The sequence below is a fragment of the Pseudomonas sp. GL-RE-26 genome (assembly GCF_019956275.1).
In the GTDB taxonomy this organism is placed as follows: domain Bacteria; phylum Pseudomonadota; class Gammaproteobacteria; order Pseudomonadales; family Pseudomonadaceae; genus Aquipseudomonas; species Aquipseudomonas grandcourensis.
On record NZ_JAHBDI010000026.1, the window covers coordinates 1 to 57671 of the forward strand.

General features: G+C 60.4%; 44 protein-coding genes (1 of these 44 running past the window's edge). 22 read left to right on the plus strand and 22 right to left on the minus strand.

Annotation, left to right across the window (positions count from 1 at the left end):
• Positions 1–3163 (minus strand): RHS repeat-associated core domain-containing protein (locus KGB07_RS17355; RefSeq protein WP_223466071.1); only part of this gene is annotated, 3163 nt, incomplete at its 3' end.
• Between the two features lie 247 nt (positions 3164–3410).
• On the opposite strand from KGB07_RS17355, the gene KGB07_RS17360 reads away from it, so the two are divergent.
• Positions 3411–4106, plus strand: a complete 696-nt coding sequence (locus KGB07_RS17360; protein WP_223466072.1) for an HAD-IA family hydrolase — start codon at positions 3411–3413, stop codon at positions 4104–4106.
• 140 nt (positions 4107–4246) lie between these two features.
• On the opposite strand, the gene KGB07_RS17365 is transcribed toward KGB07_RS17360, so the two are convergent.
• The gene (locus tag KGB07_RS17365) at positions 4247–4993 is read right to left on the minus strand and encodes a 3-oxoacyl-ACP reductase family protein (RefSeq protein ID WP_223466074.1); all 747 of its coding nucleotides are present in this window, start codon (positions 4991–4993) and stop codon (positions 4247–4249) included.
• Positions 4994–5117: 124 nt separating this feature from the next.
• On the opposite strand from KGB07_RS17365, the gene KGB07_RS17370 reads away from it, so the two are divergent.
• Complete coding sequence (locus tag KGB07_RS17370; protein WP_223466075.1) at positions 5118–6041, plus strand: LysR family transcriptional regulator; 924 nt, start codon at positions 5118–5120, stop codon at positions 6039–6041.
• A gap of 132 nt (positions 6042–6173) precedes the next feature.
• Here KGB07_RS17370 and KGB07_RS17375 read toward each other — a convergent pair whose 3' ends face one another.
• The 3 genes from KGB07_RS17375 to KGB07_RS17385 all read right to left on the minus strand — a co-directional run bounded on the left by KGB07_RS17375 (position 6174) and on the right by KGB07_RS17385 (position 9711).
• Positions 6174–6902 carry an aspartate/glutamate racemase family protein gene (locus KGB07_RS17375; protein ID WP_046042917.1) on the minus strand — a complete coding sequence of 243 codons (729 nt, stop codon included), beginning with the start codon at positions 6900–6902 and terminating at the stop codon, positions 6174–6176.
• 56 nt (positions 6903–6958) lie between these two features.
• The gene (locus tag KGB07_RS17380; RefSeq protein WP_223466077.1) at positions 6959–8500 is read right to left on the minus strand and encodes an NCS1 family nucleobase:cation symporter-1; all 1542 of its coding nucleotides are present in this window, start codon (positions 8498–8500) and stop codon (positions 6959–6961) included.
• 470 nt (positions 8501–8970) lie between these two features.
• Positions 8971–9711 carry a phosphoadenylyl-sulfate reductase gene (locus KGB07_RS17385; protein WP_056721880.1) on the minus strand — a complete coding sequence of 247 codons (741 nt, stop codon included), beginning with the start codon at positions 9709–9711 and terminating at the stop codon, positions 8971–8973.
• Positions 9712–9884: 173 nt separating this feature from the next.
• On the opposite strand from KGB07_RS17385, the gene thrH reads away from it, so the two are divergent.
• Positions 9885–10502, plus strand: coding sequence for a bifunctional phosphoserine phosphatase/homoserine phosphotransferase ThrH (gene thrH / locus KGB07_RS17390; RefSeq protein ID WP_046042914.1), 618 nt, complete (start codon positions 9885–9887; stop codon positions 10500–10502).
• A gap of 125 nt (positions 10503–10627) precedes the next feature.
• On the opposite strand, the gene pabB is transcribed toward thrH, so the two are convergent.
• From pabB to KGB07_RS17410, 4 genes are all read right to left on the minus strand, one after another.
• Positions 10628–11971 carry an aminodeoxychorismate synthase component I gene (gene pabB, locus KGB07_RS17395; RefSeq protein ID WP_046042913.1) on the minus strand — a complete coding sequence of 448 codons (1344 nt, stop codon included), beginning with the start codon at positions 11969–11971 and terminating at the stop codon, positions 10628–10630.
• Positions 11972–12203: 232 nt separating this feature from the next.
• Positions 12204–13190, minus strand: a complete 987-nt coding sequence (locus KGB07_RS17400) for an alpha-L-glutamate ligase-like protein (protein ID WP_046042910.1) — start codon at positions 13188–13190, stop codon at positions 12204–12206.
• Complete coding sequence (locus KGB07_RS17405) at positions 13190–14725, minus strand: inactive transglutaminase family protein (protein ID WP_046042908.1); 1536 nt, start codon at positions 14723–14725, stop codon at positions 13190–13192. Before KGB07_RS17405 ends, KGB07_RS17400 begins: the two co-directional genes overlap by 1 nt.
• Positions 14726–14730: 5 nt before the next feature.
• Positions 14731–15267: an ATP-dependent zinc protease gene (locus KGB07_RS17410; protein ID WP_046042906.1), complete on the minus strand. Its 537-nt coding sequence runs from the start codon at positions 15265–15267 to the stop codon at positions 14731–14733.
• A 298-nt stretch (positions 15268–15565) separates the two neighbouring features.
• Here KGB07_RS17410 and KGB07_RS17415 point away from each other — a divergent pair, with 298 nt between their 5' ends.
• The 6 genes from KGB07_RS17415 to prpD all read left to right on the plus strand — a co-directional run bounded on the left by KGB07_RS17415 (position 15566) and on the right by prpD (position 24090).
• Complete coding sequence (locus KGB07_RS17415; protein WP_008048579.1) at positions 15566–16285, plus strand: GntR family transcriptional regulator; 720 nt, start codon at positions 15566–15568, stop codon at positions 16283–16285.
• A complete protein-coding gene (gene prpB / locus KGB07_RS17420; protein WP_008061726.1) occupies positions 16282–17172 on the plus strand; it encodes a methylisocitrate lyase in 891 nt (296 codons plus the stop codon). Before KGB07_RS17415 ends, prpB begins: the two co-directional genes overlap by 4 nt.
• Before the next feature lie 42 nt (positions 17173–17214).
• Positions 17215–18342: a 2-methylcitrate synthase gene (gene prpC, locus KGB07_RS17425; protein WP_046042905.1), complete on the plus strand. Its 1128-nt coding sequence runs from the start codon at positions 17215–17217 to the stop codon at positions 18340–18342.
• A 203-nt stretch (positions 18343–18545) separates the two neighbouring features.
• Positions 18546–21140 carry a Fe/S-dependent 2-methylisocitrate dehydratase AcnD gene (gene acnD, locus KGB07_RS17430; protein ID WP_046042904.1) on the plus strand — a complete coding sequence of 865 codons (2595 nt, stop codon included), beginning with the start codon at positions 18546–18548 and terminating at the stop codon, positions 21138–21140.
• A gap of 64 nt (positions 21141–21204) precedes the next feature.
• Positions 21205–22407, plus strand: coding sequence for a 2-methylaconitate cis-trans isomerase PrpF (gene prpF, locus KGB07_RS17435; protein WP_046042903.1), 1203 nt, complete (start codon positions 21205–21207; stop codon positions 22405–22407).
• Positions 22408–22605: 198 nt separating this feature from the next.
• Positions 22606–24090 (plus strand): 2-methylcitrate dehydratase, encoded by a 1485-nt coding sequence (gene prpD / locus KGB07_RS17440; RefSeq protein WP_223466079.1) that lies wholly within the window; start codon positions 22606–22608, stop codon positions 24088–24090.
• Between the two features lie 117 nt (positions 24091–24207).
• On the opposite strand, the gene KGB07_RS17445 is transcribed toward prpD, so the two are convergent.
• The gene (locus KGB07_RS17445) at positions 24208–25026 is read right to left on the minus strand and encodes a pyruvate, water dikinase regulatory protein (RefSeq protein ID WP_008048584.1); all 819 of its coding nucleotides are present in this window, start codon (positions 25024–25026) and stop codon (positions 24208–24210) included.
• A 228-nt stretch (positions 25027–25254) separates the two neighbouring features.
• On the opposite strand from KGB07_RS17445, the gene ppsA reads away from it, so the two are divergent.
• The 8 genes from ppsA to KGB07_RS17485 all read left to right on the plus strand — a co-directional run bounded on the left by ppsA (position 25255) and on the right by KGB07_RS17485 (position 33381).
• The gene (gene ppsA, locus KGB07_RS17450; protein WP_317850357.1) at positions 25255–27576 is read left to right on the plus strand and encodes a phosphoenolpyruvate synthase; all 2322 of its coding nucleotides are present in this window, start codon (positions 25255–25257) and stop codon (positions 27574–27576) included.
• A 194-nt stretch (positions 27577–27770) separates the two neighbouring features.
• Positions 27771–28760: an alpha/beta fold hydrolase gene (locus KGB07_RS17455; RefSeq protein ID WP_046042898.1), complete on the plus strand. Its 990-nt coding sequence runs from the start codon at positions 27771–27773 to the stop codon at positions 28758–28760.
• Positions 28761–28900: 140 nt separating this feature from the next.
• A complete protein-coding gene (rraA, locus tag KGB07_RS17460) occupies positions 28901–29389 on the plus strand; it encodes a ribonuclease E activity regulator RraA (protein WP_172435379.1) in 489 nt (162 codons plus the stop codon).
• Positions 29390–29415: 26 nt separating this feature from the next.
• The gene (locus KGB07_RS17465; RefSeq protein ID WP_095945167.1) at positions 29416–30411 is read left to right on the plus strand and encodes a zinc transporter ZntB; all 996 of its coding nucleotides are present in this window, start codon (positions 29416–29418) and stop codon (positions 30409–30411) included.
• A gap of 62 nt (positions 30412–30473) precedes the next feature.
• Positions 30474–30722 carry a hypothetical protein gene (locus KGB07_RS17470; RefSeq protein ID WP_008017601.1) on the plus strand — a complete coding sequence of 83 codons (249 nt, stop codon included), beginning with the start codon at positions 30474–30476 and terminating at the stop codon, positions 30720–30722.
• Positions 30723–30724: 2 nt separating this feature from the next.
• On the plus strand, positions 30725–31549 hold the full coding sequence (locus KGB07_RS17475) for a mechanosensitive ion channel family protein (RefSeq protein ID WP_008048604.1): 825 nt from the start codon (positions 30725–30727) through the stop codon (positions 31547–31549).
• Positions 31550–31639: 90 nt separating this feature from the next.
• A complete protein-coding gene (gene sigX / locus KGB07_RS17480) occupies positions 31640–32230 on the plus strand; it encodes an RNA polymerase sigma factor SigX (RefSeq protein WP_015096065.1) in 591 nt (196 codons plus the stop codon).
• A gap of 107 nt (positions 32231–32337) precedes the next feature.
• Positions 32338–33381 (plus strand): OmpA family protein, encoded by a 1044-nt coding sequence (locus tag KGB07_RS17485; RefSeq protein ID WP_046042894.1) that lies wholly within the window; start codon positions 32338–32340, stop codon positions 33379–33381.
• A 73-nt stretch (positions 33382–33454) separates the two neighbouring features.
• On the opposite strand, the gene cobA is transcribed toward KGB07_RS17485, so the two are convergent.
• The 8 genes from cobA to KGB07_RS17525 all read right to left on the minus strand — a co-directional run bounded on the left by cobA (position 33455) and on the right by KGB07_RS17525 (position 44928).
• Positions 33455–34219, minus strand: coding sequence for a uroporphyrinogen-III C-methyltransferase (gene cobA, locus KGB07_RS17490; protein WP_046042893.1), 765 nt, complete (start codon positions 34217–34219; stop codon positions 33455–33457).
• 10 nt (positions 34220–34229) lie between these two features.
• Entirely contained in the window at positions 34230–36947 is a 2718-nt protein-coding gene (locus tag KGB07_RS17495; protein WP_046042891.1) for a nitrate reductase, read from the minus strand.
• Positions 36947–37264 carry a nitrite reductase small subunit NirD gene (gene nirD, locus KGB07_RS17500; RefSeq protein WP_046042889.1) on the minus strand — a complete coding sequence of 106 codons (318 nt, stop codon included), beginning with the start codon at positions 37262–37264 and terminating at the stop codon, positions 36947–36949. Before nirD ends, KGB07_RS17495 begins: the two co-directional genes overlap by 1 nt.
• Positions 37261–39714, minus strand: coding sequence for a nitrite reductase large subunit NirB (gene nirB, locus KGB07_RS17505; RefSeq protein WP_151213285.1), 2454 nt, complete (start codon positions 39712–39714; stop codon positions 37261–37263). Before nirB ends, nirD begins: the two co-directional genes overlap by 4 nt.
• Before the next feature lie 290 nt (positions 39715–40004).
• Positions 40005–41672 (minus strand): bifunctional protein-serine/threonine kinase/phosphatase, encoded by a 1668-nt coding sequence (locus tag KGB07_RS17510; RefSeq protein WP_223466083.1) that lies wholly within the window; start codon positions 41670–41672, stop codon positions 40005–40007.
• Between the two features lie 7 nt (positions 41673–41679).
• Entirely contained in the window at positions 41680–42891 is a 1212-nt protein-coding gene (locus KGB07_RS17515) for a nitrate/nitrite transporter (protein ID WP_046042884.1), read from the minus strand.
• A 234-nt stretch (positions 42892–43125) separates the two neighbouring features.
• Positions 43126–43701: an ANTAR domain-containing response regulator gene (locus tag KGB07_RS17520; RefSeq protein ID WP_046042882.1), complete on the minus strand. Its 576-nt coding sequence runs from the start codon at positions 43699–43701 to the stop codon at positions 43126–43128.
• Between the two features lie 15 nt (positions 43702–43716).
• Positions 43717–44928: a CmpA/NrtA family ABC transporter substrate-binding protein gene (locus tag KGB07_RS17525; protein WP_223466085.1), complete on the minus strand. Its 1212-nt coding sequence runs from the start codon at positions 44926–44928 to the stop codon at positions 43717–43719.
• Between the two features lie 228 nt (positions 44929–45156).
• Between KGB07_RS17525 and KGB07_RS17530 the strand changes: the two genes are divergently transcribed.
• Positions 45157–46176, plus strand: coding sequence for a quinone-dependent dihydroorotate dehydrogenase (locus KGB07_RS17530; protein WP_046042881.1), 1020 nt, complete (start codon positions 45157–45159; stop codon positions 46174–46176).
• Positions 46177–46460: 284 nt separating this feature from the next.
• On the opposite strand, the gene rmf is transcribed toward KGB07_RS17530, so the two are convergent.
• Positions 46461–46676 (minus strand): ribosome modulation factor, encoded by a 216-nt coding sequence (rmf, locus tag KGB07_RS17535; RefSeq protein WP_003223300.1) that lies wholly within the window; start codon positions 46674–46676, stop codon positions 46461–46463.
• A 530-nt stretch (positions 46677–47206) separates the two neighbouring features.
• Between rmf and rlmKL the strand changes: the two genes are divergently transcribed.
• Positions 47207–49477 (plus strand): bifunctional 23S rRNA (guanine(2069)-N(7))-methyltransferase RlmK/23S rRNA (guanine(2445)-N(2))-methyltransferase RlmL, encoded by a 2271-nt coding sequence (gene rlmKL, locus KGB07_RS17540; RefSeq protein WP_046042880.1) that lies wholly within the window; start codon positions 47207–47209, stop codon positions 49475–49477.
• 143 nt (positions 49478–49620) lie between these two features.
• Positions 49621–52020 (plus strand): GGDEF domain-containing protein, encoded by a 2400-nt coding sequence (locus KGB07_RS17545; protein WP_046042879.1) that lies wholly within the window; start codon positions 49621–49623, stop codon positions 52018–52020.
• A 138-nt stretch (positions 52021–52158) separates the two neighbouring features.
• Here KGB07_RS17545 and dacB read toward each other — a convergent pair whose 3' ends face one another.
• The gene (gene dacB / locus KGB07_RS17550) at positions 52159–53619 is read right to left on the minus strand and encodes a D-alanyl-D-alanine carboxypeptidase/D-alanyl-D-alanine-endopeptidase (RefSeq protein ID WP_046042878.1); all 1461 of its coding nucleotides are present in this window, start codon (positions 53617–53619) and stop codon (positions 52159–52161) included.
• Between the two features lie 234 nt (positions 53620–53853).
• Here dacB and KGB07_RS17555 point away from each other — a divergent pair, with 234 nt between their 5' ends.
• Positions 53854–54195: a YggL family protein gene (locus KGB07_RS17555; protein WP_046042876.1), complete on the plus strand. Its 342-nt coding sequence runs from the start codon at positions 53854–53856 to the stop codon at positions 54193–54195.
• Between the two features lie 65 nt (positions 54196–54260).
• Here KGB07_RS17555 and KGB07_RS17560 read toward each other — a convergent pair whose 3' ends face one another.
• Positions 54261–55454: a benzoate/H(+) symporter BenE family transporter gene (locus KGB07_RS17560; RefSeq protein WP_046042874.1), complete on the minus strand. Its 1194-nt coding sequence runs from the start codon at positions 55452–55454 to the stop codon at positions 54261–54263.
• Between the two features lie 411 nt (positions 55455–55865).
• Here KGB07_RS17560 and KGB07_RS17565 point away from each other — a divergent pair, with 411 nt between their 5' ends.
• Positions 55866–56630: a GntR family transcriptional regulator gene (locus KGB07_RS17565; protein ID WP_007971481.1), complete on the plus strand. Its 765-nt coding sequence runs from the start codon at positions 55866–55868 to the stop codon at positions 56628–56630.
• 154 nt (positions 56631–56784) lie between these two features.
• Here the strand turns inward: KGB07_RS17565 and guaD are convergent, their stop codons facing one another.
• On the minus strand, positions 56785–57671 hold the 3' portion of the coding sequence (gene guaD / locus KGB07_RS17570) for a guanine deaminase (RefSeq protein WP_046042873.1). Its footprint extends 418 nt past the window's final position; only the last 887 of its 1305 coding nucleotides appear in the window; the start codon falls outside the window, past its right edge; it ends in the stop codon at positions 56785–56787.

The following is a 57671-nucleotide window of genomic DNA, read 5'->3' on the forward strand; positions in this document are numbered from 1 at the left end:
GACCCACCCACCCCGTCGGGTTCCTGGTGTACCGATACGGGTTCAGCCCACCGGCCAGCTTGACCGGATCCGGCGTCAGATAACGACCGATGTCCGGATGGTAGTAGCGATGCCGATTGTAGTGCAGGCCGCTTTCGACGTCGAAGTATTGCCCCTGAAACCGTAGCGGCTGTTCGAACCGTTCGCCGTCGCCGTGGCTTACTTCGCGGAGTTTTCCGTGGGCGGTGTATTTCGCCGACCAGACGATGGCGCCACCGTAGCTGGTCAGTTCCTGCGGGGTGCCGAGGTGGTCGAGTTGGTAGTAGAACGGGCAGACGTCTGCCCGGCCCTTGCCGTCGAGCAGCGCCAGCGGGCGGAAGCTGCCGGGTTCGTAAACGTAACTGCGGTAGTGCCGGGGAGCGCTTTCGGCGATGAGCTGGTCACCTTGCCAGAAGAGTTGCATTGTCTGGCCGTCGACGGTTTTGCGGATGCGCCGGCCGAAGGCGTCGTAGCGGTAGCTGACACTTTTACCGTCCGGGCTGCTGACGCCAATCAGGCGGTGCTGGCTGTCGTAAGAGTATTCTGTGACCTGGGTCGGCGTACCGCGGCGTTCACGGATCAGGTTGCCGAAGGCGTCGTAGTCATAGTGACTGTCGTAGCGGCGGCACAGGCGATTGCCCTTTAGCACGCACGGACCTGGGCAGCCCTGGATCAGCAGGTTGCCGGCCGGGTCATGGGTGAAGTTCTCCGCGAACTGGTCGCGGGTGTGGCGTACGCCGGTCAGGCGGTCGAGCGCATCGTATTGATAGTGGCGTTGGCCCTGACGGCTGTCGGCAATCTGCAGGAGATTGCCCTTTGCGCTGTAGGCATACTCGCGGCGGTACAGGGGTCGTTGCTTTTGGCTGACGGCATGGACTTGCAAACGACCTTGCTCGTCGTAGGCGTAATCGCTGAGCAGCAGGCCCTGTTGGCGTTGCTGTTCGCGCCCGCCGACAAAACGGTGGCTGGTCAGGCGCGTGCCGTTGAGATCGATGGCAGTCAGGGCGCCCCCTTTGGCGTGGTGGTAAGCAAGGACACAGCCGTCCGGCAGGCGCAGGCGCTTGAGCCGCCCGCAGGCGTCGTAGCCGTAACGCAGAGTAGCCCAGCCCTGATGCTCGGTGATCAGCCGGTCCTGGCGGTCGTATTCGAACGCCAGCGGATGGTCCTGGCCGTCGTCGACGCTGACCAGCCGCCCGAAGTCGTCGTAGTGGTACTCGACCTTGACCCCGTCGGGCAGGGTCTTGAGCAATAAGCGCCCGGCACTGTCGCGTTGGTACTGCGTGACGAGTTGCGAACCGTCGTCGCCGAGCTCGGTTTTCTCCATCAACTGGCCATTACCGTCATACGCATAGCTGGTACGACGGCCATCGAAGCCGGTTTCCTGTCGGATCAATCCGCCCGGCGTGTAGTCCAGTCGATAGGTGTCGCCGACTTCATTTTCGATCTCGGTGAGCAACAGTTGCGCATGGTCGTAGCTGTACTTCAGTGCGCTGCCGTCGGGGTTGATCCGACGGCTGACCAGGTGCAGATCGTCGGCGAATTCGTAACGGGTTACCCGTCCCAGTTCGTCGGTTTCGGCGGTGACCTGGCCGTAGGCGTTGTAGCGATAGGCACGGCAGGCACCGGTGGGCAGCGTGGTCCTGGTCAGTCGACCCACGGTGTCCCACTCATAGCCGGTGATGGCACCGTGTTCGTCCTGCCGGGTAATCCGCCGGCCCAGCACATCGTAGGAAAAAGTGTGCTGGGCACCGTCTGGCAAGGTCTCCTCCAACAGTTGCCCCAAGGCGCTCCAGACAAACCGGTGACCGCTCTGGTCGGGGAATCGAATTGTCAGCAAGCGCCCCTGCGGGTCGTAGAAATTGCGGGTGATCTGTCCGTCGGGATCGGTGACGGCAGTGATGTCGCCCTGGGCATTGCGCTGACAGGTCCATGTCGCCTGACCACGGCTGAGGGTGTGCAGGAAACCGTGGCGATAGTCACAGGACATGGGCGCCTCATCGGGCGCAAGCTGCGCGACCAACAGGCCGACTTCGTCATACTGGTATTCGGTGACAGCACCGAGGGCGTCCTGCTCGGCGATCAGGCGGCCCTGATCGTCGTAGGCCTTGTGCAGCTCACCGCCGTCGGGCCCGACCTGGCGCACCAATCGTGCGCGATCGTCATGAACGTAAGACTCTTCGCTACCGTCGGCGTAGTTCACTGTCACGCAGCCTTGATCGTCCCAGGCGTAACGCGCCTCCAATTGCGTAAACGAGGCCCAATGATGGATGCAGCGGGCTGCCTTGCCGGAACGTTCCCACGCCCAGAAAAAACTCGCGCCGCCGGCCAGTTGCCGTTGCAGGATGACGTGCTGCTCGTCGTAGTCATAGCGCTCGCTTTCACCCGCGGCGTTGGTTGCCTCGATCAAGCGCTGGCGGGCGTCGTAGCGGTAGCTGACCAGTGTCTGTTCGGTGCTCCAGGTGTTCGCCTCGGGGTCGCCGCGCTGAAGCACCTGATAGTCGACGGCCACCAGATGCTTGAAGTCGTAACGCAGCAATAAGGCGCGGTCGGCGCCGTTGTCCAGGCGCTGGATCCGGTCACAGCGGTCCCGCTGCACCGTCAGGCGGTTGCCGTAGGCGTCGCTGATCGCGCTGAGCCGGCCGTCATGAAAGTGGTAGAACCGCGCGCGGTCGCCGGCCAGGGCAAGGATCAGTTCGTCCGGCTTCTTGCCGAGGTAAATCGCCGCTCGCGACAGGCTGTTGTGGATCACCGGGCGCTCCGCCGTCGGGCGTGGAAACGGCGTGCGGCGGTTTTCGGGATCGATCCACAGCACTTGCTCGCCGTGGAATTCCAGGTGCTGGGACAGCGAATGGCTCCAGCCAAAACCGAGGCCGCTATCGATTTCGACGGCGCTGGTGCGATAGAGGCGGGTGAAGTAGAAGGGCAGGATCCCGTCGAGGGTACCGTCGGTGAAGGGCAGCAGTCCTTCGCCGGTTACCATCGACACCGGGCCGTTGTGAGCGGTGGTTCGCTCGACGGTGTCGGCGCTGTCGCCATTGGGGTTTTTCGCCTGTCTGGAGGCGTCCTCGTGGCGTTCTTGCCTACCGGAGCGAAGTGTCAGGGAGCCGCTGGCGGGGCATGCCAATACCTCTTGGGGATCGAACATCTGCTGTCTTTCGCTTGGCGGAGTGTGGAGCGCGAAACTCTGCGGGGGATCGGCGAGGAAAGAAGTCGGGAAAGGTGGCGCTTGCTGTAGGGCGATTCGCTAAATCGTGGAGGGCCATTCGGCGTCGATCGGGATTTCATCATTGCCCTGAACCGGCGGGGCTCGCTATGCTGCTGAATCCTTTAATCCATGGGGCATCGGCCGTACCTGAACTGCCCGGGATGCCTTAGAAAACGGATCAGATGCGATGAATGCACCACTGAAAGCATTCGGCCCGATCAAGGCCGTGATTTTCGATATGGACGGCTTGTTGCTGGATACAGAGGGCATCTACACCGAAGTCACGTCCATCATTGCCGCGCGTTACGGCCGGACGTTCGACTGGAGCATCAAACAGAACATCATTGGCCGGGGCGCGGGCGATCTGGCGCGCTATGTGGTTGAAGCGCTGGACCTGCCGATTACGGCGCAAGAGTTCCTGGTGATCCGCGAGCCGCTGATGCGCGAGCGTTTTCCTACAGCGCAGGCAATGCCCGGTGCACAGGAACTGGTACGGCATCTGAAGGCCAACAACATTCCCATTGCCGTGGGAACCAGTTCCTCGAGCCAGTCGTTTGGCCAGAAAACCACCTTGCACCGCGACTGGTTCGCCTTGTTCGACTTTATCGTCACCGCCGATGACCCCGAAGTGGGCGCGGCCAAACCGGCACCGGATATTTTCCTGACGGCGGCGCGGCGCCTGGGTGTTGCACCCGAAGATTGCCTGGTGTTCGAGGATTCGCCCTTTGGTGTCACTGCGGCGAAGGCGGCAGGGATGACGGCGATTGCGATTCCGGATGCGGCAATGGCCGACGCAAAGTACGCACATGCCGATGGCATTCTTCGTACGTTGAAGGCGTTTGAGCCGGGCGCATTTGGTTTGCCGGCGCTGGAATGGGCCTAGCTAAAAAGACGGGCCGACACTGGCAAATGTGGGAGCGAGCCTGCTCGCGAAAGCGGTGTTTCAGACAACATCAACGTGTCTGATACTCCCTCTTCGCGAGCAGGCTCGCTCCCACAGTTATTGTAGTTGGCTGACACGCGTCAGGCGCCGAAACCACCGTCGATGGTCAGGCTGGCCCCAGTGATATAGCCCGCTTCAGGGCTGGCAAGGTAAGCAACGAAGCTGGCGATTTCTTCGGCCTTGCCATAACGGCCCACGGCCATCAACGGGATCAGGCTTTCTGCAAAGTCACCGTGGGCCGGGTTCATGTCGGTGTCGACCGGGCCCGGTTGCACGTTATTGATGGTGATGCCTTGCGGGCCGAGATCACGGGCCAGGCCTTTGGTCAGGCCGACCAGCGCCGACTTGCTCATGGCGTACGGGCCACCACCGGCGAAGGGCATGCGGTCGGCGTTGGTGCTGCCGATATTGATGATACGACCGCCTTCGGTCATGTGCCGGGCTGCGGCCTGGGTGGCGATGAACACGCTGCGTACGTTGATGGCCAGGGTCTGGTCGAAGTCTTCGAGTTTGAACTCGGCCAGCGGTGCGACCGCCAGTACGCCGGCATTGTTGACCAGGATATCCAGGCGACCGAAGGCTTCTACCGTGGCGGACACAGCACTGCGGATCGCGTCGGCGTCGGCGCTGTCGGCCTTGATGGCCAGGGCCTTGCCGCCCTTGGCGGTGATGCTGTCTTGCAGTTCTTCGGCCTTGGCCGTGGAGCTGACGTAAGTGAAGGCAACGGTCGCGCCTTCAGCAGCCAGGCGCTTGACGATGGCTGCGCCGATACCGCGAGAACCACCTTGAATCAATGCCACTTTGCCGCTGAGGTTCTGAGTAGTCATGTCGATCTCCAAGTCCCGAGGCGAGATGTCCCGGTTGATGGAGCCTAGTATCGATTCAGGATTACCTGCTGTGTAGACCATAATTACGATAGTCTGTGTAAACCAAAAGTTTATAGTGGCGCCTATGGAAACCTTCAGCAGTATCGAATGCTTTGTGCGCAGTGCCGAGGTCGGCAGCTTTGCTGAAGCGGCGCGACGCCTGAGCCTGACACCGGCGGCGGTGGGCAAGAGTGTTGCCAAGCTCGAGGCGCGCCTGGGCGTCAGATTGTTCCAGCGCAGCACTCGCAGCCTGACGCTGACGGAGGCCGGTCAGTTGTTTCTCGGCGAAGTCAGCGGCAGCCTGCACACGATCCAGAATGCCGTGGCCAATCTTGCCAGCGCCGGAGGGCAGCCGGCGGGCACCCTGAAAGTCAGTATGGGGACGGTATTTGGCTGCCTGTACATTGTGCCGATGTTCGGCGAGTTTCTGCGGCGATTCCCGGCGATAAACCCGGACTGGCACTTCGACAACCGCCAGGTCGATCTGATCGGGCAAGGTTTCGACGCGGCAATCGGCGGCGGCTTTGAATTGCCCCAGGGCGTGGTGGCGCGCCGGCTGAGTCCCGCGCATCGGGTGTTGGTGGCTACGAAGGACTATCTGGAGACACATGCGGCAATCAGCGAGCCGGATGACCTCAAGCACCATGACGGGATTCTGATTCGCTCACCGCAGACCGGTCGGGTGCGCTCCTGGCAGTTGACCCATCGCAATCAGCAACACAGCCCGTTGACGCTCAAGGCGAGGATGACCATGAGCGATTCCGAGGCCGCCTGCGCCACGGCCGCGCAGGGTCTGGGCATTGCGCTGGTGAGCATGCCGTTTGCCTCGGGTTATCTGGAGTCGGGAAGGTTGCAGCGGGTGTTGCCGGACTGGTACATCGATGACGGCTATACCTCCATCTATTACGCCGAACACAAACTGCTGCCCGGCAAGACCCGGGCGTTTGTCGAATTCGTCATTGAGCAGTTTGCCGAGCGGGGATTGGGGCAGAGGTTCAGTGCCATTTGAGGCAGGCTCAAGACCGAGGCGAGGCCATCGCGGGCAAGCCACGCTCCCACAGGTTTTGCGTCGTACACCTTACCGTCATACGACGTAGATCCTGTGGGAGCGTGGCTTGCCCGCGATGAACGATAACGCGGCCTACCGGGCAAACCGCGCCGGCCAGCCAATGATGTTTTTCGGCCGCGGCGTCGCATAAGTCCGCACCTTCGACGTCGACAACCCCAGCCGCACCAGCGACTCGGCAATAGTCACCGCCGCCGTCACCCCATCCACCACCGGTACCCCGGTGCGCCGGCGAATCTGATCGTCCAGCCCGGCCATGCCGCCGCAGCCCAGGCAAATCACTTCGGCCTTGTCCTGGCTCACCGCCAGTTCGGCCTGATGCACGATGGCCTCCAGTGCGCGCTGCGGTTCGTGCTCCAGCTCCAGCACTGCCAAACCACTGGCCCGTACCGAGGCGCAACGGTCCCACAGGCCGGAGAGCTTGAGGCGATCTTCGATCAGCGGCACGGTGCGGTCGAGGGTGGTGACCACGGAATAGGCGTGACCGAGAAACATCGCCGTGCTGGCGGCGGCATCGGTGATGTCCACCACCGGCACATTGAGCAGTTCCTGCAGGCCTTCACGGCCGTGTTCGCCGTAGCCGGCCTGGATCACTGCGTCGAACGGCTGGTCATAGGACATCACCCGGTCCATGACCGCGATGGCCGCCAGGTAACTCTCGAAATTGCCTTCAATGGAGTCGGCGCCGAAGTGCGGGGTGAGGCCGACGATTTCCGTGCCGGGCGACGCGACGGCCTGCGCCGAGCGGGCGATGGCCTGGGTGATGGATTCGGTGGTGTTGACATTGACCACGAGAATGCGCATGGGAAGTCCTTATTGCAGTTGGTTCTGCGGCCCGACAACGCCGGGCCGCGACAGGATCAGTGGCTGGCGTTGTCGACCGCGATGGCTTCGCCGCTGACATCGGCGTAGTGCGGTTGGCGCTTGGCGATGATCAGGTAGAGCATCCCGGCGATGCCAGCACCAATCAGCCAGGAGAACGGCGATACGCTGTGGAACCCCGGTACCAGGGCCAGGACGATGGCGATCAGGGCGGCGGGAATGAACGCCGCCACGGCGCGCAAATTGACCCCGCGGCTGTAGTAATACGCGCCGTTCGGGTCTTCGCTGTACAACTGCGGCACGTTGACCTGGCCTTTTCGAACCAGCCAGTAGTCGACCATGATCACCCCGTACAACGGGCCGAGCAGGGCACCGAGGCCGGACAGGAAATACACGATCACCAGCGGACTGTTGTAGAGGTTCCACGGCAGGATCAGCACGGCGATGGTCGCGCTGATCAGCCCGGCGCGGCGGAAGGTCAGGTACTTGGGCGCCAGATTGCTGAGTACGAACGCCGGGGCGACGAAATTGGCCATGATGTTCACCGCCACGGTGACGATCAGGAACGCCAGGCAGCCGAGCACCAGGAAGAAGGTGTTGGGGATCGAGGCGATGATTTCGGTCGGGCTTTCGATGATCCGGCCATTGATCTGAAATTGCGCGCCGCACAGCAGGACCGTGATGCTGGCGAACACCAGGATGTTCACCGGCAAGCCCCAGAAATTTCCGACCTTGATGGTCTTGCGGCACGGCGAAGAGCGGGCGAAGTCGCAGAAGTTGAGGATCAAGGTGCCGTAGATCGCCAGCCACAACGCGCCACCGGCAAAGATGTTGCGCCACATCTCACCGCCAGTCAGCGGCTCACGGATCGACCAGGCAATCGTCGCATCGGCCTGGGTGTACATCCACGCGGCGAGGGCGGCGACGGTCAGCAGAATCACCGGGCCGGCAAACGCCTCGTAGCGCCGCACCATCTCCATGCCATAGGCAAGGATCGCCAGTTGCACGAACCAGATCACGACGAAACACACCCAGCCCAGGGTCGACAGGCCGAGGATCGAGTCGTGATCGTAGTCGGCGAACCCGGGATGGACCGCCGTCAACAGCACGCGAAAGACCACGGACGCCAGGTACGTCTGAATGCCGAACCAGGCGATGGCGATAACGGCGCGGATCAATGCAGGAATCTGCGCACCGTGAATGCCGAAACTGATCCGGCTGATGACCGGAAACGGCACTCCGGTTTTCTGGCCCATGTAGCCAGACAAGTTCATGAAGAAGTAGACCAGTGCCGCGCCGATCCCCAGGGACAACAGGATCTGCCAGCCACCCAGGCCAAGGGCATACAGGCCGATGGCAAACGAGTAGTTGGCAATGTTGTGCACATCGTTGGTCCACAGGGCAAAGATGCTGTAGCGGCCCCAGCGCCGGCCTTCGGACTTGGTCGGTGCCAGGTCCTTGTTGTGCAATCGGGGGCTGAGTACCACGGGGGCGTGATGCGCCTGATTGTCGGCGGTGTGGGTGGATTGGGAGGAGGGTAGATCCAGCGCGATGTTGTTATTGGAGAGACTAGTACGCATTCCGGCAGGCTCCTGATGCTCGACGCCGCGATGACTGTGCATGAGCGTTGGCTCGACAAATCTTCGTCGCGGGTGGCGAATATCATTGGTTACGGGGCATCTGCAGCCTGTACGGGATAGGGCGCTTCAGGCTTGCGGATCTAAAGTGTGTGTATGTTTTGATTTGATTGTATACAAAACATGCATGCACTTAAGCCAGATCCATGCCAGTCGCGATTCTATAAAAATCAGTGCTCATTTCGTTTTGTTATCGGTAACGGATAACTGACTGAAAAATAGAAAATATAAATTGACCGATTGAACAGGTATTTATTTTTGGAGAGGGAGATGAAGGCGAGATGATGAGAAAGGAGATGTAACTTTTTGGGGCGCTGAAACTAAAAGTGCACACACAAATGGCACCGATGGTGACATTCGTGTGTACACATTTTTTGTGGGCTCCCACAGGGGGGATTTCACAAGGCTTGGGATCAGGCTTTCGACTTGCTGATGATATTCCCCGCATGCAGCCCGCATTCCTTCTGCGTCGCTTCTTCCCACCACCAGCGGCCTTCACGCTCGTGCTGGTTCGGCAGTACCGGGCGGGTGCAGGGTTCGCAGCCAATGCTGATGAAACCGCGTTCGTGCAGGCTGTTGTACGGCAGTTCCAGCATGCGGATGTAGCCCCAGATCTCTTCGCTGGTCATTTGCGCCAGCGGGTTGAACTTGTACAGGGTGCGTTCCGGGGTGGAGAACGCGGTGTCGATTTCCATCACCGCGACGGCGCTGCGAGTACCGGGGCTCTGGTCCCGACGCTGGCCGGTGGCCCAGGCCGTCACGCTGGACAGTTTGCGGCGCAGCGGTTCGATCTTGCGGATGCCGCAGCATTCGCCATGGCCGTCCTTGTAGAAGCTGAACAGGCCTTTTTCCTTCACGAACGGTTCGAGTTTGGTGTAGTCCGGCGACACCAGTTCGATGTCGATCTTGTAGTGCTCACGCACCTGATCGATGAAACGATACGTCTCGGGGTGCAAGCGGCCGGTGTCGAGGCTGAACACCTTGACGTTCTTGTTCAGCTTCCAGGCCATGTCCACCAGCACCACATCCTCGGCGCCGCTGAAAGATATCCACAGGTCATCGCCGAACTCGGCAAAAGCGAGTTTCAGAATGTCCTGGGCGGATTTGTTGGCATAGGTCGTGGCGAGTTCCACGACGTCGAACGTTGGGCTCATCAGGGCGGCTTCCTACAGGTCGGTGGCGCTGGGCGCTCTATATAGGGTCGATGGTAACAAAAAGCTGCACGGGCCGGGGCATCCTCTGCGTTGCGCAGGCAGGCCCGAGTCGCTAGAGTTCGGCAGTCTTTTTGCTCGCTCGACTCAATAATCAATACAAATGGGAGTGTCTTGTGGAAATTGCCTGTCTGGATCTTGAAGGTGTATTGGTTCCGGAAATCTGGATCGCCTTCGCCGAAAAAACCGGGATCGAATCCCTCAGGGCCACCACCCGGGACATTCCCGACTACGACGTGCTGATGAAGCAGCGCCTGCGGATCCTCGACGAGCACGGCCTGAAGCTCTCCGACATTCAGGAAGTGATCGCCACGCTCAAGCCGCTGGACGGCGCCATCGAGTTCGTCGACTGGCTGCGCGAGCGTTTCCAGGTGGTGATCCTGTCGGACACCTTCTATGAGTTCTCCCAGCCGCTGATGCGCCAACTGGGCTTCCCGACCTTGCTCTGCCATCGTCTGATTACTGACGACACTGGGCGAGTCACTGACTATCAACTGCGTCAGAAAGATCCCAAGCGTCAGTCAGTCCTGGCCTTCAAGAGCCTCTACTACCGGGTGATCGCGGCGGGGGATTCCTACAATGACACCACGATGTTGGGCGAGGCCGATGCCGGGATTCTGTTCCATGCGCCGGATAACGTGATTGCGCAGTTCCCGCAGTTCCCGGCGGTGCACACGTTTGAAGAGCTGAAGCAGGAGTTCATCAAGGCTTCGAACCGCACTTTGAGCCTGTAAGTACATTTCCTGTCGGAGCGAGCTTGCTCGCGATGGTCGTCAACGATAACGCGGCAAGCCTGACACCCCGCAGCGTTTTCAGGTTCATCGCGAGCAAGCTCGCTCCTACAGGGACGGGTTCGGTGTCAGAGGTTTTGCAAGGTTTCGAGCAACACCTTCACCTTGGTGATCGACTCCTGATACTCAGCCTGCCATTCCGAGTCCGCGACAATCCCGCCACCACCCCAGCAGCACACCTGCCCGTCCTTGACCAGCAGACTGCGAATGGCGATGGAGCTGTCCATCTCGCCGCGCACGTCCAGGTAGATCAATGAACCGCAATACAGTCCGCGCCGGGTCGGTTCCAGCTCATCGATGATCTGCATGGCGCGAATCTTTGGCGCGCCGGTAATCGAGCCGCCGGGGAAGCTGCCGGCGATCAGGTCCAGGGCATCGCGGTCATCCGCCAGTTCACCGGTGACGCTGCTCACCAGGTGGTGCACGTTCGGATAGCTTTCCAGGCTGAACAGTTCCGGCACCCGTACCGAGCCGGTGCGGCAGGTGCGACCGAGGTCATTGCGCAGCAGATCGACAATCATCAGGTTTTCCGCGCGGTCCTTGGGGCTGGCCAGCAGTTCGGCGGCGTTCGCAGCGTCTTGCTCAGGCGTCAGGCCCCGCGGGCGAGTGCCCTTGATCGGGCGGGTTTCCACATGGCCCTGGCTGACTTTGACGAAGCGTTCCGGCGACAGGCTGAGTACGGCATCGCCGTCAGGCAGGCTCTGGAAACCGGAAAAAGGCGTCGGGCACGCTGCGCGCAGCGCGCAGTAAGCGGCCCACGAATCACCCTGGCAGGGTGCGCGAAAGCGTTGGGCGAAATTGACCTGATAACAGTCGCCGGCCTGAATGTACTGCTGGATGCGCTCGATGGCCTGTTGATACTCATCGGCGCTCAACTCGGCAGTCATCGGGGTGAGCAGTTTGAAGGGCGCGACCACTCCCGGCGCAGATTGGCTGAACAGATCGATCAGGCGCTGACGCTCGCTGTCGGGCAGGGTCGGGTGGAACACCAATTGACTGGTCAGCGAAAGGTGATCGCTGATCAATGCCCAGTTGTACAAACCGAAACGTGCGTCAGGCAGCTGCAGGTCGTCACGGGCCTGGCTCGGCAGGCGCTCCAGATGTCGGCCGAAGTCGTAACTCAGGTAGCCGATCAATCCACCGGCAAACGGCAACTCATAAGGTGCTGGCAGGGTGGCTTCGCCCAGGCGTGTCAGGTTATCGCGCAGGCGTTGCAGGAAGGCGTCGCCACTTTCGTCGGGCGATACCGTCAGTTGTTCCAGCGGCCAGGCGCTGAGCAGGTCATAGCGGCCGCGGTCGGCGCTGGGGCGGCCACTGTCGAGCAGCACGGCGCCAGGGGCATGGCGAATCGCCGCGAAATATTCGGCGGGGTTGGCGCGATAGGGCAGCGGGTGTACGGAGCAGGTCAACATGGGCGGGGGAAGTCAGCCATCGAGGCGGGGTGGCGATTGTAGTCCTCTGCAGGACTTGGTCCTAGAGGGATGTCGGAAAGATGCATGTTGATAACGGCCGAAATAAAACTCTGTGGCGAGGGAGCTTGCTCCCGCTCGTCTGCGCAGCAGACGCATGATCCAGCTGGCACACATGGGAGAAGGGGGGGCTGCTGCGCACCCCAGCGGGAGCAAGCTCCCTCGCCACAAAAGATCAGCCTTCGACCGCAGGAATATGTCCAAACATCTCCTGTACAAACGCCACGCGCTCTTCGACCGATTCAGTCACGCCACGAGCCTTGAGGTCTTCCAGCCGCGCCTCGACCGCATGAGTACGCAACGTCAGCCCGCAATCGTTGGCAATCTGGATATTCAGCCCCGGCCGGGCGTTGAGTTCCAGAATCAGCGGGCCTTTTTCCTGGTCCAGGACCATGTCGACACCGATGTAGCCCAAGCCGCACAACTCATAACAACCAGCGGCGAGTTTCATGAAACCGTCCCAGTAGGGCAGTTGCACGCCATCCACTGCGTTCGTGGTGTCCGGGTGTTTGTTGATGATGTTGTTCAGCCAGGTGCCGCGCAGGGTGAGGCCGGTGGCCAGGTCCACGCCGACACCGATGGCGCCCTGGTGCAGGTTGGCCTTGCCGTTGGACTGGCGCGTCGGCAAGCGCAACATGGCCATCACCGGGTAGCCCATCAAAACAATGATGCGAATGTCCGGCACGCCTTCGTAACTGATGCTCTTGAAGATCTGGTCCGGGATCACGCGGTATTCGATCAGCGCCCGGTCGCGGTGCCCGCCCAGGGAGTACAGGCCGGTCAGGATGCTGGAAATCTGATGCTCGATTTCTTCATGGCTGATGATCCGGCCGGACACCGTGCGATAACGCCCTTCAAAGCGGTCGGCGATGACCAGGATGCCATCGCCGCCAGCGCCCTGGGCCGGTTTGATCACGAAGTCGCTGCGCCCGCCGATGATCTCTTCGAGATTGTCGATTTCCTTCTCGGTGGAGATCACGCCATACAACTCGGGCACGTGGATGCCGGCGGCGATGGCGCGTTCCTTGGTGATGATCTTGTCATCGACGATCGGGTACAGGCTGCGCTTGTTGTACTTGAGCACGTAGTCTGCGTTGCGTCGATTGATCCCCATGATGCCCCGAGCTTCCAGGGCCTTCCAGGTCTTCCAGAAGCCGAACATCACGCATCAGCCTTTTTCAGGAAGGCCTTGAAACGCACGAGTTCGGTCAGGCGATAACCGCGATAACGACCCATGGCCAGCATGAAACCCACCAGGATCAGCAGGATCGCCGGGAACGTGAACACGAAGTACACCAGTTCCGGCACGGTCATGATCAGGTGCGCCAGAGACGCGGCGAACAGCGTACCGATGGCCACTTTCATGGCATGGCCACCGCCGCGCTCTTCCCAGGTGATCGACAGGCGTTCGATGGTCATGGTCAGGATCACCATCGGGAACAGCGCCACCGACAAGCCGCGTTCCAGGCCGAGTTTATGGCTGAACAGGCTGATCGCCGCAATCAGCACCACCACGAACGTCAGCACCACCGACAGCCTCGGCAGCATTTGCAGTTTCAGGTGTTCAAGGTAGGAGCGCAGCGACAGGCCCAGCGCCGTGATGATGGTAAACAGCATGATACCGAAGCCGAGCTGGGTTTCGCGGAAGGCCAGGGCGATCAGCACCGGGGTGAAGGTGCCCAGGGTCTGGATGCCGATCAGGTTGCGCAGGATCAGGATCACCAGCACGCCGATCGGGATCATCACCATGATCATGAAGGTCTGCTGGGTTTGCAGCGGCAGGCCGTACAGCGAATATTCGAGGAAGTTGGCGTCGGTGTTTTCGTCGGTCAGCTTGGCCAGGCGAATGGCGTTCATTTCGCTGTTGTTCAGGCTGAAGGTCACATTGGCTTTCTTGCCGCCATCGACGGTGATCAGGTTTTCGTCGCCGGTCCACCACAGCAGGCGATCGGTCGGCAGGCCCTGTTCACCGGTTTCCGGGTTGAAGTACATCCAGTCGGTGCCATTGAAACTGCGCAGCCACAGTTCCGGCATTTGCGGCTGGTCGGCCACCAGGCGGATGGTGTGGACCTTCTCGATCGGCACGTGGGCGATGGACAGCAGCAACTCGACGATTTTCGCCTTGTGCGCGGCGGATGGATCACCGGCCAGCAGCAGTTTCACGTTGTCGTCGTTGAGGTTGTTGACCCGCTTGATGGCTTCGCCGACGAAGGTCTCGACGTCGGCCGAGTGTTGGCGAATCGGTGCGAGCAGGGCTTCGGCGGCGATTTTTTCCGGGCCCTCGATGGTCATGCTGTCGCGAAAGGTCGGGCCTTTGATCTTGGCTTTCTCGCCGGAATAACGCTTGGTCAGCACCAGGCGGTAATACAGCGTCTGGTTGCCTTTGGCCCGGCGTGCCGACCAGGTGACCTTGCGGTTGCCGTCGACCCGGTTCACGGCCACGCCGTAGTTATTGGAGATAAAGCTCTCGTTGAGGCTGACGAAGTCGCGGCTCAGCGGAGGCACGAACATCTGAATCTTGACCGGGTCCTTGGCACTGGCGACGAACTCGACCTTGGCGTCGATGTTCCACAGGTCGTCGGTGGCGTCTTCGGTCACCGGGATGCCCAGCACGAAGATCTGATAGGCCGTAACTGAAATGCCCAGCACCACCAGGATGGCGATCAGCAGTTTCAGGTGAAGGGTAAGAGAGCGCATTTGAATTACTCGGCGGTATGAGCGTCGGTGGTGCAGGCAGGTTTGCCGGCAGCATATTTAAGGCTGGGGTCAACCAGTGCATCGAAGCGCTTGAGTGCTTCGGAGCCAATCAGGAGCGGATATTGGAACGCGCTGCGGTCGGTCAGGTTCACTTCGATGCTGCGCAGGGCCGAGCCCATGCAGATGTCCAGTTCGATCACCGGGCGGGCGGTGTACTTCTTGCCTTCCTCCGGGTCGTAGTCGCCGGCCCGGCGCTTGATCTTGCTGACACGGGCCAGCGGGCGTTCGATCGGGTGCGAATGGGCGGCGTCGATGGCCAGGTAAAAGCGCACCCACGACTCGCCGTTGCGTTTGAAACGTTTGATGTCCCGGGCACTCAGGGAAGCGGTTTTCGCTCCGGTGTCGAGTTTGGCCGCCACTTCCAGATCGATGCCATTGAGCGATGCGTACTCATTGAGGCCATACACGGTCTTTTCCCCGGCCATTGCGAAGCCGGGCAGGCAAAGGAAATAAAGGAAGGTGGGGAAGGGCTTGAGTCTCATAAATCCTGGTGCGCAGCGGTCCGACTTGATTCAAGGCCCTGGCATCGCTGCGCAAGCTCCCTCGTATGCCTGGCAGGGTTTTATGACAGGCAGTGCAGATGTGACAAACAAATGCGGGCGGCATTCTAGCACGGTGGTTTGATGGCGCCAGCGCTGGCCGGTGGCTATAACCTTAGGGGGTTGCTTCGTTATGGTGCAGCCGGTTATCAGAAGATTGTCGACAATATCTATTTATCCTTTGACTGATGCGCCTCTATTCGTTAGTTTTTACGGCATTGGCTTACAAGGTGTCGACAATATGCTGGATCAACTCGATCCCCCGGTTTCTACGCAAGACGATACGGAGACGCTTTCCGAGAACGTCTTCCGGCGCATTCAGGCGGCTATCGTCAAAGGCGATATCGCGCCGGGCAGCAAAATCTCCGAACCGGAACTGGCGCGCACCTACGGCATCAGCCGCGGCCCGTTGCGCGAGGCCATCCACCGTCTGGAAGGCCAGCGCCTGCTGGTTCGTGTGCCGCATGTCGGCGCACGGGTGGTGTCGCTCAACCACGCCGAACTGATTGAGCTATACGAAATCCGCGAATCCCTGGAAGGCATGGCCTGTCGCCTGGCCGCCGAGCGCATGAGCCTCGAAGAAATCGACGAACTGCGTCGGGTCCTGGAAACCCACGAGCGCGATGAGGCGTTTCAGGCCGGGAGAGGCTACTACCAGCAGGAAGGCGATTTCGACTTCCATTACCGAATCATCCAGGGCAGCGGCAACCGCACGCTGACCCAAATGCTCTGCGGCGAGCTGTATCAACTGGTGCGCATGTACCGCATCCAGTTTTCCACCACGCCCAATCGCCCGCACCAGGCGTTTGCCGAGCACCACCGAATTCTCGATGCCATCGCCGACCGTGACGGTGAACTGGCCGAGTTGTTGATGCGCCGTCACATCGGCGCCTCCAAACGCAACATCGCCCGTCATTACCAAGACGGCGCTAACCCGACAGCCAAACGAGGTGAGTCATGAGTTTGAACAAGAGCACTCCAGGCCAGCGTTTCCGCGATGCGGTCGCCAGCGAGCATCCATTGCAAGTGGTCGGCGCGATCAACGCCAACCATGCGCTGCTGGCCAAGCGCGCCGGTTTCAAGGCGATCTACCTGTCGGGTGGCGGGGTGGCTGCAGGCTCCCTCGGCGTGCCGGACCTGGGCATCACCGGCCTGGATGACGTTCTGACCGACGTGCGCCGTATCACCGATGTTTGCGACCTGCCACTGCTGGTGGACGTGGACACCGGTTTCGGTTCCTCGGCGTTCAACGTCGCTCGCACCGTCAAGTCGATGATCAAGTTTGGCGCCGCAGCGATTCACATCGAAGACCAGGTCGGCGCCAAGCGCTGCGGTCACCGTCCTAACAAGGAAATCGTGACCCAGCAGGAAATGGTCGACCGCATCAAGGCGGCCGTCGATGCGCGTACCGATGACAGCTTCGTGATCATGGCCCGTACCGACGCCCTGGCAGTGGAAGGCCTGGAGTCTGCCCTGGATCGCGCCGCCGCGTGCATCGAGGCCGGCGCCGACATGGTGTTCCCGGAAGCCATCACTGAACTTGAAATGTACAAGCTGTTCGCCAGCCGCGTGAAAGCGCCGATCCTGGCCAACATCACCGAGTTCGGCGCGACGCCGCTGTACACCACCGAGCAACTGGCCGCTGCCGACGTATCTCTGGTGCTGTACCCGCTGTCGGCTTTCCGGGCCATGAACAAGGCTGCGGAAAACGTCTACACCGCGATCCGTCGCGATGGCACGCAACAGAACGTCATCGACACCATGCAGACCCGCATGGAGCTTTACGATCGCATCGACTACCACACCTTCGAGCAGAAGCTCGATGCGTTGTTCGCCGCGAAAAAGTAAGTCGAATAACTCCCTAATAAATTCAAGAAATTGGAGGCAGAAATGGCCGAAGCAAAAGTACTCAGTGGCGCCGGGCTCCGTGGCCAGGTAGCCGGGCAAACCGCACTGTCCACCGTGGGTCAGTCGGGTGCCGGTCTGACCTATCGTGGTTATGACGTTCGTGAACTGGCGGCAGACGCTCAGTTCGAAGAAGTTGCCTACCTGTTGCTGTACGGCGAACTGCCGAGCAAGGCGCAACTGAATGCCTACATCACCAAACTGAGCAAGCTGCGTGACCTGCCGCAAGCACTGAAAGAAGTGCTGGAACGCATCCCTGCCGACGCCCATCCGATGGACGTGATGCGCACTGGCTGCTCGTTCCTGGGCAACCTGGAGCCGGAGAACAACTTCTCCGAGCAGCACGACAAGACCGACCGCCTGCTGGCCGCGTTCCCGGCGATCATGACCTACTGGTATCGCTTCAGCCACGAAGGCAAGCGCATCGATTGCGTGAGCGACGAGCAGTCCATCGGCGGCCATTTCCTGCACCTTCTGCACGGCAAGAAGCCGAGCGAGCTGCATGTCAAGGTGATGAACGTTTCGCTGATTCTCTACGCAGAGCACGAGTTCAACGCGTCGACCTTTACCGCCCGTGTCTGCGCATCGACCCTGTCCGACCTGTACTCGTGCATTACCGCAGCCATCGGTTCCCTGCGTGGCCCGCTGCACGGCGGCGCCAACGAAGCGGCGATGGAAATGATCGAGCGTTTCTCGTCGCCGGAAGATGCGATCAAGGGCACCCTCGGCATGCTCGAGCGCAAGGACAAGATCATGGGCTTCGGCCACGCGATCTATAAGGACAACGATCCGCGCAACGAGGTGATCAAGGGCTGGTCGAAAAAACTCGCTGACGAAGTGGGCGACAAGGTGTTGTTCCCTGTGTCCGAGGCCATCGACAAGACCATGTGGGAGCAGAAGAAACTGTTCCCGAACGCCGACTTCTACCATGCCTCGGCGTACCACTTCATGGGCATCCCGACCAAGTTGTTCACACCGATCTTCGTCTGCTCACGCCTGACCGGCTGGGCCGCCCACGTGTACGAACAACGTGCCAACAACCGCATCATCCGTCCAAGCGCCGAGTACACCGGCGTTGAACAGCGCAAGTTCGTACCAATCGAACAACGCTGAATGGTGGAGGTCGGCACCGGGATCTGAAATCAACGCAGATCCCTGTGGGAGCGAGCTTGCTCGCGATGACGGGCTGACATTCAACATCAATGTCGCCAGTTACATCGCTATCGCGAGCAAGCTCGCTCCCACAGTGGATTGTGTTCAATTCAAGTCTGGTGCCAGGCCCCACCTTTTGTAACTACCGTGACCGAGTCCTGACGATGAACACTGAATTCCGCAAATCGCTGCCCGGCAGCCACCTGGATTACTTCGACGTCCGCGCGGCAGTCGAGGCGATCCAGCCTGGCGCCTACGACACCCTGCCGTACACCTCCCGTGTGCTGGCGGAAAACCTTGTGCGTCGCTGCGACCCGGCCACGCTCACCGAATCCCTGAAGCAATTCATCGAACGCAAGCGCGACCTCGACTTCCCGTGGTTCCCGGCCCGCGTGGTGTGCCACGATATTCTCGGCCAGACCGCGCTGGTCGACCTCGCCGGCCTGCGTGACGCCATCGCCCTGCAAGGCGGTGACCCTGCGCAAGTCAACCCGGTGGTGCCGACGCAATTGATCGTCGACCACTCCCTGGCCGTCGAGCGCGGTGGTTTCGATCCAGAGGCGTTCGAGAAGAACCGCGCCATCGAAGACCGTCGCAACGAAGACCGTTTCCACTTCATCAACTGGACCAAGAAGGCGTTCAAGAACGTCGACGTGATCCCGCCGGGCAACGGCATCATGCACCAGATCAACCTGGAGAAAATGTCTCCGGTGATCCAGGTGCGTGACGGTGTGGCCTTCCCTGATACCTGCGTCGGCACCGACAGCCACACCCCGCACGTCGATGCGTTGGGCGTGATCGCCATCGGTGTCGGTGGCCTGGAAGCCGAGAGCGTGATGCTCGGCCGCGCATCGTGGATGCGTCTGCCGGAAAGCGTTGGCGTCGAACTGACTGGCAAGCTGCAGCCGGGCATCACCGCCACCGACATGGTGCTGGCGCTGACCGAGTTCCTGCGCAAGCAGAAAGTCGTTGGCGCGTGGCTGGAGTTCTTCGGTGAAGGCGCCTCGGCGCTGACCCTCGGCGACCGCGCAACCATCTCCAACATGGCCCCGGAATACGGCGCCACCGCGGCGATGTTCTACATCGATCAGCAGACCATCGACTACCTCAAGCTCACCGGCCGTGAAGACGAGCAAGTGCAGCTGGTGGAGAACTACGCCAAGCAGACCGGCCTGTGGGCTGACAGCCTCAAAGGCGCGCAATACGAGCGCGGCCTGACCTTCGACCTTTCCTCGGTCGTGCGCAACATGGCTGGCCCGAGCAACCCGCACGCTCGTGTAGCGGTTTCTGATTTGGCGGCCAAAGGCATCTCCGGCCACTGGGATGATGTGCCGGGTCAAATGCCGGACGGCGCGGTGATAATCGCCGCCATCACCAGCTGCACCAATACCAGCAACCCGCGTAACGTGATCGCCGCCGGCCTGCTGGCGCGCAACGCCAACAAGCTTGGCCTGACCCGCAAGCCATGGGTCAAGTCGTCCCTGGCACCGGGTTCGAAAACCGTCGCGCTGTACCTCGACGAAGCTGGCTTGACCGATGAGCTGGACAAACTTGGCTTCGGCGTCGTCGCCTTCGCCTGCACCACCTGCAACGGCATGTCCGGCGCACTGGATCCGGTGATCCAGCAAGAGATCATCGATCGCGACCTGTACGCCACTGCCGTGTTATCCGGTAACCGCAACTTCGACGGTCGGATTCACCCGTACGCCAAGCAGGCGTTCCTGGCGTCGCCGCCACTGGTGGTCGCTTACGCCATTGCCGGTACCATCCGTTTCGACATCGAAAAAGACGTGCTGGGCGTGGTCGACGGCAAGGAAATCCGCCTGAAAGACATCTGGCCGAGCGACGAAGAAATCGACTCGGTGGTGAAGTCCTCGGTGAAACCTGAGCAGTTCCGTCAGGTGTACATTCCGATGTTCGCCATCCACGAAGACACCGGCCCGAAAGTCGCGCCGCTGTACGACTGGCGTGAAATGAGCACCTACATCCGCCGTCCTCCGTACTGGGAAGGCGCGCTGGCCGGCGCTCGTCCGCTCAAGGGCATGCGCCCTCTGGCGGTACTGCCGGACAACATCACCACCGATCACCTGTCACCGTCCAACGCCATCATGCTCGACAGCGCCGCTGGCGAATACCTGGCGAAAATGGGCCTGCCGGAAGAGGACTTCAACTCTTACGCGACTCACCGTGGTGACCACCTGACCGCGCAGCGTGCGACGTTCGCCAACCCGAAACTGTTCAACGAAATGGTTCAGGAAGACGGCAAGGTCAAGCAAGGTTCGCTGGCCCGCGTCGAGCCGGAAGGCAAAGTAATGCGCATGTGGGAGGCCATCGAAACCTACATGGATCGCAAGCAGCCGCTGATCATCATCGCCGGCGCCGACTACGGTCAGGGTTCGTCCCGCGACTGGGCGGCCAAGGGCGTGCGCCTGGCGGGTGTGGAAGCGATTGCCGCCGAAGGTTTCGAGCGCATTCACCGCACCAACCTGGTGGGCATGGGTGTGTTGCCGATGGAATTCAAGCCGGGCACCAACCGCCACACCCTGGCCATCGACGGCAGCGAAACCTACGACGTGATTGGTGAGCGCACCCCGCGTGCCGAACTGACCCTGGTGATCCATCGCAAGAATGGCGAGCGCGTCGATGTGCCGGTGACCTGCCGCCTCGACACCGCCGAAGAAGTGTCGATCTACGAGGCCGGCGGCGTGTTGCAACGCTTCGCCCAGGACTTCCTCGAAGAATCGGCGGTCGCCGTCTAAAACGCTGCACAGGCATGGGACTTTGAGTCCCATGTCTGTTTCTAGATCAGGAGTAACGAGCACCATGGCTCACGCAGCTACTTTTCCAAAGCAAATAAGGATACCCGCCACCTACATGCGCGGCGGCACCAGCAAAGGCGTGTTTTTCAGCCTGAAGGATTTGCCTGAAGCGGCACAGGTCCCTGGCCCGGCCCGCGACGCTTTGCTGTTGCGCGTGATCGGCAGTCCCGACCCGTACGACAAACAAATCGATGGCATGGGCGGCGCGACCTCCAGCACCAGCAAAACCGTGATCCTGTCGAAAAGCATCAAGGCCGATCACGATGTCGATTACCTGTTCGGTCAGGTGTCCATCGATAAGCCCTTCGTGGACTGGAGCGGCAACTGCGGCAACCTGTCCGCGGCGGTCGGTTCGTTCGCCGTCAGCAATGGCCTGGTGGACGCCAGTCGCATCCCGCACAGCGGCGTGGCGGTGGTTCGCGTGTGGCAGGCCAATATCGGCAAGACCATCATCGCCCATGTGCCGATCACCAATGGTGAAGTACAGGAAACCGGTGATTTCGAACTCGACGGCGTGACCTTCCCGGCGGCCGAAGTGCAGGTCGAGTTCCTTGATCCGGCGGCGGATGAAGAGGGCGGCGGCGGTTCGATGTTCCCTACCGGCAATCTGGTGGATGACCTGGAAGTGCCCGGCGTCGGTACCTTCAAGGCGACCATGATCAACGCCGGCATCCCGACAATTTTTATCAATGCCGAAGACATCGGCTACAAAGGCACCGAGTTGCAGGGCGCGATCAATGGCGACCCGAAAGCCTTGCTGATGTTCGAAACCATCCGCGCCTACGGCGCATTGCGCATGGGCCTGATTTCCAACATTGACGAAGCGGCCAAACGTCAACACACGCCAAAAGTGGCCTTCGTGGCCAAGCCGGCGGACTACGTTTCGTCCAGCGGCAAAGCCATTGCGGCAGGCGATGTCGACCTGCTGGTGCGTGCGCTATCCATGGGCAAGCTGCACCACGCAATGATGGGCACGGCGGCAGTGGCGATCGGCACGGCGGCAGCGATCACCGGCACTCTGGTTAACCTCGCAGCAGGTGGCACCGAACGCAACGCGGTGCGCTTCGGCCACCCGTCCGGCACCTTGCGCGTCGGCGCCGAGGCCAGCCAGGTCAACGGCGAGTGGACTGTGAACAAGGCGATCATGAGCCGCAGTGCGCGGGTGTTGATGGAAGGGTTTGTGCGGGTGCCGGGGGATTCTTTCTAAGATCACCCAAACCCTGTGGGAGCGAACTTGCTCGCGATGGGGCCAACTCATTCAATACATGTGTTGGCTGATGCACCGCCATCGCGAGCAAGCTCGCTCCCACAGTGGACTGCATTTCAAGAATAAGAATTTGTCATTGACTGAGAATGCCCTGAACCGAGGTCCCATTAACGACCCACTTCATAGAGTGAATCGAACATGAGCGCCAACGTCGACCTGAACAACCGCCCCGACTACGACAAGGTCCTGCAGGATATTGCCGATTACGTCCTCAACTACAAGATCGAGTCAAAAGAAGCGCTGGATACCGCGCGCAACTGCCTGATCGATACCTTGGGTTGCGGCCTGCTGGCCCTGCGTTTTCCCGAGTGCGCCAAGCACTTGGGGCCAGTGGTGGAAGGCACCGTCGTGCCGTTCGGCGCCCGTGTGCCGGGGACCAGTTACCGACTCGATCCGGTGAAGGCGGCGTGGGACATCGGCTGCATTGTGCGCTGGCTCGACTACAACGACACCTGGCTCGCGGCGGAGTGGGGGCATCCGTCGGACAACCTCGGCGGTATTCTCGCGGTAGCCGACCATTTATCACAAAAGCACCTGGCTAATGGCGTGGCACCGCTGACCGTGCGTACAGTGCTTGAAGCGATGATCATGGCCCATGAGATTCAGGGCGTGATCGCGCTGGAAAACTCGTTCAACCGTGTCGGCCTCGATCACGTCATCCTGGTGAAGGTCGCCTCAACCGCAGTCACCGCCAAACTGATGGGCGCCAATCGCGAGCAGTTGTTGTCGGCGTTGTCCCACGCTTTTGCTGACGGTCAAGCGTTGCGCACGTATCGGCATGCACCGAATGCGGGTTCGCGTAAATCCTGGGCGGCGGGGGATGCGTCCAGTCGTGGCGTGCGTTTGGCGGACATAGCGATGCGCGGCGAGATGGGCATTCCCGGTGTGTTGAGTGCCAGGCAGTGGGGGTTTTACGACGTGTTGTTCAGCCATGCCAACAATGATCTGGCACTCAAGCCTGAAGACAAACGTGCTTTCAGTTTTTCGCGGCCGTACGGTAGTTATGTGATGGAAAACGTGTTGTTCAAGATCAGCTTTCCGGCCGAGTTCCATGCACAAACGGCCTGTGAGGCGGCGGTGATCCTGCACCCGCAGGTGCGCAATCGCCTGCATGAAATCGACAGGATCGTCATCACCACTCACGAGTCGGCGATTCGCATCATTTCCAAGGTCGGCCCACTGGCCAATGCCGCTGATCGCGATCACTGCATCCAGTACATGACTGCTGTACCGCTGGCCTTCGGCAATCTGGTTGCCGAGTATTACGAAGATGATTTCCACAAGACACACCCGATCATCGATGTGCTGCGCGACAAAATGGTGATTGTTGAGGAACCGCGTTTCACCCGTGAGTATCTGGAGCCCGACAAGCGCTCCATTGCCAACGCGGTGCAGGTATTTTTCAAGGATGGGTCCAGCACTGAGAACGTGGTAGTGGAGTACCCGATTGGCCATCGTCGGCGTCGGGTGGAAGGCATTCCGTTGCTGGAGGACAAGTTCAGGGCGAACTTGCTGACAAGATTCACCGGGCAGCGCAGTGAGGAGATTTTTTCACTGTGCAAGGATCAGCAGAAGCTTGAGGCGACACCGGTGAACCGGTTTGTGGATTTGTTTGTTATCTAGGAGACCGCGTTATCGTTTGATCGCGAGCAGGCTCGCTCCTACAGGGGATCTGCGGTGGACACAAATCAACTGTGGGAGCGAGCTTGCTTGCGATGAGGCCGAACAGACAATAAAGAACTATTTAAACCGCCGCTCCACACCTTTCTCCACGAGAATTTTCGCGGAGATTTCTTCCACGGAAAAATGCGTGGAGTTGATGTTCGGGATGTTTTCGCGGCGGAACAGGTTTTCCACCTCGCGAACCTCGAACTCGCACTGGGCGTAGCTCGAGTAACGGCTGTTGGGCTTGCGCTCGTTGCGGATCGCGGTGAGGCGGTCCGGGTCGATGGTCAGGCCGAACAGCTTGTGCTGGTGAGCGCGCAGGGCGGATGGCAGTTGCAGGCGTTCCATGTCGTCTTCGGTCAGCGGGTAGTTGGCTGCGCGGATACCGAATTGCATCGCCATGTACAGGCACGTCGGCGTCTTACCACATCGCGACACGCCCACTAGTATCAGGTCGGCCTTGTCGTAATAGTGCGTGCGGGCGCCGTCGTCGTTGTCGAGGGCGAAGTTAACGGCCTCGATACGCTCCATGTAATTGGTGTTGGCGCCGATAGAGTGGGACTTGCCCACGGTGTAGGAAGAATGCTCGGTCAGTTCCTGTTCAAGTGGTGCCAGGAACGTCGAGAAAATGTCGATCATGAAACCATTCGAGGTTGCGAGAATCTCACGAATGTCCTGATTGACGATGGTGTCGAAGATTATCGGACGGAAGCCGTCGGTTTCGGCGGCTTTGTTGATTTGTTGTACCATGGCCCGCGCTTTGTCCACGTTGTCGATGTACGGCCGCGTGACCTTGCTGAAGGTAATGTTTTCGAACTGCGCCAGAAGGCTTTGACCCAGGGTTTCGGCGGTAATGCCGGTACCATCGGAGATAAAGAAAGCAGATCGTTTCATTTGCACCTTGGGCCTTAAGCTAGTAACGAATCTTGGATATGATAGGCGCGATTTGCCGGCCGCCATTGGCCCGCATTCTCACTTATTTTCCAGGTCCAGGCCATATAGCCGGTAAATGCTCACTTAAGCAGCCGGTTTCTGAGCTTTTCCAACACAGTTAGTGGAGAGATCACCTTGGTAGAGTACGTAGTTTCCCTCGACAAGCTCGGCAAAGACGACGTTGAGCACGTGGGGGGCAAGAACGCATCCCTGGGCGAGATGATCAGCAACCTGGCAGGTGCCGGTGTATCGGTGCCCGGTGGCTTCGCCACGACCGCTCAGGCGTATCGTGATTTCCTGGAACTGAGCGGCCTGAATCAGCAGATTCACGACGCGCTCGATGCCCTTGACGTCGATGACGTGAATGCCCTGGCCAAGACCGGTGCCCAGATCCGGCAATGGATCATGGAAGCCGAGTTCCCTGAAAAATTGAACGCCGAAATCCGTACCGCGTTCGCCACGCTGTCCGCCGGCAACCCTGACGTGGCCGTGGCCGTGCGTTCTTCCGCTACCGCTGAAGACTTGCCCGACGCTTCCTTCGCCGGCCAGCAGGAAACCTTCCTGAACATCCGTGGTGTGGAAAACGTCATTCGCGCCGCCAAAGAGGTGTTCGCCTCGCTGTTCAACGACCGTGCCATTTCCTATCGCGTGCACCAGGGCTTCGACCACAAGCTGGTAGCCCTGTCCGCTGGCGTGCAGCGCATGGTCCGTTCCGAAACCGGCACCGCCGGCGTGATGTTCACCCTCGATACCGAATCGGGCTTCCGTGACGTGGTGTTCATCACCGGCGCTTACGGCCTGGGTGAAACCGTCGTACAAGGCGCGGTGAACCCGGATGAGTTCTACGTCCACAAGGGCACGCTGGCTGCCGGTCGCCCGGCGATCCTGCGTCGCAACCTGGGCAGCAAGGCCATCAAGATGATCTACGGCGACGAGGCCAAGGCCGGTCGTTCGGTCAAGACCGTCGACGTGGACAAGGCTGAGCGCGCACGTTTCTGCCTGACCGACGCTGAAGTCAGCGAACTGGCCAAGCAGGCGATGATCATCGAGAAGCACTACAAGTGCCCGATGGACATCGAGTGGGCCAAGGACGGTGACGACGGCAAGCTGTACATCGTGCAGGCCCGTCCGGAAACCGTGAAGAGCCGCACCCAGGCCAACGTCATGGAACGTTACCTGTTGAAAGAAACCGGCACCGTGCTGGTGGAAGGCCGTGCCATTGGCCAGCGCATCGGCGCCGGCAAGGTCCGCATCATCAAGGACGTGTCCGAGATGGACAAGGTCCAGCCAGGCGACGTACTGGTTTCCGACATGACCGACCCGGACTGGGAGCCGGTCATGAAGCGCGCCAGCGCCATCGTCACCAACCGTGGCGGCCGTACGTGCCACGCGGCGATCATCGCCCGTGAGCTGGGTATTCCTGCGGTAGTAGGTTGTGGCAACGCCACCCAGCTGTTGAAAGACGGCCAGGGCGTGACTGTTTCCTGTGCTGAAGGCGACACCGGTTTCATCTTCGAAGGCGAACTGGGCTTCGACATCAAGAAGAACTCCGTGGACGCCATGCCGGATCTGCCGTTCAAGATCATGATGAACGTCGGCAACCCGGACCGCGCCTTCGACTTCGCGCAGCTGCCGAACGCCGGTGTGGGCCTGGCCCGTCTGGAATTTATCATCAACCGCATGATCGGTGTTCACCCGAAAGCGCTGTTGAACTACGACGGTCTGCCGCAGGACATCAAAGACAGCGTCGACAAGCGCATCGCCGGTTACGACGATCCGGTCGGCTTCTATGTCGACAAGCTGGTTGAAGGCATCAGCACCCTGGCCGCTGCGTTCACCCCGAAAAAGGTCATCGTGCGTCTGTCGGACTTCAAGTCCAACGAATACGCCAACCTGATCGGCGGCAAGCTCTACGAGCCGGAAGAAGAAAACCCGATGCTGGGCTTCCGCGGTGCTTCGCGTTACATCAGCGAATCGTTCCGTGACTGCTTCGAGCTCGAATGCCGCGCCCTCAAGCGCGTGCGCAACGAGATGGGCCTGACCAACGTCGAAATCATGGTGCCGTTCGTCCGTACATTGGGCGAAGCTAGCCAAGTGATCGATCTGTTGGCCGAAAATGGCCTGGCCCGCGGCGAGAATGGCCTGCGCATCATCATGATGTGCGAACTGCCGTCCAACGCGATCCTCGCTGAAGAATTCCTCGAGTTCTTCGACGGCTTCTCCATCGGTTCCAACGACCTGACCCAGCTGACCCTGGGCCTGGACCGTGACTCCGGGATCATCGCGCACCTGTTCGACGAGCGTAATCCGGCGGTCAAGAAGCTGCTGGCCAACGCGATTCAGGCCTGCAACAAGGCTGGCAAGTACATCGGCATATGTGGTCAGGGGCCTTCGGACCACCCGGACCTGGCCAAGTGGCTGATGGAGCAGGGCATTGAAAGCGTTTCGTTGAACCCGGACTCCGTACTGGAAACCTGGTTCTTCCTGGCGGAAGGTCAGGCGCAGGCTTGATCCTGTAGGAGCGAGCCTGCTCGCGATGGACTGCAGAACACCGCGTTTTTTTCAGAATGAACGCGTCATCGTTGGCGACCATCGCGAGCAGGCTCGCTCCTACAATGATTGGCAGCGTGGTCGGTGAACGCTGCCTTTAAGATTCAAGCAGGGCGGGCTCCATCTGGATGCCGCCCTTTTTTGTGCAAGAGATTATGCAAAGCAGCAGCAACCTATTTCCTGTCGCCCTGATCAGCGCCGAACGGCGCGGTGATCTGAGCGAAGATGTCTATCGTTTGAAACCCGGTAACAGCCCCGACTTCACCGTCGAACTGGCTGTGACACGCCTTGGCATGGCCGATGGGTCGTCCTCCCGTGGTGTGCCGGTGATCCTGCTACACGGCAGCTTTTCCAATCGCCGGTTCTGGTTTTCTCCCAAGGGCCTGGGGTTGGGTGCTTACCTGGCCCGCCTGGGGTTCGACGTCTGGATTCCGGAAATGCGCGGTCACGGCCTGTCCCAGCGTAACCACGACTACCGTAAGAACCGTGTCGCCGACTACGCACGCTATGATCTGCCGGCCATTGGCGCGTTCGTGCGCGAACAGAGCGGGCAGGTGCCGCACTGGATCGGTCACTCGCTGGGCGGTACTACGTTGGCCGCAGCGTTGGGTGGCGAGTACATCGGTGAGCCGGTCGTGGCCTCGGCGGCGTTTTTCGGTACACAAGTCAGCCGCACCTACTGGCCATTGAAGATTCCGCCGGTGGAGTGGAGTGGTCGCTTCATTCTCAAGCGTTTTGCCCAGTTGTCCGGTTCAAGGCTCAAGCGCGGTCCGGAGGACGAGCCCATCGGCCTGGCCCTGGAAAGCATGCGCTGGTTTGGCTTGTTCGGGCGCTTCGGCGATGCCGACAAGGACTGGTGGGCAGGCCTGGCCGAGGTCAAGTTGCCCGTATTGGCGGTCAGTGCCGCGGGTGATCATCAGGACCCGGCCTGGGCGTGTCGCAAGCTGTTCGAGCAGTTCGGTTCCGAGCACAAGCAATTCATCAATCTGGGGCGCGAGCAGGGCTTCGGCGACAATTTCGGTCACGTGGAAATGCTCGTCAGCAAGGCAGCCCAGGCTGAAGTCTGGCCTTTGGTGACGCGCTGGTTGGCCGATCAGCAGACACCTTTGCCGGGCGCGCAACAGGATTTGGCCGCGGCAATCTGAGCCTGACGCTCTAACAAGGGCATTTCGCTCTGGTCGGCTTGCGGCTAAGATATGACGCATTGAGCTGTTCTGGTCACTTTGCGTGGCTGAGCCATCACTGATGTTCGTGCTGTCTTCCTCTTCACAGGAGTTTCTCGATGATCCATTACCTCACGCCTGACCTGTGCGATGCCTATCCGGAACTGGTGCAGGTGCTGGAACCGATGTTCAGCAATTTCGGCGGCCGTGATTCCTTCGGTGGCGAAATCGTGACCATCAAATGCTTCGAGGACAACTCGCTGGTCAAGGAGCAAGTCGAGCTCAAGGGCGATGGCAAGGTCCTGGTGGTCGATGGCGGGGGCTCTCTGCGCCGTGCGCTGCTGGGTGACATGCTCGCCGAGAAAGCGGCCAAGAATGGCTGGGAAGGCCTGGTGATCTACGGTTGCATCCGTGACGTCGACGTCATCGCGCAAACCGACCTGGGGGTTCAGGCACTGGCCAGCCACCCAATGAAAACCGACAAGCGCGGTATCGGCGATCTCAACGTTGCCGTGACCTTCGCTGGCGTGACCTTCCACCCGGGCCATTACATCTATGCGGACAACAACGGCGTGATCATCTCGCCCAGCCCGCTGAAAATGCCTGAATAAAGCGCGGGTCGACCAAAGGAGTGCGGATGTTCGAGGAAGAAAACGCGCAATGGGGGCTGGTGCATGCCCTGGTACTGGACGGTAAAGGCGGCGCGCGTTCGATTGCCCGGACTGAACTCGATGACTTGCAGCTGCAGGCCCATGAAAGCCTGTGGCTGCACTGGGATCGCAGTCATCCGCAAACCCGGACCTGGTTGCGCAAATCCAGCGGTCTTAGCGAATTCAGCTGTGACCTGTTACTCGAAGAAAACACCCGTCCGCGACTTTTACAGCTTTCCGACAGCGAACTGCTGCTATTTTTGCGCGGGGTCAATCTGAACCCCGGTGCCGAGCCGGAAGACATGGTGTCGGTGCGGATCTTCGGCTCTGCCCAGCGTGTCATTTCCCTGCGTTTGCGTCCGTTGCGTGCCACCGATGAACTGCTGGTGCAACTGTCCGAGGGCAAGGGGCCGAAAACCGCCTCCGAACTCATCCTTTGCATGGCGCAGTACCTCACCAACAAGGTGCAGGATCTGGTCAGCTGTCTCTCGGAAGTGGTCGATGAGGAAGAAGAAAAACTGGATGCCGACGAACGGTATACTCCTGAGCACGGATCGGTTTTGCAGATTCGTCGCCGGGCGGCTGCGTTGAAGCGCTTTCTTGCTCCGCAGCGGGACATTTTCGGGCAGTTGACGCGAATCAAGTTGCCCTGGTTCGTCGAGGATGATGGTGATTACTGGAACGAATTGAACAACAGCCTGACTCGTTATCTTGAAGAGCTGGAATTGACCCGGGAGCGAGTGGGGCTGGTTCTGGAGGCTGAGGACCGTCGGTTGAGCGTGCGCATGAACCGCACGATGTATCGCTTCGGGATCATCACCGGGATCTTTTTGCCGATGAGTTTTCTGACCGGGCTTTTGGGGATCAACGTCGGTGGAATTCCATTCTCTGCCAGCCCTTACGGCTTTCTGATCGCCTGCCTGATGATGGTCTCGGTGGCGCTGGGGCAGTGGTGGTTGTTCCGACGTTTGCGCTGGGTCTGAGGGAAACCATGTGACCCGACCAAATCTGACCGCGTCTCCCACAGACATCACGAGAGGTGCGTATGCACGATCCGTTTGAACAGTCTTTACGCGACATGCTCAACGCCTCACCGTCCACCCGGGACGACGATGCGTGCCTGGGGCGTGTGCTGAAAACCGCCAACCGCCAGGTCGGCGCCGGTGATTTGTTCAGTCTGCTGGGGCGCTGGTTGCCCGCACTGATGATCGCCCTCAACAACGGATCGGCCCATGTCGCGCCGGTATCCCGTCTTCGTAAACCTACTGCTCGCACTGCTGATAAGGCTGATTGAATATGGAACTTGATCTCTGGACTCAGAGCCTTGTCACTGCAATGACTGCGTTGTGGACCAAGGTTGCGAACTTCATTCCGAACCTCTTCGGCGCACTGGTTGTGCTGCTGTTGGGTTTTGTCGTGGCCAAGCTGCTGGACACCTTGCTCTCCAAGTTGCTCGCCAAATTGGGCCTTGACCGCTTGATGGGCGGCACCGGCCTGACCAAATTGCTGTCCCGCGCAGGGTTGCAAGTTCCTATTTCGACCCTGATCGGCAAGATCGTCTATTGGTTCGTTCTGCTTATTTTTCTGGTTTCTGCGGCAGAATCTCTTGGCCTTGAGCGAGTTTCAGCTACGCTGGACATGCTTGCGCTGTATTTGCCGAAGGTATTCGGCGCGGCGCTGGTGTTGCTGGTAGGTGTGCTGCTGGCGCAACTGGCCAACGGACTGGTGCGCGGAGCAGCAGAAGGCGTGGGTCTGGACTATGCTTCAGGGCTTGGGCGGATTGCCCAGGGCTTGGTGATCATCATTAGTATTTCGGTTGCGATCAGCCAGTTGGAGGTCAAGACTGACCTGCTCAACCATGTGATCGTGATTGTGTTGATAACCGTTGGTCTGGCGGTAGCGCTGGCCATGGGGTTGGGAAGCCGGGAAATTGCCGGCCAGATTCTTGCGGGAATCTACGTGCGTGAGCTGTACCAGGTTGGGCAACAAGTGCGGGTTGGCGAGGTCGAAGGCCAGATCGAAGAGATCGGCACGGTTAAAACCACATTGCTGACCGATGAGGGTGAGCTAGTCTCTCTTTCCAATCGGATTCTCCTTGAGCAGCATGTGAGTAGCCGCTAACCCGGCAAACCCTGCTAATGTATGCCGCCGCAAAATGCCTGCTCACGCTGGCAGCGGCGGACATTGACCTGACTGTCGGCCCGACTTGTTTTGAATAAAGCCCAATCGTTATCCATGCGCTACGACCCCCGCGAGCTCTCTGATGAGGAGTTGGTCGCGCGCTCGCATACCGAGCTGTTTCACGTAACACGCGCTTATGAAGAACTGATGCGGCGTTACCAGCGAACATTATTTAACGTGTGCGCACGCTATCTCGGGAACGATCGCGACGCAGACGATGTCTGTCAGGAGGTCATGTTGAAGGTGCTGTATGGCCTGAAGAACTTCGAAGGTAAATCGAAGTTCAAGACATGGCTATATAGCATCACGTACAACGAGTGCATCACACAGTATCGGAAGGAAAGGCGAAAGCGTCGCTTGATGGACGCATTGAGTCTTGACCCCCTCGAGGAAGCGTCCGAAGAAAAGACGCCGAAACCTGAGGAAAAGGGTGGACTTGATCGCTGGTTGGTGTATGTGAACCCGATTGACCGGGAAATTCTGGTGCTACGATTTGTCGCAGAGCTGGAGTTTCAGGAGATCGCAGACATCATGCATATGGGTTTGAGTGCAACAAAAATGCGGTACAAACGCGCTCTAGATAAATTGCGTGAGAAATTTGCAGGCATTGCTGAAACTTAGTTCAGCGCAAATATCTCTTACGTGTAGGCAAGTTCTGTTAGACTTGCCGCCGAGTTGTCCCCCGGTTTGCGGGACTGCTTCACAATCACCAGATGGGGATTTAACGGATGAAACTGAAAAACACCTTGGGCTTGGCCATTGGTACTCTTATTGCCGCTACTTCGTTCGGCGCATTGGCACAAGGCCAAGGCGCAGTTGAAGGCGAGCTCAACTACGGGAAGAAGTACAACGACAGCGTTAACAACGTTGAAGACGGCTACACTCCTGGCGCCTCCATCGGTTACTTCTTGACCGACGACGTATCGTTGAACTTGACCTACAACAATGACGACCACACCCGTTCGAACAACGGTACTGGTAATCAGAAAATCGAAGGCGACCAGTTCGGTCTGAACGCTCAGTACCACTTCAACAACGCTGGCGACGCTCTGCGTCCTTACGTTCAAGGTGGTGTTAAGCACGGCAGCATGACCAACGTAGCCGCTGACGGCCACACCGGTCGTGACCAGTCGACTTTCCTGACTGCTGGCGCTGGCCTGAAGTACTACTTCCTGGAAAACGTCTACGCTCGTGCTGGCGTAGAAGCTGACTACAAGCTGGACAACGGCCGTTGGGACTACATCCCGTCCGTAGGTCTGGGTGTTAACTTCGGTGGCGGCAACAAGCCTGTCGCTGCAGCTCCAGCTCCAGAAGTTTGCTCCGACAGCGACAACGACGGCGTTTGCGACAACGTTGACAAGTGCCCTGACACCCCAGCCAACGTAACTGTTGACGCTGATGGCTGCCCAGCTGTTGCTGAAGTCGTTCGTGTAGAGCTGGACGTGAAGTTCGACTTCGACAAGTCGGTAGTCAAGCCAAACAGCTACGGCGACATCAAGAACCTGGCTGACTTCATGAAGCAGTACCCATCCACCACCACTACTGTTGAAGGTCACACTGACTCCGTCGGTCCTGACGCTTACAACCAGAAACTGTCCGAGCGTCGTGCAAGCGCCGTTAAGCAAGTTCTGACCAACCAGTACGGTGTTGAGTCGTCCCGCGTTCAGTCCGTTGGCTACGGCGAATCCCGCCCAGTTGCTGACAACAAAACTGAAGCTGGTCGCGCTGTTAACCGTCGCGTAGAAGCGCAGGTTGAAGCTCAAGCTAAGTAATTAGCTCGCAGCTCTGAAAAGCCCGGCTCAGGCCGGGCTTTTCTTTGTCTGCGATTTGGTGAAACAGCTGAAACTACGCTGACTGATCCGCCGCCATCACAGGCAAATCATGCTCCCACAGGGATTGAGTTGCACTGGCTGCCACTGCGCCGATCACCAGTATGGCAGGGCTTTTCAGCTGGAATCTGTAGGCCGCTTCATCCATTTCTGTAAGAGTGCTCCGACATTCCCGTTGATGGGGCAAGGAAGCATTTTCAATCATGGCCACGGGCGTATCCGTCGCCATGCCACCGGCCATTAGCTGCTCACGGATTTCACCGAGCTTGGCCACTCCCATGTAAATCACCAATGTCGTTCCGCCTTGAGCCAGTGCCTGCCAGTTCAATTGGCTGTCGTCCTGGGTGTGTGCGGTGACCAGCGTGACACCACGGGCGACACCGCGCAAAGTCAGCGGAATATCGCATTGCGTTGCCCCCGCCAGCCCGGCAGTGATGCCGTTGACCAACTCGGCTTCGACCCCACGCTCACGCAACCACTGCGCTTCTTCACCACCTCGACCGAAAATGCACGGATCTCCGCCCTTGAGCCGGGCCACGCATTTACCCTGCCGGGCATAACGAAGCATCAGGCGATGGATGAACGCTTGCGGGGTGGAGCGGCAGCCACCGCGCTTGCCCACCGGGATGATCCGTGCCCCGGGGCAATGCTCGAGTACCGCGACATTGACCAGGTCATCGATCAGCACCACATCAGCCTCGCGCAAGGCGCGTACCGCTTTCAACGTGAGCAACTCCGGATCACCCGGGCCCGCACCTACCAGCCAGACTTTTGCACTCATAGTGTTTTCCTCACGAGAAGACGGTGATTGGCTGCGCCGTGGCAGCCAGCAGGCGTTTGATTTCCGGAACGCAGGACCCGCATTGCGTGCCGCAACCCAGTTCTTGCTTGAGTCCCTGCAAGTCCAAGCCGCGGCTGATGCCAGCGCAGATCGCGTTCTGGCCGACGTTCTTGCAATTGCACAGGATCTTGTTCGCGTTGACGGGCGCGTCGAGATTGCCCGGTGGTGCGCTCAGCGGCGCAAGCAACCAGCGCCGCAGTTGCTGGTCCGCGCGACCTTCGAGCCACAGCCCCTGCAACCAGTGCTGGGCAAGGGTTTCACCGGCCAATCGAATGGCAGTGATCCGGCCATTTTCGATCCGCACGCGCTTGCCGATGGCCCGTCGAGGGTCGTCGTAAGCCAGCACCGGGCCGTCATCGAGCGCCAGGTTTTTATCGATTTCGCTTAGCAGCTCTGCCGAAGGTGCTGAAGTATTGGCCGCCCGTACAAGCAGGGCAGGGCGCTCGCGACCAACAAGGCTGAGGCTGACGTAGGAAAACGCCTCACAGAGCGGTCGTAGCGTCTCAAAATGCCGTTGAACATCGCCCTCGATCAGTGCGAACAGTTTCCAGGGCAAATCCACCGGATCCAGGCGAACGCCGCTGTGTTTAAGTTCGGGCTGTTTTGACAAAGGATCGAATGCGGGCAGGGTGAGGCTGTTCACCCCGCCCTTGAGAAAACGGTCGCCCCAATGCATCGGCAAAAAGGCCTGGCCCGGGCGCACGCTGTCATCGCTGGCAACCGCGACGACGACGGCGCCGCGTCGGCTTTTCAGGCTGACCAGATCCCCAGGCTGCAGGCGATGGCGGCGCAGTTCGTCCGGGTGCAGGCTCAACTCCGCTTCGTTGACATGGCCGAATAGCTGCGCGGCTGTGCCGGTGCGGCTCATGCCGTGCCATTGATCGCGCAGGCGGCCGGTGATCAGGGTCAGCGGGAAGCGAGCATCCCGTTGCTCTTTGGCGGCGCGATACGGATCGGCCACGAACTTTGCGCGCCCATTGGCAGTGGCAAATATCCCGTCGACGTACAGCCGTGCCGTACCTTCAACGGCACCCACAGGGAAGGGCCATTGCTGCGGGCCGAGACGATCGATCAGTGCATGGCTGATGCCGGACAGATCCAGGTCGCGGCCTTGAGTCAGTTGTTTGTATTCGTCAAAGACCTGAGCGGGATTATCAAATTCAAACAGGCTGGTTTGGCCGGGACGCAGGTGTTTTTCCAGACGTTGTGCGAAATCTACGGTGATTGCCCAGTCCGGCCGCGCCTCACCCGGTGCGACGATTGCCTGGCGTACGTGGGAAATGCGCCGCTCGGAGTTGGTCACGCAACCTTCCTTTTCACCCCAACTGGCAGCGGGCAGCAGAAGGTCGGCGAACTTCGCGGTTTCAGTGGTGCTGAAGGCTTCCTGCAGCACCACGAACGGGCAGGCTTGCAAGGCTGCGCGCACGGCCGTCTGGTCCGGCATGGATTGCGCGGGGTTGGTACAGGCGATCCATAGCGCCTTGATCTTGCCGTTGCGCACTTGCTCAAACAGCTCGATTGCGGTGAGTCCGGGATTTTCCGGCAGTTGCTCGACGCCCCAGTAGGACGCGACTTGCTCACGGTGTTGTGCATTGGCGGCGTCACGGTGGCCGGGCAGCAGGTTGGACAAACTGCCGGTTTCCCGCCCGCCCATGGCATTTGGCTGACCGGTGAGGGAGAAAGGTCCGGCGCCGGGACGACCGATCTGCCCGGTGGCCAGGTGCAGGTTGATCAGTGCACTGTTTTTCGCGCTGCCGGCGGTGGACTGGTTAAGCCCCATGCACCACAGCGACAGAAAGCTCGGTGATGTGCCGATCCACTCGGCACATTGCTGCAATTGCCCGAGGCTGATTCCGCAGAGCTGCGAAACCATTTGCGGCGTGTAGTCACGCACCAGGTTTTTCAGCTCGGCCAGGCCTTCGGTGTGGTCCCGGATGAAGTCACGATCGATCCAGTCTTCCCACAGCAGCAGATGCAAAATCCCATGGAACAGGGCGACATCGGTGCCCGGCAAGATCGCCAGGTGCAGGTCAGCCAGATCGCAGGTGTCTGTACGACGAGGGTCAATGACGATGACCTTCATCTGCGGCCGGCGGGATTTGGCGGCTTCCAGCCGGCGAAACAGCACCGGGTGAGCGTAGGCCATGTTGCTGCCGACGATCATCACGCAATCGCTCAGCTCCAGGTCTTCGTAGCTGCAGGGCGGGGCGTCGGCACCCAGGCTGCGCTTGTAGCCGACCACCGCCGAGGACATGCACAGGCGCGAATTGCTGTCGATGTTGTTGGTGCCTACCAGGGCACGTGCCAGCTTGTTGAAGGCGTAGTAGTCCTCGGTCAACAGTTGCCCGGAAATGTAGAACGCGACGCTGTCCGGGCCATGTTCGGCAATGGTCGCGGCAAACACGCTGGTAGCGTGATCGAGGGCGGTATCCCAATCGGTGCGGTGACGGGCCAGGCCTTTACCGAGACGCAGTTCGGGGTACAGCGCCCGCGCCGTCAAGTCGCCGGTCAGGTGCAGGGTCGAACCCTTGCTGCACAGTTTGCCGAAATTGGCCGGGTGCGCCGGGTCGCCGCTGACGCCGAGGATGCGCTCGCCGTCGTGTTCGATCAGCACGCCACAGCCGACCCCGCAGTAACAGCAGGTGGATGCAGTGATCTGGCGGTCCATCAGCCTGCATCCCGCAGGGCCAGCATCACTCGGCCATTTTCCACCCGGGCGAGATGGTGATGGGCACAGCCGATGTCCGGGGCCAGGGCTTCGCCGCTTTCCAGGTCGATTTGCCAGTTGTGCAACGGGCAGGCCACCCGCTTGCCATAGACCAGGCCTTGGGACAACGGGCCGCCCTTGTGCGGGCAGCGGTCGTCAAGGGCGAACACTTCGTCGTCGCTGGTACGAAAAATCGCGATGTCTCCCTTTGGCCCGGCGATGATCCGCGAGCCCAGGGCATTGATCTCTTCCAGTGCGCAGATATCCAGCCAGTTCATGCCAGCACCTCCAGGTTTTTCACGGGGATGACGTCGAATTCTTTTTTCAGCTGGGGCTGTTCCAGGCGTTCCTTCCACGGGTCCTGTTCGAACGACAGCGAGAACTGCAGGCGATCGTTGAGCGCCTTGCGCCGCTCCGGATCTTCCAGCACGGCTTTCTTGATATGTTCCATGCCGACCCGTTGCAGGTAGTGCACGGTGCGTTCGAGGTAGAAGGCTTCTTCGCGATAGAGCTGCAGGAATGCACCGTTGTATTCGCGCACTTCTTCGGCGGTCTTCAGCTTGACGAAGAACTCCGCGACTTCGGTCTTGATCCCGCCGTTGCCACCGATGTACATCTCCCAGCCGGAGTCCACACCGATAATTCCCACATCCTTGATACCGGCTTCCGAGCAGTTGCGCGGGCAACCGGAGACGGCCAGCTTCACCTTGTGCGGCGACCACATGTTGAACAGGTCATGTTCCAGTTCAATGCCAAGTTGTGTGGAGTTCTGGGTGCCAAAGCGGCAGAACTCGCTGCCGACGCAGGTTTTCACCGTACGGATGGATTTGCCGTAGGCGTGGCCGGACGGCATGTCCAGGTCTTTCCACACCCCCGGCAGGTCTTGCTTGCGGATGCCCAGCAAGTCGATGCGCTGGCCACCGGTGACCTTGACCATCGGCACGTTGTACTTGTCGGCGACGTCGGCAATGCGCCGCAGCTCTGAAGGGTTGGTCACGCCGCCCCACATCCGAGGGACTACAGAGTAGGTGCCGTCTTTCTGAATGTTGGCGTGGGCGCGTTCGTTGATCAGTCGCGATTGCGGATCGTCCTTGGCTTCCCCAGGCCAGGTGGAAATCAGGTAGTAGTTGAGCGCCGGCCGGCAGGTGGCGCAGCCGTTGGGTGTGCGCCAGTTGAGGTAGCTCATGGTGCCGGCGATTGTCAGCAGGTGCTGCTCGCGGATGGCCTGGCGGATTTGCCCGTGGTTGAGGTCGCTGCAGCCGCAGATGGCCTTTTCGCTTTTCGGTTTGACGTCCGCGGCGCCGCCCACGGTGTTGATCAGGATCTGTTCGACGAGGCCGGCGCAGGAGCCGCAGGAGCTGGCAGCCTTGGTGTGTTTCTTGACGTCGTCGACACTGAACAGCCCGTGTTCCTGAATGGCCTTGACGATGGTGCCCTTGCACACACCGTTGCAGCCGCAGACTTCGGCGGTGTCGGCCATGCTCATGGCTTTGTCCTGGCCCTGATGTCCTACATCGCCAAGTGCATTTTCACCAAACATCAGATGATCGCGGATCTCGCCGATGGCGTGATTCTCACGGATCTGCCGGAAATACCAGCCGCCATCTGCCGTATCGCCGTACAGGCAGGCACCGACCAGCACGTCATCCTTGATCACCAGTTTCTTGTAGACCCCGCCAATCGGGTCCGAGAGGGTGATGGTCTCGGTGCCTTCACCGCCCATGAAGTCGCCGGCGGAGAACAGGTCGATGCCGGTAACCTTCAATTTGGTCGAGGTCACCGACCCCTTGTAGGTGGCAAAACCCAGTTGGGCGAGGTGGTTGGCGCAGACTTTGGCCTGTTCGAACAGCGGCGCCACCAAGCCATAGGCGATGCCGCGGTGACTGGCACACTCACCGATGGCATAGATCCGTGGGTCGTAGGTTTGCAGTGTGTCGTTGACCAGAATCCCGCGGCTGCACGGAATGCCGGATTTCTCCGCCAGTTCGGTATTGGGGCGAATGCCGGCGGCCATCACGACCAGGTCGGCGGGGATGATGTCGCCGTTCTTGAATTGCACCGATCCGACCCGGCCGTTGCCCGCGTCGTGCAAGGCCTGGGTCTGCTCGCACAGGCGAAAGTGCAGGCCGCGAGATTCCAGCGCGCTTTGCAGTAGCTGGCCGCTGGTCTTGTCCAGTTGCCGTTCCAGCAACCACTCGCCGATATGCACCACGGTCACGTGCATGCCCCGCAGCATCAGGCCATTGGCGGCCTCCAGACCGAGCAGGCCGCCGCCGATCACCACGGCGTGACGGTGGGTTTTCGCGGTGTCGATCATGGCCTGGGTGTCGGCGATGTCACGGTAGCCGATCACGCCCTCAAGGGTGTTGCCGGGAATGGGCAGGATGAAGGGCGTCGAGCCGGTGGCGATCAGCAGGCGATCGTATTCGGCTTCGCTGCCGTCTTCGGCGATGACCCGGCGCTTGACCCGGTCGATCTCCACCACCTTGCGGTTGAGCAGCAGCTTGATGTTGTTTTCCAGGTACCAGTCCAGGTCGTTGAGCACGATCTCTTCGAAGGTCTGTTCACCCGCCAACACCGGCGACAACAGGATGCGGTTGTAGTTGGTGTGCGGTTCGGCGCCGAAGACCGTGATGTCGTACAGCTCAGTGCTCAGTTTGAGCAGCTCTTCCAGGGTTCGGACCCCGGCCATGCCGTTGCCGATCATCACCAGTTTTAGTTTTTTCATCAGGTTCTCCGGGGAGCTCAGGCCTGCCTCATCAGGGTTCAGGCCATGCTCGACAAATTTTGCGCAAACAAAAAAAGGCGTCCCGCTAGTTGCCTAGCGAGGACGCCTTTGTCCTGGTCCCGTTCTCTCGGGAAGTGCAACCTTCGTCGTTGAAGCCTGCGCTGTATGTCTGTTGCAAGAGGTAATGCAGTGGTTATGCCAAGTCGCTCGAATCCCGTGTTTGTTGGCTATTTCCCCGTTCGCAAGGACAGAGCCGTAAGGGAATGCACCGATTCAAGGCGCATTGCCCGTTAATGGAGCGCAACCACCAGCAGCACCAGGTTCAGCAGCAAGGACACCAGCGCCAATGTCCGCCAGACTTTCAGCGGCTCGCGCTCCAGTAAGGGCTTGGGGCGTACGCTCAAGCTGCGGCGTTCGCCCTGTTCCATCAGCAGCAGCCATTCTTCCGCCGTTTCGAAACGCTGGTCGGGGGCCGCTGCCACGGCGCGCTCCAGGCTATGGGCGATCCAGTCCGGCAGGTCGGGCCGGTAGCGGCTGGCGTCGACCGGGAGGCCAAACCTCGGGCGTTGGAACGCTTCGATTTCGCCATAGGGATAGTGCCCGGTGAGCACGAAATACAGGGTCACACCGACGGCATACAAATCCTGCCGTGGCGTCGGTACATCGCCGCGAAAGGCTTCGGGCGCGATGTAACTGGGTGTGCCCGGCAGCGCCCAGGGCAGGTCTTGCGAAAGCCCGGGACAGTAGGCGAGGCCGAAATCCAGCAGGCGCAACTCACCATCGTCCCCCAGCAACAGGTTTTCCGGTTTGATATCGCGATGCAGGATCTGCCGTCGATGCAGCAGGCCGACCGCTCGCAGCAAGCGTTCGGCGATGTCTTGCCACTGGGGCAGCGGCAAGGGGCCGCTTTGTTCATGCCGTTGGGCCAGGGTAGCGCCCGAATACTCACGCATCACGTAGTACAAATGCTGACGCTGACTGGCGGCATGGACTTCAGGAAAATGTCGACCGGCCACGCGTTTGAGAAACCATTCTTCCGACAGTAACGTTTGCCCGGCCTGGTGATCGTCGTGCAAACGCCCCGGCAGGGTTTTCAGCAGCCAGGGTTGTTGCTGGCTGTCGCGAACGCGATAAAGCAGTGATTGCTGGCTCTGTGCGACGATCCCCTCGACCTGCCAGCCTTCGAACGCCTGACCCGGTTTCAGGGCTGGCGGCAGTGGCCATTGCTGTAAGTGCATCAACGCATCGCCAATGCTCGCTTCGCCAAGGGCATCGACCCGCACCAGCAGAGCGCTGGCGTTGTCCTGACTGCCCGCCAGGTGTGCGGCATTGACCAGGGTTTGCGCAGCGCTGTGCAAGTCCGGTTGATCCCGCAGGATCGCGGCAATGGCAGTATCGCCCAGGACGGCCCAGACGCCGTCGCTGAGCAGGACGAAGCTTTCATCGACGCGCAACTCACCGTCGAGAAAGTCCAGCACCAGGTGTTGATCGAGCCCCAGCGCCCGTTTCAGCACATGCTGCATGCCCGGCTGGTCCCAGACGTGATCCTCGCTGATTCGCTGCAATTGGTCGGCGTGCCAGCGATACACCCGGCAATCGCCGACATGGGCCAGGGTAAAACGCCGGCCACGCAGGACCAGCGCACTGAGGGTGGTCAGCAGCGGTTGCCCGCCGCCATTGGCCTGCAACCAGCGGTTTTGCGCCAGCAGCAGACGATCGAGTGCCTGTGCGACGCTCCAGGTTTCCGGCGTGGCGTAGTAATCCAGCGCCAGGGCCTGCAGCGTCGAACGGGCAGCCAGACCGCCATCGACGCACTGGCTGACGCCGTCGGCAATCGCGAACAGGTAACCCTTGCTCGCGGCCAGCGCCGGAGCCGGCGTGACCAGACGCAGGGCATCCTGGTTTTCCTCGCGAGGACCGATGGCGCTGGCTTCGGCGAAACTCAGTTGCAGGCTCATCGTGGCGTCAGACCCGCGCAGCCGTCACGGCGGCCGAACCCCAGGTGGTTCTCCAGCGACGTTTCACGCCGTGCAGACCGAACCAGGCCAGAACGCCGAGGCTGGCGAACAACCACAGCGCCAGTTGATAGCTGCCGGTGCTTTGCTTGATCGCGCCCATGCCGGCCGCGAGGGCAAACCCGCCGATGCCACCGGCCATGCCGATCAGGCCGGTCATCACGCCGATTTCCCGGCGAAAGCGCTGGGGCACCAACTGGAATACCGCGCCATTGCCTGCACCCAGACCGAGCATGGTGCAGACGAAAAGCGCCAGTGCGGCGTAGGAACTCGGCAGGTTGAAACCGACCACGGCAATGCAGATCGCCGCGACGGTGTACATCGCCAGCAGGGTCCGAATGCCGCCGAACCGGTCAGCCAGCGCGCCACCCAAAGGGCGCATCAGGCTGCCGCCGAACACGCAGGCAGCGGTGTAGTAGCCGGCAGTCACCGGACTCAGGCCGTATTGGTCGTTAAAGTAACCGGGCAGGGCGCTGGCAAGGCCGATGAAGCCGCCGAACGTCACGCTGTAGAAGAACATGAACCACCAGCTGTCACGATCACCCAGGGCCTTGAAGTAGTCGGCGATGGATTTGGCCTTTGGCCGCTCGGGGGCATTGCGGGCCAGCCAGGCGAAGACGACCAGGGTCAGGATCAATGGAATCAGGGCAAACCCGAACACATTGCTCCAGCCAAACGCCGCCGCCAGCACCGGGGCGATCAATGCCGCGAGCACTGTGCCTGAGTTACCCGCGCCGGCGATGCCCATGGCCTTGCCTTGGTGCTGTGGTGGATACCACTGCGAGGCCAAGGGCAGGGCGACGGCGAAGGAGGCGCCGGCCATACCGAGGAACAGCCCCAGCACCAAGGCTTGCTCGTAGCTGTGGATCCCGAGTTTCCAAGCGCCGAATAGCGCGCAGATCACGATGACCTGACCGATCAGGCCGGCGGTTTTGGGCGACAGGCGATCAGCCAACATCCCCATCACGAAGCGCAACACCGCCCCGGCCAGAATCGGCGTGGCGACCACCAGCCCCCGTTGCTGCGTCGTCAGGTGCAGGTCGGCGGCGATCTGTACCGCCAAAGGACCGAGCAGGTACCAGACCATGAAACTCAGGTCGAAATAGAGGAACGCTGCGAACAATGTGGGTGTATGGCCGGATTTCCAGAAGCTTGAATTCATTGCGCACCTCAGCTGTGAAGAGTCTCGAAAGGAGTCATGAGCTTGCAGGTGGGGCGCCGATACGGCCGCACCACCGGCCCCGTGCTGTGGGGCCAAAACGAAAAAACGCCGCCACCCGATCCGCCAAGGGCAAATGAGGTGAGCGACGTCTTTGTCGTAGGTGGGGCAACCGCCGTTGGTTACCTGTAGTGATTACTTAGCGAGATCTGTGCCAACACTGCTTTTGTGGCAGGGTCAACCCAGCAACTCGCTCATGGCAATAATCTGCTCCGCCACTTGAATCAGCTTCTGCTGGCGGCTCATCGCCTGGCGGCGCATCAGCGTGTAGGCCTCTTCCTCGTTGCAGTCCTTCATTTTCATCAGCATTCCCTTGGCCAGTTCGATGCGCTTGCGCTCGGCCAATTGCTGGTCGCGGGCATGCAACTGGGCACGCAAGGCCTGGTCGCTTTCGAAGCGTGCCATTGCCACGTCGAGAATCGGCTGCAGGCGTTGTGCGTGAATGCCTTCGACGATGTAGGCACTGACCCCGGACTTGATCGCCTGGCGCATCACATCGGGGTCGTGTTCGTCCGTGAACATCACAATCGGTCGTGGCTGGTCGCGTGTCACCAGCACCACTTGTTCCATGACATCGCGGCCCGGTGACTCGGTATCGATCAGAATCACATCCGGACGCACCGTTTCGACGCGTTCTGGCAGGTCGATGGTCAAACCGGATTCATCGATCACTTCGAATCCGGCCTCGGTCAGGGCGGCCTTCAGGCGTCCGACTTTCTTGGCGGTGTCGTTGATCAGCAGGATACGCAGCATGTTCGTGGTCTCCTGTCAGCGGCTGGCGGATCGGTGCGAGCTGTCGCTCATGGCGTGCAGTTTGAAACTGCGGGCATAACCGGCCGGGTCCGAACCGTCCCAGATCTTGCCGTCGATCAATTGACTGCTACGCATTTGCTCGGCTGACGAAGCGACGCCGACGGCACGGGCGGCTTCACGGTAGAGGTGCAGTTGCTGGACCTGCCGGGCAACCGCGAGATAGTCCGGATCATCGCGCAACAAGCCCCAGCGGCGGAACTGGGTCATGAACCACATGCCGTCGGACAGGTACGGCAGGTTGACCTCGCCATCGCCGTGAAAGCGCAGCGCGTGCGGGTCTTGCCAGCGCTGGCCAAGGCCGTCGGCGTATTCGCCCAGCAGGCGTGGTTCGATGCAGTCCAGTGGTGCGTCAAGGTACTGCGCGGCACTGAGCAATTGTGCGGTACTGCGGCGATTCTCGGTGCTTTGTTCGATGAAGCGGCTGGCTTCCAGAACCGCCATCACCAACACCCGCGCGGTATTGGGGTATTGCTCGACGAATGCACGGGTGCAGCCGAGGACCTTCTCCGGATGATCGGGCCAGAGGGTCTGGGTCGTGGCCAGGGTGAAACCGAGGTCCTGTTGCACGGCGCTGGCGGACCAGGGTTCGCCGACGCAGAAGCCGTCGATACGCCCGGCCCGCAGGTGCGCGACCATCTGCGGTGGCGGCACCACCACGCTGTCGACATCCAGCAGCGGGTGAATGCCCTGGCTGGCGAGCCAGTAATACAACCACATGGCATGGGTGCCGGTGGGAAACGTCTGGGCGAAGGTGAGTTTTGAGCGAGTTTGGTGCACGTGCCTATCCAGTGCTTCAGGACTGGTCACTCCAAGCGCTTGCAAACCGTGGGACAGATTGATGCTCTGGCCGTTCTGATTCAGGCCCATCAACACGGCCATGTCGGTCGCGGCCACGCCACCGATGCCCAGGTGAACGGCATAAATCAGACCGTAGAGGCTGTGGGCGGCATCGAGTTCGCCGCTGACCAGTTTGTCCCGCAGGTTGGCCCAGGACGACTGCCGCTTGAGGTTCAGGGTCAAGCCGTGGGGCTGGGCAAAGCCCTGGGTGGCGGCGACAACCACCGAGGCGCAGTCGCTCAGGGCCATGAAGCCGAGATTGATTTCGGTTTTTTCCGGGGCATCGCTGCCATTGACCCAGGCTAGAGGGCCGGCTGACGGTTCGTTCATCGCGTGTTCACCTTGCAAAAAAAACGTCGTCCCGAGTTCTTGCATGAGCAGGCCGGGGACGACGCCATTGTCTTTGCACACATTCGGTCGTTGGCATGGGTGCTGGTGCCCAGAGTGGTGCAAGGCATATGCCATCGTCCGTTGATTTGATCACGCGCCTCGCTTGCCGCCCCGTTGCACGGCTATAATCGCCACCTCAATTCGCCGCCAATCGAGTCAAATCCGCCCATGTACACCCTGGCCCGTCAGCTGTTGTTCAAACTCTCCCCGGAAACCTCCCACGATCTGTCCCTGGACCTGATCGGCGCGGGCGGGCGTCTTGGACTCAACGGCTTGCTGTGCAAGGCCCCGGCGAAGGTGCCGGTGAATGTCATGGGCCTGGACTTCCCGAATCCGGTGGGGCTGGCCGCCGGCCTGGACAAGAACGGCGCGGCCATCGATGGTTTCGCCCAACTGGGTTTCGGTTTTGTCGAAATCGGCACTATCACGCCGCGCCCACAGCCTGGCAACCCGAAACCACGCCTGTTCCGTTTGCCGGAAGCCGAGGCGATCATCAACCGCATGGGCTTCAACAACCTCGGCGTCGATCACCTGCTCGCCCGCGTGGCGGCGGCCAAGTACAAGGGCGTGCTGGGCATCAACATCGGCAAGAACTTCGATACACCGGTCGAGCGTGCCGTGGACGACTACCTGATCTGCCTGGACAAGGTCTACGCCCACGCCAGCTATGTGACGGTCAACGTCAGTTCGCCGAACACGCCGGGCCTGCGCAGCCTGCAATTCGGTGACTCGCTCAAGCAGTTGCTGGCCGATCTGGCCGAGCGCCGCGCGGAACTGGCATTGCGTCATGGCAAACATGTACCGCTGGCGATCAAGATCGCGCCGGACATGAGCGACGAAGAAACCGCGCAAGTTGCGCAAGCGCTGATCGAAACCGGGATGGATGCGGTCATTGCGACTAACACCACCCTGAGCCGCGTAGGCGTCGAAGGCATGGAGCATGGCGAAGAAGCCGGCGGTCTGTCCGGCGCACCGGTTCGTGACAAGAGTACCCACACGGTGCAAGTGCTGGCGTCGGAGCTGGGCGGGCGTTTACCGATCATTGCGGCGGGCGGCATTACCGAAGGCAAGCACGCGGCGGAGAAAATCGCTGCAGGCGCGAGCCTGGTGCAGATCTACTCGGGCTTCATCTACAAAGGCCCGGCGCTGATTCGTGAGTCGGTCGACGCAATCGCAGCGCTACGCTAACGAGCTTTTGTGGCGAGGGGGCTTGCCCCCGTCCGACTGCGAAGCAGTCGTGAGCCCTATGATCGCAATGCTATTGATACACCGCATTGTTCGGTTTTAGGGCAGCTTCGCTGCCCAACGGGGGCAAGCCCCCTCGCCACAAAGGTTTGTCGCGGTGTTTCTGGCAGACATAAAAAAGGGCTCCATAAAGGAGCCCCTGGGCCGGAGCCCGCCGTCCGGATGGGACGTGCGTGGTTAATTCAGTACAAAATCAAATTGTCGTGTCGGAGTGTTGTGCCCTGTAATTAGCCGACGGCGTGAAGTTCGTTGAGTCTGTGGATTCCCGCAGTGCCGGTCATACCGTCCCAGTTGTCGCCGCGTCCTTCTCGCCAGCCGTTGATCCAGGCTTGACGTACCGACGGTAGAGTAAATGGGCAAAGCTCACGGGATTTACCACCAACGCCATATTGATATCCGCGCAAAAATGCTCTTTCCAACGGATCACGCTTAAGTCTTCTCATAGGGTGTTGCCCTCACTTGTTGACTGTATTTATCGCGTCGACCTCTATTGAGGTCTGGCAGAAAAACTCTGCCGTTGGTGGCTCGTTGCCGGCGTGACGAGCCAAGGTGTTGGCGTCATTGCGGCGCCAACCTGTATTGAGTTCTAACCAATGCGTCACATCGAGGGAATGATCGTTTTGTCATAAGGACGTAACCGTTCATGTGCTAACGCCATAAGTAACAGAGCGGTGGTAGCGTATTTATTGGCCAAACCCCGGTATGATCGGCCCTGCGCTTGATGATGGGCTTAATCCTTTACTGAGAATGGCTCCCGTTGCCGGGAGGCACTATTCGACGAAGGGTCGACTTATGACATTTTGTTGCATCAACTTTTTTATCTGTCCTTGCATCTAAGCTCATTTAACCCGGGCAGCAGGGGTGGAACGGCACACCTTCGTGCCACGCGGGCGCTCTTCGAGAAAAGCGCCTGATTGAAAACCGGACCGGCAATGCGTTGCCCGGTCACTCAGCTAAAGGTTCTGGAATTCCCATGTCCGATCATTTCGAACTCTTCCTCACTTGCCCAAAAGGCCTTGAAGGCCTGCTCATCGAGGAAGCCGTCGGGCTTGGCCTTGAGGAAGCGCGCGAGCACACCTCTGCCGTACGCGGCATGGCCACCATGGAAACCGCTTATCGCCTGTGCCTGTGGTCGCGCCTGGCCAACCGAGTGCTGCTGGTGCTCAAGCGTTTCCCGATGAAGGACGCCGAAGATTTGTACCACGGCGTGTTGGACATCGAGTGGCAAGACCACATGCTCAATGACGGCACCCTTGCCGTCGAATTCAGCGGCCATGGCTCGGGTATCGACAACACCCACTTCGGCGCGCTGAAGGTCAAGGACGCCATCGTCGACAAACTGCGCACCCCGCAAGGCGATCGTCCGTCCATCGACAAGCTCAACCCGGACCTGCGTATTCACCTGCGCCTGGACCGCGGCGAAGCCATTCTGTCCCTCGACCTGTCGGGCCACAGCCTGCACCAGCGCGGCTATCGCCTGCAGCAAGGTGCGGCACCGCTGAAGGAAAACCTCGCGGCCGCCATCCTGATCCGTTCCGGTTGGCCACGTATCGCGGCCGAAGGCGGCGCACTGGCTGACCCGATGTGCGGTGTCGGCACCTTCCTGGTGGAAGCGGCGATGATCGCCGCCGACATCGCGCCGAACCTGCGTCGCGAGCAGTGGGGCTTCACCGCCTGGCTCGGTCACGTCCCGGCGCTGTGGAAAAAACTGCACGAAGAAGCTTCCGAGCGCGCAGCGGCCGGCCTGGCCAAGACACCATTGTGGATCCGCGGCTACGAAGCCGATCCACGGCTGATTCAACCGGGCCGCAACAACGTCGAGCGTGCCGGCCTGAGCGAGTGGATCAAGATCTACCAGGGCGAAGTCGCGACTTTCGAGCCGCGCCCGGACCAGAACCAGAAAGGCCTGGTGATCTGCAACCCTCCGTACGGCGAGCGTCTGGGCGATGAGGCGAGCCTGCTCTACCTCTACCAGAACCTCGGCGAGCGCCTGCGTCAGGCCTGCCTGAACTGGGAAGCGGCGGTGTTCACCGGCGCGCCGGACCTGGGCAAGCGCATGGGTATCCGCAGCCACAAACAGTATTCGTTCTGGAACGGCGCCTTGCCGTGCAAGCTGCTGCTGATCAAGGTGCTGCCGGACCAGTTCGTCACCGGCGAGCGTCGTACTCCGGAACAGCGCCAGGTCGAGCGCGAGCAAGCCGCCTATGATCAGGCGCCGAACGAACCGCAAGAACGCAAGTTCAACAAAAACGGCAACCCGATCAAACCGACGCCGGCACCGGCTCCGGTGATCGAGCAGCCGCGCCTGAGCGAAGGCGGGCAGATGTTCGCCAACCGCCTGCAAAAGAACCTCAAGGCCCAGGGCAAGTGGGTTAAGCGCGAAGGCATCGACTGCTACCGCGTGTACGATGCCGACATGCCGGAATATTCCATGGCTATCGACCTGTATCACGATTGGGTCCACGTCCAGGAATACGCCGCGCCGAAATCCATCGATCCGGAAAAGGCCTCGGCCCGCATGTTCGATGCCCTGGCAGCCATCCCGCAGGCGTTGAACATCGACAAGAGCCGCGTGGTGGTCAAGCGTCGCGAGCGTCAGAGCGGCACCAAGCAGTACGAGCGCCAGGCGGCACAGGGCAAGTTCGTCGAGGTCAACGAAGGCGGGATCAAACTGCTGGTGAATCTCACCGATTACCTTGATACCGGTCTGTTCCTCGACCACCGGCCGATGCGCATGCGTATCCAGAAAGAGGCGGCCGGCAAACGCTTCCTCAATCTGTACTGCTACACCGCGACGGCCAGTGTGCATGCGGCCAAGGGCGGCGCGCGCAGCACCACCAGCGTCGACCTGTCGAAAACCTATCTGGACTGGGCGCGTCGCAACCTGTCGCTGAACGGTTTTTCCGACAAGAACCGCCTGGAGCAGGGTGATGTGATGGCGTGGCTCGAAGCCAGTCGTGACGAGTACGACCTGATCTTCATCGACCCGCCGACGTTCTCCAACTCCAAGCGCATGGAAGGTGTCTTCGACGTGCAGCGTGACCAGGTGCAACTGATCGACCTGGCCATGGCGCGCTTGGCGCCTGGCGGCGTGTTGTACTTCTCCAACAACTTCCGCAAGTTCGAACTGGAAGCCAATCTCGGCGAGCGTTATGCCGTCGAGGAGATCACTGCCCAGACCATCGATCCGGATTTTTCCCGCAACGCCAAGATCCATCGCGCCTGGAGAATCATGGCTCGTTGACACCTGATGTGACTGGATCCACAGAGCCTTGATTTTCAAAGGCTCTTGGATCCCATCAGTGCTGGTCAAATTAGTGGCTAATAGCTATAACACACCTCAAGGCCAAAGGGCTTTCCCGCACCTGGCGTTTTGAGTTGCGTTCTATGTCGTTGCACGCCGTGCGCCCCAAGATCCTGGGTTTTATCAGCGAAGATGCGTCGGCCTGGTTGGTCGCGTTGCTGGTATTGCTGGTCGGCGGGGTGCTCACCGGGTTGCTGGCGTGGTCGACGCTGAATCTGTTTCACCATCAATTACGGCAACGTTTCCAACTGCTGGCCAGTGAACGTTACAGCCGTATCGAAGAGCGTTTCGAAGATCAGGAGCAGCGCCTCGACGGCCTGCGCCGCTTTTTCGCCAATTCCGATTCGGTGTCCCGAGCGGAGTTCGACGGCTACACCCAACCTTTATTGCTGCGAACCCAGGCGTATTCCTATGCCCAGCGGGTCACTCGTGACGAGCGGGCGGCGTTCGAGCGTCGGGTGCGTGACGAAGGCTTGAGCAGCTTCACCCTGAGAGAACTCAACGCCGACGGCCAATTGCAACTGGCCGGCGAACGAGATGAGTACGTGGCGGTTCTGTATAGCCAGACGCAAAGCAAACTCGGCGCTCCCCTCGGTTACGACTTGCTGGCCCAGCCACTGCGACGTGCCACGCTTGATCGGGCCGATCAGCATGGCGGCATGGCGGTGTCGCAACCGATGCATCTGGTGAGTATCGAGCCGGCTTATGCGCGCGGCGTGCTGCTGGTCGCACCGGTCACGCAGCGCAACGGTCAGGACCACAAAGCCGCGAAGCCCTACGGTTATGTCATGGCCGTGATCAGCATGCGCCAGTTGCTGGCGGACGGACTGCCGGACGCCGGCCATGACTATCTCTCGGTGCGCATCCTCGATTTGTCGATCGAAGACCAGCACGAGGTGCTGTTCGAGTCACCCAACCCACCGGCCATCAGCGAGCTGTCCGCCACGCGCCTGTTGCGCATGGCCGATCATGACTATCAAGTCGATATCCAGCCCAGCGACGCGTTCGTGAAGGCCAACCATTCCTCCGTGACCAGTGTGGTGGTGTTGGGTGGGTTGCTCAGCGTGATGCTCAGTGCCTTGCTGTATGTGTTGGTCAGTCAGCGGCAGCGGGCGTTGAAACTGGTGGAGCAACGCACCCAGGAGCTGCGCGATCGAGAGCAGGAACTGCGGGGTACCCATGGCCAGTTGCGTGGCGTGCTGAATGCCGCCACCCAGGTCGCGATCATCGCCACCGACCTGCGCGGCGTCATCAGCACCTTCAACGCCGGTGCCGAGCAGATGCTTGGCTATTCCAGCGCCGAGGTGGTGGGGCACATGACCCTGGAGAGCCTGCACCTGCCCCGGGAGCTGGTCGCTCGCTCGGCAGAGTTGAGCGCACGCTATGGCAAACCGGTGCCGACCTGCCAGGCGATGCTGGTCGAAGGCGACTCGGAGGGCGACCACGAGGCGCGGGAGTGGACGCTGGTGCGTGGCGATGGCAGCCATTTGATGGTCAACATGCTCGCCACGCCCGTGCTTGACGAGCAAGGCTTGTGGGTAGGGCACCTGGCGGTGTGCATCGACATCACCGAACGCAAACGGGTCCACGAGGCACTCGCGGCGCGGGACCTGTTGTTGAAGAAACTCAGCGCCCATGTGCCTGGTGGCATTTACCAGTTCAAGATGGAGTTCGACGGGCGTTTCAGCGTGATCTATGCCAGCGACGGCATTCGCGAGATCTACGAGCTGGAACCTGATGTGCTGCTGCACAATGCCGAAGCGATCTTCACCCGGATTCACCCCCAGGACACCACCCGTGTCCGTGCCTCGATCCGCGCCTCGGCCGACACCCTCAGCCCGTGGCGCGAGGAATACCGCGTGCAATTGCCGCAACGGGGTCTGCGTTGGGTACGTGGCGAGGCCACGCCGGAGGAACTGCCTGGTGGCGGTGTGCTCTGGCACGGCTACATCTCGGACATTTCTGATATGAAGCGGGTGGAGGAGGAATTGCGCGCGCTGTCTGTCACCGATTCCCTGACCGGTATCCACAACCGCCGTTATTTCCAGGAACGCCTGACCATCGAAATGGCCCGGGTGGAGCGCGGCGGTGGGGATCTGTCGGTGATCATGCTCGATATCGACCATTTCAAGCGCATCAATGACCTGCATGGCCATGCCATCGGTGATCGGGTGTTGCAGGCCGTCTGCCAGCGGATCGGCCACCGGCTGCGTCGCACCGATGTGTTCTGCCGCTTGGGCGGAGAGGAGTTCATGGTGCTGTGCCCGGATATCAGCGGCGAGCATGCCTATGTGTTGGCCCAGCAATTGTGGCAAGGCCTGCGCTGTTCACCCATTGAAGGCGTCGGTACGGTCACCGCCAGTTTCGGGATTGCCAGTTGGCGGGTCGGGGAGGGCGCCGATGCCTTGCTGTTGCGCGCGGATTCGGGGGTCTATGCGGCGAAGCAGGCGGGAAGGGATCGGGTTGAGGAGGAGATGAATTAACCCGGGTTGTACGCGATTAATGTGGGAGCGGGCTTGCTCGCGAAAGCGTCAGTACAGTCAACATTGATGTAACTGACATTCCGTTTTCGCGAGCAAGCTCGCTCCCACAGTTGATCTCTGTAGTTCTCAGGGTCCGGGTTACAACACCGAAGCCGTCTGCGGCAGTTTCGGTTGGCGGTACAGGTCCAGCAGCACCTGATCGAGCACCGACGAGGCGCCGAATGGGGCCTTGTCGTTGAGGATCGCCACCACCGCCCAGGTGTTGCCGTTGACGTCGCGACTGAAACCGGCAATCGCCCGCACGGTGTTCAGGGTGCCGGTCTTGACGTGGGCTTCACCGCGCATGGCAGTGGTCTTCAGGCGTTTGCGCATAGTGCCGTCGGTGCCGGCAATCGGCATCGAACTGATGTACTCGGCGGAATACGGGCTGTGCCACGCAGCTTCGAGCATCGAGGCCATTTCACGGGCGCTGACGCGCTCGGCACGGGACAGGCCAGAGCCGTTCTCCATCACCAGGTGCGGCGCGGTGATGCCCTTTTTCGCCAGCCACTGACGCACGACACGCTGGGCAGCCTTGGCGTCGTCACCATCGGCATCGGTACGGAAGCGTTGGCCGAGACTCAGGAACAACTGCTGGGCCATGGTGTTGTTACTGTACTTGTTGATGTCGCGGATGATTTCCGCCAGGTCCGGCGAGAACGCCCGGGCCAGGACCTTGGCGTCTTTCGGTGTTGGCGCCAGCACATCCTTGCCCTGAATGCTGCCACCCAGTTCCTTCCAGATCGCACGGACGGCGCCGGCGGTGTAGGTCGCGTGGTCGAGCAGCGACAGGTAAGTCTGCGAGCTGCAGCCTTCACCCAGCTGACCGCCGACCGTCACGGTCACGCTGCCGTCAGCCTGTGCAACCGGGTTGTAGCGCACGCCACCGGTGCATTGCTTGGAATTGAGGGCCTTGACCTGGTTGTCGATGCGGATGCTCGCAATCGGCGGCTCCACCGAGACCAGCACCTTGCCCGAGTCATTGCGCGCGACGAAGCGCAGCGCCTTGAGGTTGACCAGCAGCGAGTCGGGCTTGACCAGGAACGGCTTGTTCTCGTCGTTGCCGTCGTCATTGAACTCCGGCAGTTGCGGTTGCACGAAGAAGGTTTTATCCAGCACCAGGTCGCCGGTGACCTGGGTCACGCCATTGGCGCGCAGGTCGCGCATCAGCAGCCAGAGTTTTTCCATGTTCAGCTTCGGATCGCCGCCACCCTTGAGGTAGAGGTTGCCGTTGAGAATGCCGCCACTCAAGGTGCCGTCGGTGTAGAACTCGGTTTTCCACTGGTGGTTCGGGCCGAGCATTTCCAGCGCCGCGTAGGTGGTGACCAGTTTCATGGTCGACGCCGGGTTGACCGACACGTCGGCGTTGAACACCGTCGGGGTGCCGGGGCCGGTGAGCGGGATCATCACCAGCGACAGGGCGTCGTCCTGCAACTTGCTGGCTTTCAAGGCTTTTTCAACGTTGGGCGACAACGCGGTATTGACTGGAGCGGCGGAAACGGAGAAGGCCAGGGGAAGAAGAAAACTGGCCAGCAGCAATGGACGCAAAGATTTGATCATCTGAAATAAAACCCTACAGCCGAGGGAAAATATAAAGAGGGCATGGAGATAAATTCCCTCAATGGTCATGAAAGTGTCGGCATTATGCCCCAAGGTGTCACGGCTTGTGCCGTTCGAGGGCTGTCTGATCGGCTATTTTTTTACCGACGGTAGGCGTGGTGGCCCAGAGAGTCAGGCAATCGGCGGCTTAAACTGCTAAAGTGCCGCCCGTTATTACTTAAGAGGATTGTTCCAATGGCGACTAACCGTTCCCAGCGTCTGCGCAAAAAACTGTGCGTCGATGAATTTCAAGAGCTGGGTTTCGAGCTGAACCTGGATTTCAAAGAAGATTTGGCTGATGAAGCCATTGATGCTTTCCTCGACGCGTTCCTCAAAGAAGCCATGGAAGCCAACGGTCTGGGCTATGTTGGCGGCGACGACTACGGTCTGGTTTGCCTGCAGAAGCGTGGCTCGGTCAGCGCTGAACAGCGCGCTGCCGTTGAAGCCTGGCTCAAAGGCCGCACCGAGTTGACCAGCGTTGAAGTCAGCCCGCTGCTGGACGTCTGGTACCCGGAAAAGCCGATCAATCAGGCTTAAAGGCAGTTGTAAGCCTCAAGCTGCAAGCGGCAAGTTAAATGCGCTTGCAGCTTGCAGCTTGCAGCTTATGGCTGCTTTCTCCAATTCAGAATCACCAACGTCACCACCCCCGCGACAATCCCCCAGAACGCCGAACCGATGGAAAACAGCGTCAGCCCCGATGCCGTGACCATGAAGGTGATCAGCGCCGCTTCACGTTCCTTCACTTCGCTCATGGCGATGCTCAAACCGTTGATGATCGAGCCGAACAGCGCCAGCGCCGCAATCGACAGCACCAGTTCCTTGGGCAGCGCGGCAAACAATGCCGCGAGCGTCGCGCCGAACACACCAGCGATCCCGTAGAAAATCCCGCACCAGACCGCTGCGGTGTAGCGCTTGTTGCGATCCTCATGGGCGTGCGGCCCGGTGCAGATCGCTGCGCTGATCGCCGCCAGGTTGATCCCGTGGGAACCGAACGGTGCCAGCAGCAAACTGGCGATGCCGGTGGTGGTAATCAGCGGCGAGGCGGGCACCGTGTAACCATCGGCGCGCAATACGGCGATGCCGGGCATGTTTTGTGAGGTCATGGCGACGACAAACAGCGGGATGCCGATGCTGATGGTCGCGGCGAGGGAGAAGTGCGGCGTGGTCCAGACCGGCGTGGCCACTTCCAGGTGGAAACCGCTGAAGTCCAGCAGCCCCATGAAGCCTGATAATGCCGTGCCGATCAGCAATGCTGCCAACACCGCGTAGCGCGGCGACAGGCGCTTGACCACCAAATAGCTGACAAACATCCCCAGTACCAGGGCGGTGCGGTGTTGCGCCGCGACGAAAATCTCGCTGCCGATCTTGAACAGGATCCCCGCCAGCAGGGCGGCGGCCAGGGATGCCGGAATCTTTTTCATCAGTCGTTCGAAGCTGCCGGTCAGCCCGCAAATCGTCACCAGCACCGCGCAGGTGATGTAGGCACCAATGGCTTCGCCGTAGCTCACGCCACCCAGGCTGGTGATCAGCAGCGCGGCGCCGGGGGTCGACCAGGCGATGGTGATCGGCGTGCGATAGCGCAGGGACAGGCCAATGGAGCACACCGCCATGCCGATGGAAATCGCCCAGATCCACGAAGAAATCTGCCCGCTGCTCAGGCCGGCCGCTTGCCCGGCCTGGAACATCAGCACCAGGGAGCTGGTGTAGCCGGTCATCATGGCGATGAAGCCGGCGACGATGGCCGAGGGCGAGGTGTCGGCCAGCGGGCGGATTTGCGTGTGGGTGGCGTCGTTCATGACGGGTGTTGTTCCTTGTCTATAAAAGCAGTGAATCCAGCAGGTATTTGTGGCTGACCCAAATGTGTGGCGAGGGAGCTTGCTCCCGCTGGGCTGCGAAGCAGCCCCAATCAAGGCACTGCAGTGTGTCCAATGGAATGCGTCGGCTGATTTTACGACTGCTGCGCAGTCGAGCGGGAGCAAGCTCCCTCGCCACAAAAATGTCTCTCGACAAAAGTTTTGTGTTTTAAGCCTAAACTCAAAAGTAATCAGGCGTTGCGATACAGCCGAGGCAACATTCAGCCGTACAGTCGTGTTGCCACCTTCCATTGTGTACAATTGCAGTGTTTTTTACGCGATACTTGCCAGCGACCCACTGTGCCGTATTACAGTCGCGGTCAATTCGCCGCAGTTCTTCCGACTCGAGTGCCCATGAACGAACAGTTGCAACCCCTAAAGAAACAACCGCGAGCAGGCAAAGCCGGCCGCAGCGGTACCCAGGACGATATTGTCTACGCGCATATTTTCGAGGCCATCCTCGAGCAGCGTCTGGCGCCCGGCACCAAGTTGAGCGAAGAAGCGCTGGGGGAAATTTTTGGGGTCAGCCGCACCATCATTCGCCGCGCCTTGTCGCGCCTGGCCCATGAAGGCGTGGTGTTGCTGCGTCCGAATCGCGGCGCCGTGGTCGCCAGCCCTAGCGTCGAAGAAGCCCGCCAGGTGTTCATGGCCCGCCGTCTGGTGGAGCGAGCGATCACCGAGCTGGCGGTTCAGCACGCGACCGCCGAGCAGATTGCCGAATTGCGCCAGATGGTCAACGACGAACGCGACAGCTTCTCCCGTGGCGATCGTGGTGCCGGCATCCGCCTGTCGGGTGAGTTCCACCTGAAGCTGGCCGAAGCGGCGAAAAACGCGCCGCTGATCAGTTTCCAGCGCAGCCTGGTGTCCCAGACGTCGCTGATCATCGCCCAGTATGAAAGCGGCAACCGTTCCCACTGCTCCTACGACGAGCACACCCAGTTGATCGACGCCATCGAGAAGCGCGACGCTGAGCTGGCGGTGAACCTGATGATGCATCACATGGACCACATCGACAGCAAGCTCAACCTCGACGAGGAAAGTGCTTCGGATGATCTGCATGCGGTGTTCTCGCATTTGTTGCAGACCAAGAAGCCTGGGCGTTCGCCGGCGAAAATCTGATAGACCGAGTCGCTGCTTTCGCGAGCAGGCTCGCTCCTACAGGGGATCACATTTCAAATGTAGGAGTGAGCCTGCTCGCGATGACGATCTGACAGGCAACAAAAATCCCCCGGGCTGAAAAGCGCCGGGGGATTTTTTATGCCCGCAAAAGAACTTAGCGCTGATGCACCAGATTCCCCGCCGCATAAGTCTGCTGAACAGTCCGGTCATCTCCCAGGGTCATCAATACAAACAACGTCTCGGCGATGTTGTTGGCCTGCTTCAGGCGATAGCCCAGCAGCGGCGTGGCGTTGTAGTCCAGCACCAGGAAGTCGGCGTCGGTGCCCGGTTGCAGGGTGCCGATCTTGTCCTCCAGGCGCAGTGCGCGGGCGCCGCCGAGGGTGGCCAGGTACAGCGACTTGAACGGGCTCAGGCGCGCACCTTGCAGTTGCATGACCTTGTAAGCTTCGTTGAGGGTTTGCAGCAGCGAGAAACTGGTGCCGCCGCCCACATCGGTGCCGATGCCGACATTGAGCTTGTGCTTCTCGGCCATCGGCAGGTTGAACAGGCCGCTGCCGAGGAAGAAGTTCGAAGTCGGGCAGAAGGAGATGGCCGAACCGGTTTCTGCCAGACGCGCGCACTCGTCATCGCACAGGTGCACACCGTGGGCGAACACCGAGCGCTCGCCGAGCAACTGGTAGTGATCGTAGACGTCCAGGTAGCCCTTGCGCTCCGGGAACAGCTCCTTGACCCACTCGATTTCCTTGAGGTTTTCGCTGATGTGGGTCTGCATGTACAGATCCGGGTATTCGGTCAGCAACTGGCCAGCCAGGGTCAGCTGTTCCGGGGTGCTGGTCGGTGCGAAGCGTGGGGTGACCGCGTAGTGCAGGCGACCCTTGCCGTGCCAGCGCTCGATCAGCGCCTTGCTTTCGACGTAGCTGGATTCGGCGGTGTCGGTCAGGTAGTCCGGGGCGTTGCGGTCCATCATCACCTTGCCGGCGATCATCCGAAGGTCGAGCTGCTCGGCGGCTTCGAAGAACGAGTTCACCGATTGCGGGTGCA

Bases quoted from the DNA above. Each gene is read 5' to 3' on its own strand.
- KGB07_RS17360 (WP_223466072.1), top strand. From the start codon at position 3,411: ATGAATGCACCACTGAAAGCATTCGGCCCGATCAAGGCCGTGATTTTC.
- KGB07_RS17365 (WP_223466074.1), bottom strand. From the start codon at position 4,993: ATGACTACTCAGAACCTCAGCGGCAAAGTGGCATTGATTCAAGGTGGT.
- KGB07_RS17370 (WP_223466075.1), top strand. From the start codon at position 5,118: ATGGAAACCTTCAGCAGTATCGAATGCTTTGTGCGCAGTGCCGAGGTC.
- KGB07_RS17375 (WP_046042917.1), bottom strand. From the start codon at position 6,902: ATGCGCATTCTCGTGGTCAATGTCAACACCACCGAATCCATCACCCAG.
- KGB07_RS17380 (WP_223466077.1), bottom strand. From the start codon at position 8,500: ATGCGTACTAGTCTCTCCAATAACAACATCGCGCTGGATCTACCCTCC.
- KGB07_RS17385 (WP_056721880.1), bottom strand. From the start codon at position 9,711: ATGAGCCCAACGTTCGACGTCGTGGAACTCGCCACGACCTATGCCAAC.
- pabB (WP_046042913.1), bottom strand. From the start codon at position 11,971: ATGTTGACCTGCTCCGTACACCCGCTGCCCTATCGCGCCAACCCCGCC.
- KGB07_RS17400 (WP_046042910.1), bottom strand. From the start codon at position 13,190: ATGTTCGGCTTCTGGAAGACCTGGAAGGCCCTGGAAGCTCGGGGCATC.
- KGB07_RS17405 (WP_046042908.1), bottom strand. From the start codon at position 14,725: ATGCGCTCTCTTACCCTTCACCTGAAACTGCTGATCGCCATCCTGGTG.
- KGB07_RS17410 (WP_046042906.1), bottom strand. From the start codon at position 15,267: ATGAGACTCAAGCCCTTCCCCACCTTCCTTTATTTCCTTTGCCTGCCC.
- KGB07_RS17415 (WP_008048579.1), top strand. From the start codon at position 15,566: ATGCTGGATCAACTCGATCCCCCGGTTTCTACGCAAGACGATACGGAG.
- prpB (WP_008061726.1), top strand. From the start codon at position 16,282: ATGAGTTTGAACAAGAGCACTCCAGGCCAGCGTTTCCGCGATGCGGTC.
- prpC (WP_046042905.1), top strand. From the start codon at position 17,215: ATGGCCGAAGCAAAAGTACTCAGTGGCGCCGGGCTCCGTGGCCAGGTA.
- acnD (WP_046042904.1), top strand. From the start codon at position 18,546: ATGAACACTGAATTCCGCAAATCGCTGCCCGGCAGCCACCTGGATTAC.
- prpF (WP_046042903.1), top strand. From the start codon at position 21,205: ATGGCTCACGCAGCTACTTTTCCAAAGCAAATAAGGATACCCGCCACC.
- prpD (WP_223466079.1), top strand. From the start codon at position 22,606: ATGAGCGCCAACGTCGACCTGAACAACCGCCCCGACTACGACAAGGTC.
- KGB07_RS17445 (WP_008048584.1), bottom strand. From the start codon at position 25,026: ATGAAACGATCTGCTTTCTTTATCTCCGATGGTACCGGCATTACCGCC.
- KGB07_RS17455 (WP_046042898.1), top strand. From the start codon at position 27,771: ATGCAAAGCAGCAGCAACCTATTTCCTGTCGCCCTGATCAGCGCCGAA.
- KGB07_RS17465 (WP_095945167.1), top strand. From the start codon at position 29,416: ATGTTCGAGGAAGAAAACGCGCAATGGGGGCTGGTGCATGCCCTGGTA.
- KGB07_RS17470 (WP_008017601.1), top strand. From the start codon at position 30,474: ATGCACGATCCGTTTGAACAGTCTTTACGCGACATGCTCAACGCCTCA.
- KGB07_RS17475 (WP_008048604.1), top strand. From the start codon at position 30,725: ATGGAACTTGATCTCTGGACTCAGAGCCTTGTCACTGCAATGACTGCG.
- KGB07_RS17485 (WP_046042894.1), top strand. From the start codon at position 32,338: ATGAAACTGAAAAACACCTTGGGCTTGGCCATTGGTACTCTTATTGCC.
- cobA (WP_046042893.1), bottom strand. From the start codon at position 34,219: ATGAGTGCAAAAGTCTGGCTGGTAGGTGCGGGCCCGGGTGATCCGGAG.
- KGB07_RS17495 (WP_046042891.1), bottom strand. From the start codon at position 36,947: ATGGACCGCCAGATCACTGCATCCACCTGCTGTTACTGCGGGGTCGGC.
- nirD (WP_046042889.1), bottom strand. From the start codon at position 37,264: ATGAACTGGCTGGATATCTGCGCACTGGAAGAGATCAATGCCCTGGGC.
- nirB (WP_151213285.1), bottom strand. From the start codon at position 39,714: ATGAAAAAACTAAAACTGGTGATGATCGGCAACGGCATGGCCGGGGTC.
- KGB07_RS17510 (WP_223466083.1), bottom strand. From the start codon at position 41,672: ATGAGCCTGCAACTGAGTTTCGCCGAAGCCAGCGCCATCGGTCCTCGC.
- KGB07_RS17515 (WP_046042884.1), bottom strand. From the start codon at position 42,891: ATGAATTCAAGCTTCTGGAAATCCGGCCATACACCCACATTGTTCGCA.
- KGB07_RS17520 (WP_046042882.1), bottom strand. From the start codon at position 43,701: ATGCTGCGTATCCTGCTGATCAACGACACCGCCAAGAAAGTCGGACGC.
- KGB07_RS17525 (WP_223466085.1), bottom strand. From the start codon at position 44,928: ATGAACGAACCGTCAGCCGGCCCTCTAGCCTGGGTCAATGGCAGCGAT.
- KGB07_RS17530 (WP_046042881.1), top strand. From the start codon at position 45,157: ATGTACACCCTGGCCCGTCAGCTGTTGTTCAAACTCTCCCCGGAAACC.
- rmf (WP_003223300.1), bottom strand. From the start codon at position 46,676: ATGAGAAGACTTAAGCGTGATCCGTTGGAAAGAGCATTTTTGCGCGGA.
- rlmKL (WP_046042880.1), top strand. From the start codon at position 47,207: ATGTCCGATCATTTCGAACTCTTCCTCACTTGCCCAAAAGGCCTTGAA.
- KGB07_RS17545 (WP_046042879.1), top strand. From the start codon at position 49,621: ATGTCGTTGCACGCCGTGCGCCCCAAGATCCTGGGTTTTATCAGCGAA.
- dacB (WP_046042878.1), bottom strand. From the start codon at position 53,619: ATGATCAAATCTTTGCGTCCATTGCTGCTGGCCAGTTTTCTTCTTCCC.
- KGB07_RS17555 (WP_046042876.1), top strand. From the start codon at position 53,854: ATGGCGACTAACCGTTCCCAGCGTCTGCGCAAAAAACTGTGCGTCGAT.
- KGB07_RS17560 (WP_046042874.1), bottom strand. From the start codon at position 55,454: ATGAACGACGCCACCCACACGCAAATCCGCCCGCTGGCCGACACCTCG.
- KGB07_RS17565 (WP_007971481.1), top strand. From the start codon at position 55,866: ATGAACGAACAGTTGCAACCCCTAAAGAAACAACCGCGAGCAGGCAAA.